At 66.1% G+C, this 57,201-nt stretch carries 46 protein-coding genes and 1 tRNA gene (2 of these 47 cut by a window edge); 21 read left to right on the top strand and 26 right to left on the bottom strand.

Translation table 11 applies throughout. The features are described 5' to 3' along the window. The 3 genes from yidC to ttcA form a co-directional block, all read right to left on the bottom strand. Positions 1-1,643, bottom strand: the 5' portion of a protein-coding gene (yidC, locus tag OEZ60_RS10285) for a membrane protein insertase YidC (RefSeq protein WP_263335643.1). The gene continues 178 nt to the left of window position 1, outside the view; 1,643 of the gene's 1,821 nt are visible here — the first part of the coding sequence; its start codon is at positions 1,641-1,643; its stop codon lies off the left edge, out of view. Between the two features lie 261 nt (positions 1,644-1,904). Beyond that, positions 1,905-3,425 carry a putative bifunctional diguanylate cyclase/phosphodiesterase gene (locus OEZ60_RS10280; RefSeq protein WP_263335640.1) on the bottom strand — a complete coding sequence of 507 codons (1,521 nt, stop codon included), beginning with the start codon at positions 3,423-3,425 and terminating at the stop codon, positions 1,905-1,907. 75 nt (positions 3,426-3,500) lie between these two features. Next, positions 3,501-4,379, bottom strand: coding sequence for a tRNA 2-thiocytidine(32) synthetase TtcA (gene ttcA, locus OEZ60_RS10275; RefSeq protein WP_263335637.1), 879 nt, complete (start codon positions 4,377-4,379; stop codon positions 3,501-3,503). A 118-nt stretch (positions 4,380-4,497) separates the two neighbouring features. On the opposite strand from ttcA, the gene OEZ60_RS10270 reads away from it, so the two are divergent. Further along, positions 4,498-5,448, top strand: a complete 951-nt coding sequence (locus OEZ60_RS10270) for an alpha/beta hydrolase (RefSeq protein WP_263335635.1) — start codon at positions 4,498-4,500, stop codon at positions 5,446-5,448. A gap of 7 nt (positions 5,449-5,455) precedes the next feature. Here the strand turns inward: OEZ60_RS10270 and OEZ60_RS10265 are convergent, their stop codons facing one another. The 4 genes from OEZ60_RS10265 to rpmH are packed head-to-tail and all read right to left on the bottom strand — an operon-like array spanning position 5,456 to position 7,352. Continuing rightward, positions 5,456-6,508 carry a PLP-dependent cysteine synthase family protein gene (locus OEZ60_RS10265; RefSeq protein WP_263335632.1) on the bottom strand — a complete coding sequence of 351 codons (1,053 nt, stop codon included), beginning with the start codon at positions 6,506-6,508 and terminating at the stop codon, positions 5,456-5,458. A gap of 40 nt (positions 6,509-6,548) precedes the next feature. Then, the gene (yidD, locus tag OEZ60_RS10260; RefSeq protein ID WP_263335630.1) at positions 6,549-6,779 is read right to left on the bottom strand and encodes a membrane protein insertion efficiency factor YidD; all 231 of its coding nucleotides are present in this window, start codon (positions 6,777-6,779) and stop codon (positions 6,549-6,551) included. Continuing rightward, entirely contained in the window at positions 6,776-7,195 is a 420-nt protein-coding gene (gene rnpA, locus OEZ60_RS10255; protein WP_263335627.1) for a ribonuclease P protein component, read from the bottom strand. Before rnpA ends, yidD begins: the two co-directional genes overlap by 4 nt. Before the next feature lie 22 nt (positions 7,196-7,217). After that, positions 7,218-7,352 carry a 50S ribosomal protein L34 gene (rpmH, locus tag OEZ60_RS10250; protein ID WP_128186791.1) on the bottom strand — a complete coding sequence of 45 codons (135 nt, stop codon included), beginning with the start codon at positions 7,350-7,352 and terminating at the stop codon, positions 7,218-7,220. 294 nt (positions 7,353-7,646) lie between these two features. On the opposite strand from rpmH, the gene OEZ60_RS10245 reads away from it, so the two are divergent. Together OEZ60_RS10245 and OEZ60_RS10240 are read left to right on the top strand one after the other, a co-directional pair. Then, positions 7,647-9,047: a sensor histidine kinase gene (locus tag OEZ60_RS10245; protein ID WP_263335623.1), complete on the top strand. Its 1,401-nt coding sequence runs from the start codon at positions 7,647-7,649 to the stop codon at positions 9,045-9,047. Positions 9,048-9,142: 95 nt separating this feature from the next. Further along, positions 9,143-9,219 (top strand) — tRNA-Arg (locus OEZ60_RS10240). A gap of 290 nt (positions 9,220-9,509) precedes the next feature. Here the strand turns inward: OEZ60_RS10240 and OEZ60_RS10235 are convergent. After that, complete coding sequence (locus tag OEZ60_RS10235) at positions 9,510-10,823, bottom strand: alpha/beta hydrolase (RefSeq protein ID WP_263335620.1); 1,314 nt, start codon at positions 10,821-10,823, stop codon at positions 9,510-9,512. Positions 10,824-11,121: 298 nt separating this feature from the next. Between OEZ60_RS10235 and OEZ60_RS10230 the strand changes: the two genes are divergently transcribed. Continuing rightward, positions 11,122-15,954 (top strand): NAD-glutamate dehydrogenase, encoded by a 4,833-nt coding sequence (locus OEZ60_RS10230; RefSeq protein WP_263335619.1) that lies wholly within the window; start codon positions 11,122-11,124, stop codon positions 15,952-15,954. Between the two features lie 26 nt (positions 15,955-15,980). Here OEZ60_RS10230 and OEZ60_RS10225 read toward each other — a convergent pair whose 3' ends face one another. Next, positions 15,981-18,002: a DEAD/DEAH box helicase gene (locus OEZ60_RS10225; RefSeq protein WP_263335762.1), complete on the bottom strand. Its 2,022-nt coding sequence runs from the start codon at positions 18,000-18,002 to the stop codon at positions 15,981-15,983. 419 nt (positions 18,003-18,421) lie between these two features. Here OEZ60_RS10225 and OEZ60_RS10220 point away from each other — a divergent pair, with 419 nt between their 5' ends. The 3 genes from OEZ60_RS10220 (at position 18,422) to OEZ60_RS10210 (ending at position 22,733) form a co-directional block, all read left to right on the top strand. Next, the gene (locus OEZ60_RS10220) at positions 18,422-20,146 is read left to right on the top strand and encodes a type I secretion system permease/ATPase (protein WP_263335618.1); all 1,725 of its coding nucleotides are present in this window, start codon (positions 18,422-18,424) and stop codon (positions 20,144-20,146) included. Continuing rightward, entirely contained in the window at positions 20,146-21,456 is a 1,311-nt protein-coding gene (locus tag OEZ60_RS10215) for an HlyD family type I secretion periplasmic adaptor subunit (protein WP_263335616.1), read from the top strand. The genes OEZ60_RS10220 and OEZ60_RS10215 overlap by 1 nt, the downstream gene beginning before the upstream one ends. Positions 21,457-22,076: 620 nt before the next feature. Beyond that, positions 22,077-22,733 (top strand): LuxR C-terminal-related transcriptional regulator, encoded by a 657-nt coding sequence (locus tag OEZ60_RS10210; protein ID WP_263335614.1) that lies wholly within the window; start codon positions 22,077-22,079, stop codon positions 22,731-22,733. Positions 22,734-22,757: 24 nt separating this feature from the next. On the opposite strand, the gene OEZ60_RS10205 is transcribed toward OEZ60_RS10210, so the two are convergent. The 8 genes from OEZ60_RS10205 to OEZ60_RS10170 all read right to left on the bottom strand — a co-directional run bounded on the left by OEZ60_RS10205 (position 22,758) and on the right by OEZ60_RS10170 (position 31,488). Then, positions 22,758-24,275: an AAA family ATPase gene (locus OEZ60_RS10205; RefSeq protein ID WP_263335612.1), complete on the bottom strand. Its 1,518-nt coding sequence runs from the start codon at positions 24,273-24,275 to the stop codon at positions 22,758-22,760. 14 nt (positions 24,276-24,289) lie between these two features. Further along, positions 24,290-25,675 carry an oligosaccharide flippase family protein gene (locus tag OEZ60_RS10200; protein WP_263335610.1) on the bottom strand — a complete coding sequence of 462 codons (1,386 nt, stop codon included), beginning with the start codon at positions 25,673-25,675 and terminating at the stop codon, positions 24,290-24,292. Continuing rightward, a complete protein-coding gene (locus tag OEZ60_RS10195) occupies positions 25,672-26,436 on the bottom strand; it encodes an AAA family ATPase (RefSeq protein WP_263335609.1) in 765 nt (254 codons plus the stop codon). Before OEZ60_RS10195 ends, OEZ60_RS10200 begins: the two co-directional genes overlap by 4 nt. 19 nt (positions 26,437-26,455) lie before the next feature. Beyond that, positions 26,456-27,757, bottom strand: a complete 1,302-nt coding sequence (locus OEZ60_RS10190) for a polysaccharide biosynthesis/export family protein (RefSeq protein WP_263335606.1) — start codon at positions 27,755-27,757, stop codon at positions 26,456-26,458. Continuing rightward, positions 27,754-28,773 carry an SDR family NAD(P)-dependent oxidoreductase gene (locus tag OEZ60_RS10185; protein ID WP_263335603.1) on the bottom strand — a complete coding sequence of 340 codons (1,020 nt, stop codon included), beginning with the start codon at positions 28,771-28,773 and terminating at the stop codon, positions 27,754-27,756. Before OEZ60_RS10185 ends, OEZ60_RS10190 begins: the two co-directional genes overlap by 4 nt. A gap of 5 nt (positions 28,774-28,778) precedes the next feature. Then, entirely contained in the window at positions 28,779-29,564 is a 786-nt protein-coding gene (locus OEZ60_RS10180; RefSeq protein ID WP_263335600.1) for a sugar transferase, read from the bottom strand. Continuing rightward, on the bottom strand, positions 29,561-30,697 hold the full coding sequence (locus tag OEZ60_RS10175) for a DegT/DnrJ/EryC1/StrS family aminotransferase (protein ID WP_263335598.1): 1,137 nt from the start codon (positions 30,695-30,697) through the stop codon (positions 29,561-29,563). The genes OEZ60_RS10180 and OEZ60_RS10175 overlap by 4 nt, the downstream gene beginning before the upstream one ends. Before the next feature lie 68 nt (positions 30,698-30,765). After that, positions 30,766-31,488 carry a nucleotidyltransferase family protein gene (locus OEZ60_RS10170; RefSeq protein ID WP_263335596.1) on the bottom strand — a complete coding sequence of 241 codons (723 nt, stop codon included), beginning with the start codon at positions 31,486-31,488 and terminating at the stop codon, positions 30,766-30,768. A 568-nt stretch (positions 31,489-32,056) separates the two neighbouring features. Between OEZ60_RS10170 and OEZ60_RS10165 the strand changes: the two genes are divergently transcribed. The 4 genes from OEZ60_RS10165 to OEZ60_RS10150 all read left to right on the top strand — a co-directional run bounded on the left by OEZ60_RS10165 (position 32,057) and on the right by OEZ60_RS10150 (position 39,080). Beyond that, positions 32,057-33,301: an O-antigen ligase family protein gene (locus OEZ60_RS10165; RefSeq protein ID WP_263335594.1), complete on the top strand. Its 1,245-nt coding sequence runs from the start codon at positions 32,057-32,059 to the stop codon at positions 33,299-33,301. Further along, positions 33,298-35,229, top strand: a complete 1,932-nt coding sequence (locus OEZ60_RS10160; protein WP_263335593.1) for a GumC family protein — start codon at positions 33,298-33,300, stop codon at positions 35,227-35,229. Before OEZ60_RS10165 ends, OEZ60_RS10160 begins: the two co-directional genes overlap by 4 nt. 505 nt (positions 35,230-35,734) lie before the next feature. Further along, entirely contained in the window at positions 35,735-36,931 is a 1,197-nt protein-coding gene (locus OEZ60_RS10155) for a glycosyltransferase family 4 protein (RefSeq protein ID WP_263335591.1), read from the top strand. A gap of 154 nt (positions 36,932-37,085) precedes the next feature. Further along, the gene (locus OEZ60_RS10150) at positions 37,086-39,080 is read left to right on the top strand and encodes a Calx-beta domain-containing protein (RefSeq protein WP_263335590.1); all 1,995 of its coding nucleotides are present in this window, start codon (positions 37,086-37,088) and stop codon (positions 39,078-39,080) included. Between the two features lie 405 nt (positions 39,081-39,485). Here OEZ60_RS10150 and OEZ60_RS10145 read toward each other — a convergent pair whose 3' ends face one another. After that, entirely contained in the window at positions 39,486-40,592 is a 1,107-nt protein-coding gene (locus OEZ60_RS10145) for a M14 family metallopeptidase (RefSeq protein ID WP_263335587.1), read from the bottom strand. Between the two features lie 89 nt (positions 40,593-40,681). Between OEZ60_RS10145 and OEZ60_RS10140 the strand changes: the two genes are divergently transcribed. From OEZ60_RS10140 to OEZ60_RS10100, 9 genes are all read left to right on the top strand, one after another. Continuing rightward, positions 40,682-41,596: a LysR family transcriptional regulator gene (locus tag OEZ60_RS10140; protein WP_263335585.1), complete on the top strand. Its 915-nt coding sequence runs from the start codon at positions 40,682-40,684 to the stop codon at positions 41,594-41,596. Positions 41,597-41,675: 79 nt separating this feature from the next. Beyond that, positions 41,676-42,467 (top strand): ABC transporter ATP-binding protein, encoded by a 792-nt coding sequence (locus OEZ60_RS10135; protein ID WP_317852830.1) that lies wholly within the window; start codon positions 41,676-41,678, stop codon positions 42,465-42,467. Positions 42,468-42,510: 43 nt separating this feature from the next. Then, positions 42,511-43,269 carry a transporter substrate-binding domain-containing protein gene (locus OEZ60_RS10130; protein WP_263335582.1) on the top strand — a complete coding sequence of 253 codons (759 nt, stop codon included), beginning with the start codon at positions 42,511-42,513 and terminating at the stop codon, positions 43,267-43,269. 12 nt (positions 43,270-43,281) lie between these two features. Further along, positions 43,282-43,959: an ABC transporter permease gene (locus OEZ60_RS10125; RefSeq protein ID WP_263335580.1), complete on the top strand. Its 678-nt coding sequence runs from the start codon at positions 43,282-43,284 to the stop codon at positions 43,957-43,959. A 3-nt stretch (positions 43,960-43,962) separates the two neighbouring features. Next, positions 43,963-44,658, top strand: coding sequence for an ABC transporter permease (locus OEZ60_RS10120; RefSeq protein ID WP_263335579.1), 696 nt, complete (start codon positions 43,963-43,965; stop codon positions 44,656-44,658). Positions 44,659-44,670: 12 nt separating this feature from the next. Continuing rightward, positions 44,671-45,726, top strand: coding sequence for an ornithine cyclodeaminase (locus OEZ60_RS10115; protein ID WP_263335578.1), 1,056 nt, complete (start codon positions 44,671-44,673; stop codon positions 45,724-45,726). A gap of 72 nt (positions 45,727-45,798) precedes the next feature. Continuing rightward, the gene (locus tag OEZ60_RS10110) at positions 45,799-46,692 is read left to right on the top strand and encodes an SPFH domain-containing protein (RefSeq protein WP_263335576.1); all 894 of its coding nucleotides are present in this window, start codon (positions 45,799-45,801) and stop codon (positions 46,690-46,692) included. Further along, positions 46,692-46,964, top strand: coding sequence for an NfeD family protein (locus OEZ60_RS10105; RefSeq protein WP_263335575.1), 273 nt, complete (start codon positions 46,692-46,694; stop codon positions 46,962-46,964). The genes OEZ60_RS10110 and OEZ60_RS10105 overlap by 1 nt, the downstream gene beginning before the upstream one ends. Before the next feature lie 70 nt (positions 46,965-47,034). Continuing rightward, positions 47,035-47,919 (top strand): LysR family transcriptional regulator, encoded by an 885-nt coding sequence (locus OEZ60_RS10100; RefSeq protein ID WP_263335574.1) that lies wholly within the window; start codon positions 47,035-47,037, stop codon positions 47,917-47,919. Here the strand turns inward: OEZ60_RS10100 and OEZ60_RS10095 are convergent. The 5 genes from OEZ60_RS10095 to OEZ60_RS10075 form a co-directional block, all read right to left on the bottom strand. Then, positions 47,914-48,693: a beta-keto acid cleavage family enzyme gene (locus OEZ60_RS10095; RefSeq protein WP_263335571.1), complete on the bottom strand. Its 780-nt coding sequence runs from the start codon at positions 48,691-48,693 to the stop codon at positions 47,914-47,916. The two genes, OEZ60_RS10100 and OEZ60_RS10095, sit on opposite strands and share 6 nt — an antisense overlap. Next, positions 48,690-50,018: an aspartate aminotransferase family protein gene (locus OEZ60_RS10090; protein WP_263335570.1), complete on the bottom strand. Its 1,329-nt coding sequence runs from the start codon at positions 50,016-50,018 to the stop codon at positions 48,690-48,692. The genes OEZ60_RS10095 and OEZ60_RS10090 overlap by 4 nt, the downstream gene beginning before the upstream one ends. Positions 50,019-50,021: 3 nt before the next feature. Next, positions 50,022-50,447, bottom strand: coding sequence for a universal stress protein (locus tag OEZ60_RS10085; protein WP_263335569.1), 426 nt, complete (start codon positions 50,445-50,447; stop codon positions 50,022-50,024). Positions 50,448-50,473: 26 nt separating this feature from the next. Then, positions 50,474-53,107: a TRAP transporter permease gene (locus tag OEZ60_RS10080; RefSeq protein WP_263335566.1), complete on the bottom strand. Its 2,634-nt coding sequence runs from the start codon at positions 53,105-53,107 to the stop codon at positions 50,474-50,476. A gap of 119 nt (positions 53,108-53,226) precedes the next feature. Beyond that, positions 53,227-54,189: a TAXI family TRAP transporter solute-binding subunit gene (locus OEZ60_RS10075; protein ID WP_263335565.1), complete on the bottom strand. Its 963-nt coding sequence runs from the start codon at positions 54,187-54,189 to the stop codon at positions 53,227-53,229. Positions 54,190-54,334: 145 nt separating this feature from the next. Between OEZ60_RS10075 and OEZ60_RS10070 the strand changes: the two genes are divergently transcribed. Next, positions 54,335-55,198, top strand: a complete 864-nt coding sequence (locus tag OEZ60_RS10070; protein WP_263335563.1) for a MurR/RpiR family transcriptional regulator — start codon at positions 54,335-54,337, stop codon at positions 55,196-55,198. A gap of 98 nt (positions 55,199-55,296) precedes the next feature. Here OEZ60_RS10070 and OEZ60_RS10065 read toward each other — a convergent pair whose 3' ends face one another. The 3 genes in view from OEZ60_RS10065 to OEZ60_RS10055 are tightly spaced (at most 3 nt apart) and all read right to left on the bottom strand, a layout consistent with a single transcriptional unit that may run on beyond the window. Then, on the bottom strand, positions 55,297-55,782 hold the full coding sequence (locus OEZ60_RS10065) for an RNA pyrophosphohydrolase (RefSeq protein ID WP_263335561.1): 486 nt from the start codon (positions 55,780-55,782) through the stop codon (positions 55,297-55,299). Further along, positions 55,779-57,119: a S41 family peptidase gene (locus OEZ60_RS10060; RefSeq protein ID WP_263335560.1), complete on the bottom strand. Its 1,341-nt coding sequence runs from the start codon at positions 57,117-57,119 to the stop codon at positions 55,779-55,781. The genes OEZ60_RS10065 and OEZ60_RS10060 overlap by 4 nt, the downstream gene beginning before the upstream one ends. Positions 57,120-57,122: 3 nt before the next feature. Beyond that, positions 57,123-57,201, bottom strand: partial view of a murein hydrolase activator EnvC family protein gene (locus tag OEZ60_RS10055; protein ID WP_263335557.1) — the final stretch only. It continues 1,061 nt past the right edge of the window; the window shows 79 of its 1,140 coding nt (coding positions 1,062-1,140); its start codon lies beyond the right edge, outside the window; it ends in the stop codon at positions 57,123-57,125.

The following is a 57,201-nucleotide window of genomic DNA, read 5'->3' as shown; positions in this document are numbered from 1 at the left end:
GGCATCCAGGCGAAGATCATCTGCTGCGTCGGATCGGTCGGGGCCGGGTTCAGCTTTTGTTGGAACCACATCGAGATGCCAAGGAGGATCGGCAGCACTCCGAGCGAGAAGATGAAGAAGATGCTTTCCTGTCCGGGCGTGGCGTACGGCAGGAGCCCGAAGAGGTTGAGGATCGAGGACGGATCGGGTGCCGACAGGTCCTTGATCCAGCCGACCCAGGGCGCGTGGTATAGCTCGATCGTGACGTAGATCACCTTGTAGAGCGAAAAGAAGATCGGGATCTGCAGCAGGATCGGCAGACAGCCGGAGGCCGGGTTCACCTTCTCCTTCTTGTAGAGCGCCATCATGCCCTGCTGGAGCTTCTGGCGGTCCTCTCCGGCCTGCTCCTTGAGCTTCTCCATCTCGGGCTGCAGTTCCTTCATCTTTGCCATCGAGACATAGGATTTGCGCGCCAGCGGGAAGACGATGAGCTTGATGATCACGGTCAGCGCGATGATCGCCCAGCCCATGTTGCCGATCGCGCCGTGGAGCCAGTGCAGCAGCCGGAACATTGGCTTGGTGAGGAAGAAGAACCAGCCCCAGTCGATCGAGTTGACGAAGCCCTTGATGCCCGTCTCGTCCTCGTAGTGCTTGATCGCTTCCCATTCCTTGGCGCCGGCGAAGACCATTGTCGTCGCCTGCGCGGTCGCGCCTGGCGCGACCTCCATGACAGGCAGCCGCGCCTCGGTCTGGTAGATGTCGGCGTTGGGGACGTATTTCACGACCGAGGTGAAGGCTTGTCCCGGGGCAGGGGCGAGCGTCGTCATCCAGTACTTGTCCGTGAAACCGATCCAGCCATCGGCGGCGACAGCAGCTGCCGACGTCGGGGCACCCTCGCGGGTATCGACGGTCAGATCGGGCAGCTCCTTGTATTTCAGCTCTTCGAGCTTGCCATCCGAGCTCCGCACCACGCCTTCATGAAGGACATAGACGCTCTGGGTCTTGGGGATACCGTGACGCGCGACGATGCCGTAGGGCGCGAGCCGCACCGCGGCGCCGGTGTTGTTCTCCACCGACTGGGTGACGGTGAAGAGGTAGTTGTCATCGATTTCGATCTTGCGGTGGAAAACCAGTCCCGCGCCGTTGTCCCAGCGAATCGTCACCGGCTTTCCGGGTGCTAGCGTCGCGCCGGACTCCGCCTCCCACAACGTCTTCGCGCCGGGCACGAGCGCAGGATCGAGCCCGCCGGCCGGTGACCAGCCGTGGACGGCGTAATAGGGTTTGACTGCCTCGACATCCGTTGTGCCGATCGGCGCCAGAAGACGGATGTTCGGTGAGTCTTCGTCGAGCGCGACCTTGTAGTCCTTGAGCGAGAGGTCGTCGATCCTGCCGCCGAGGAGCGAGATCGACCCCGCCAGCCGCGGCGTGTCGATCGAGATTCGCGGCGCGGCCGCGATCTCGGCCGCGGCGACGTCTGTCTGGGGCGCCGTGGCGGCAGGCGCGGTCGCGCTGCCGCCGGGCGCGGTATCGCCAGCGGTCTGAACCGCGGCCGGAGCGTCCGGGGCCGGCGCCTGCTCGGGAGGCGGGAAGAGCGTGAACCAGATCAGGATCACCAGGAATGACAGCACTGTCGCGAGGATGAGGTTCTTGTTCTGATCGTCCATGACGACACACCACCTGTCCGGCAAAGGGTTGGGCAGGTTCAACAGAACGGGCAGCGAAAGGTCAAGCGGTTTTCCCCTGATTGCACTGGCCCCGATCCGGTATTCGAACCCGTTGCGTCGGGCTCCGCGGCGGCGGCGGCCAGTTTTCCTCCGGTCCATTCGAACTGACGATCTCGCCGAACCCGGGCGCCCCGGGGCCACAGCTACTTTCGTCGCGGCGTGGCGGCGGCGGCCTAGGCCGGCCGTGGTAGCCGGGCGGCCTCAGCCCGAGCGACGCGACATGCCGGGCGTTGCAGTTAGCTTGGACCGGTGCTTTCGCAGCCACTCTGCGGTCGCCTGGTACGGCATGGGCCGCGCGATCGCGAAGCCCTGGACGTGGCTGCAGCCAAGCTGCGCCAGAAGCGCGTGCTCACCGATCGTTTCGACACCTTCGGCCAGCGTCTTGATGCCGAGCCGATCGGCCATCGACAGAACCGCCGTGACCATCCGCTGCTGCGAAGGGTCCAGGTCGACGCGGGTGACATAGGAGCGGTCGATCTTGATCCGCTGCACGGAAAAGCGGCGTATCGCGGCCAGCGAGGCATGCCCGGTGCCGAAGTCATCGAGATCGATCCCGCAGCCGAGTTCTGCCAGTGCGGCGATATTGCGCACGACGAGATCGTTGCCGGCTTCCGCCACGACCGACTCCAGAACCTCGACCGTAAGCCGCCGGGGAGCCAAGTCGAACCGGTCAAGCTCCCATTTCAGCTTCGCGACAAGGCTCGGATTGCAAAGCTCCGCCCTCGCGAAGTTGACGGACACGCTCGGCACCTTGATCCCGGCCCTGTCCCAGCCGCGCAAGGCCGCCAGCGAGTGGCCGAGGATGACGTCGCCGAGCCGCTCCCCAAGACCTGCGGCCCGCACGACCGGCAGGAATTCGGCGGGCGGCAACACGCCGCGTTCGGGATGTTGCCAGCGGGCGAGCGCCTCGAACCCGTCGACATCCCCGGTATCGGTCGAAAGTTGCGGCTGGAAATAAGCCACGATCTCGCCGGTCTCCAGCGCCGCCTCGATCCGGTCGGACAGCGCGTCGCGGTCGCGCGCGGCCCGGCCGATATCGGCCGAATAGGCGCGGATCGCTGCGGGGCCGTTGCGGATTGCCTCTTCCTGCGCCAGTTCCGCCGCCGTGAGCAGATCCGTTCCCGAGCGTGCCGGCGACCGCGCGCTCAGGCAAAAGCCCACCGAGGCGGTGACATAGGCCGTGGCGGCGTCGATGCTGACCGGCTCGGCCACGGCGGACTTCAGCCGGCCCGCGATCTGGATCACGGTCTCCAGGTCCAGCCGACGTGCGGGCGCCAGGGCGACCGCGAACCGGTTGCCGTCGATCCGCGCCATCTCATCCTGCTCGCGCAGAACGCCGCCGAGCCGCTCCGTGAGCCGCGACAACACCCGGTCGAGCGCCGTCAGCCCGTAGGTCTCGGTCAGCCTTTCCGGTTCGTCGAGCCCGACCACGAGGCAGGCGGACCTCTTTCCTGTCGCCTCCTCGGCCTCATAGGCGTGGTCGAGCGCCGCGATGATCGCGTCGCGATCCGTCCCGACCGGAGGCACGCATCCTGTCCCGCCGGCACGCGCGGGACGCCGCGCGAGCCAGACCGCGGGGAGGCCCGCGGCGGCGATCGCGGCGCCTTCGGGGCCGAACCACAGCCAGCCGAGCACGAGAGCCGGAGCCAGGGCGAGGTAACCCGGCTGGATCAGCCGCGCGGCGCGGTGTCGCCAGTATTCGCCGCGACCCTGTCGGAACATGGCAGGTTCCTTCCGTTTCGGCCCGCCATCCGGGCCTCGTCGCGCCGACGCTATGCCGTCGGCATGACCGGAAGATTAATCGCGCCCGGGCAACCTGAAGCCGTTTTCGTTAGAATTCGCCGCATCCGGGTCTCCGAGCGCGAGCCCGGCGAAATCGAAGAGTTTCGGGTCGAGCAGATGCGAGGGCCGGGCGTTCATCAGCGCCCGGAACATCACCTGACGGCGGCCGGGGCTGCGTGCCTCCCAACCGTCGAGGATCTGCTTGACCTGCTGGCGCTGCAATCCGTCCTGCGAGCCGCAGAGATCGCAAGGAATGATCGGATAGTTCATCGCGCGGGCGAACTTCTCGCAATCGGCCTCGGCGACGAAGGCCAGCGGCCGGTAGACGAAGAGATCGCCATCCTCGTTCACGAGCTTCGGCGGCATCGTGGCGAGCCGCCCGCCGTGGAAGAGGTTAATGAAGAAGGTTTCGAGAATGTCGTCGCGGTGATGGCCGAGGACCACCGCCGAGCAGCCTTCCTCGCGCGCGATGCGATAAAGGTTGCCGCGCCTCAGCCGTGAGCAGAGCGAGCACATCGTGCCGCCCGGCGCGATCTTGTCGGTGACAATGGAATAGGTGTCGGCGTACTCGATCCGATGGGTGACGCCCATCTTCGTCAAAAACTCCGGCAGCACGGTGGCCGGAAAGCCCGGCTGACCCTGGTCGAGGTTGCAGGCCAGAAGCTCGACCGGCAGGAGGCCGCGCCATTTCAGCTCGTGGAGCACTGCGAGAAGCGTGTAGCTGTCCTTGCCGCCCGAGAGGCAGACGAGCCAGCGAGCGCCGCGCTCGATCATGCCGTAGGCCTCGATCGCCTCGCGCACCTCGCGCACGATCCGCTTGCGCAGCTTCTTGAACTCCGTCGAGGCGGGCGCGCCGTGGAACAGCGGATGGATATCGTCGGCTTCGTCGAACATGGCGCTGCGATACTCCATCGGCGGGGTTCGGGCAAGCTGGCGTCGGGGCGCGGATTTTGAGAATGCGCCCGGCGGTGGCATCCTGTGAAGATCCGGAACGGCGACAAGGGAGGAGACGATGGACTATCTCTTCGTGGCCCGCACCAAGAAGGGCGATTCATTCGGCGACGAACCGGCAGCGAGCCACTTCGTGGCGGTTCCCGAGACCTCCGGCGACATCCTCTGGTCCCACAGAATCGCCAAGACCGCGTGGCGCCGCGCGGTGATGGAGGCGGCCAGGGGCGGAACGCCGAGCGGCCTGACCAAGGGCGACATCGTGTTCTACGTCCACGGCTTCAACATTTCCCAGGCGCTGGTTCTCGAACGCCATCGCAAGATCCGCGCGGCGCTGGCGGCGCAGGGGTTCGCGGGCATCGTGGTCAGCTTCGACTGGCCGAGCGCGGATTCCGCGCTGAACTACCTCGAGGACCGCGACGACGCGAAGAGCGCGGCGCACCAGCTGGTGACCGAGGGCATCGCTCCTTTCGCCAGGCTGCAGGAACCCGACTGCCGCATCGACATGCATGTACTCGCACATTCGACGGGGGCCTACGTCGTGCGAGAGGCCTTCGACGATGCCGACGACCGGATGGCGGTCGCAGCGCACAACTGGTCGGTCAGCCAGGTCCTGCTCTTCGCTGCCGACGTCTCGGTCCAGTCGCTGGACGATGGCAATCCGAAGTCCTCTTCGCTCTACCGCCACTGCGTGCGGCTTACGAACTACTACAATCCCCTCGACGAAGTGCTTTCGATCTCGGCGGTGAAGCGGATTGGCGTGGCGCGGCGGGCGGGGCGCGTGGGGTTGGACGAGCCGCCGGTCGCGAAGGCCGTGAACGTCTATTGCGGCGCGCATTTCCGGGCGAACCAGCACCTCTACGGCACCGGGATCACCGCCGGGCATACCTGGTATTTCGACGATCCGGTCTTCATGCAGGACGTCCACTTGGCAATTTCCGGCCAGCTCGACCGCCACGAGTTTCCGACCCGGGCGCCGACGACGCTCGGCAACCTCGCGCTGAAGGCGCCGTGACGGCCGCTCAGATCGGGCCGGCATCCTCGCCGGGCAACTGGCCACGATAGGATCCAAGGTCGCCCAGGCAGCGCGCGACCCAGTCCGGGTCGTAATAGGTGTCGAGATATCGTCGCCCGCTGTCGCACATCAGCGTGACGATGGAGCCCTTGCGCCCCGCTGCCATCATCTCGCGCGCGACCACGAGCGCCCCCCAGAGATTGGTGCCGGTGGAGGCCCCGGCCTTGCGGCCGATCCGCTCCTCGAGCCAGTGGATCGTCGCTACGCTCGCGGCGTCGGGCACCTGGATCATGCGGTCGATCACGTCATGCTGGAACGAGGGCTCGACCTTCGGACGGCCGATCCCCTCGATCCGGCTCGAACAGGCGCGCCTGAGCGTGCGGTCGCCGGTCATGTAGCTGTCGTAGAAGACCGAGTTCTCGGGATCGACGACGACCAGCTCGGTGTCGTAGCCGCGGTAGCGCACATAGCGCCCGAGCGTGGCCGAGGTGCCGCCGGTCCCGGCGCTCATCACGATGGCGGCGGGGACGGGATGCGGTTCGCGCGCCATCTGGGTGAAGATGCTCTCGGCGATGTTGTTGTTGCCGCGCCAGTCGGTGGCGCGTTCGGCATACATGAACTGGTCCATGAAATGGCCGCCGGTCTCGGCGGCCAGTGCCACGGCGGCGTCGTGCATCTCGGGCGCACTGTCGACGAAATGGCAGCGCCCGCCGTAGAACTCGATCAGCGCGATCTTGCTGCGCGCCGTGCTCTTCGGCATCACGGCGACGAACGGCAGGCCGAGCATCCTCGCAAAATAGGCCTCCGAGACCGCGGTCGAGCCCGAGGAGGCCTCGATCACCGGCCGGCCCTCGCGGAGCTTGCCGTTGCAGAGCGCGTAGAGGAAGAGCGACCGCGCAAGCCGATGCTTGAGGCTGCCGGTCGGATGTGTGCTCTCGTCCTTGAGATAGAGATCGACGCCCTCGATCCCCGGTAGGTCGAGCCGGAAGAGATGGGTGTCGGCCGAGCGCTGGAAATCCGCCTCGATCCGGTTGATCGCCTCATGCATCCACGACCGCATTGCTGTCCTCCCCGCGGGCGGTCACGCGACGCGGCGCCCGTCACTTCTTCTTGTCTGGTACCGGATCGTAGCCCGAACCGCCCCAGGGATGGCAACGGCCAATGCGCCGCGCGGCGAGCCATCCGCCCTTCAGCCCGCCATGTTTTTCGAGCGCCTCGAGCGCATAGGCCGAGCAGGTCGGCTGGTAGCGGCAGGAATGGCCGAGCCAGGGGCTGAGAAGGAGCCGGTAGGCGCGCACCGGCAGGGCGAGGAGATGGGCGAGCGGGGTCATTTTCCGGCCCCGTGGATCTGGCGGAGCGCGCGCTCAAGATCGGCGCGCATCAGCGCGAAATCGCGGGTCGCGGTAGCTTCAGGGCGGCCGACGAGCACATAGTCCCAGCCGGGCTGACCCTGCGCCGGAAGCACGGCGCGGGCGATTTCCCTGAGCCGCCGCTTGGCACGGTTGCGGGCCACGGCATTGCCGAGTTTCTTCGAGCAGGTGAAACCGACGCGGATCACCTGCGGATCGGCCTCCCCCTCGCGGCGCTGGCGGGCCTGGAGGAGGAAGGCCGGCGCGCCCTGGCGGCGGGCCTGCGCGGCGCGCAGGAAGTCGGCGCGTTTGGACAATATCAGGCAAACGGAAACCGCCGGCGGCGTTTCCGTGCCCCGGCCGATTGGGCCTTGCACGGGTGCCTCCGGCGGTGTCATGCCGATTGCGGTCGGGCTGGCCTCAGGCCGACAGGACCTTGCGGCCCTTGGCGCGGCGGGCGTTCAGCACCTTGCGGCCACCCTTGGTCGCCATGCGCGCACGGAAACCGTGACGGCGGGCGCGAACGAGGTTCGACGGCTGGAACGTGCGCTTCATCGCTTCAACTCCGGTTTGGGGCGGCCCAAACCCTTCGGGATTCGAAGGCCGCTGTCATTCGAAGCCCGGCTATTAGACGGGCCCGCGCATCAAGTCAACTCGGGCGGCGGAGTTTTTTCCTCGTCGTGGGCCCCGAATCGTCAGGGCGGATTTCGCGTGTCGCCAGAACGACTTCGGCAATCGGAGGTTTAACACGCCGCAGCGAAGGGCTATCTTCGGATCGGACGAAGGATTGCACAATCGGAAATTGCACCCCGGGGCATGGATAGCGGACGTCGGAAACGGAATCGTTTGATGTTGTTCAACACACTGTCCGGCCGCTTCCTGCTCCTGACGATGCTCTTCGTCATGCTGGCCGAAGTGCTGATCTTCGTGCCGTCGGTGGCGCGGTTTCGCGAGGACTACATCCTGTCGCGTCTCGAACGCGCCCAGATTGCCTCGCTCGCGCTTCTGGCCACCGACGAGATGATCGACGCGAACCTCGAACGCGAGCTTCTCGACAATGCCGAGGTGTTCAACGTCGTCCTGCGCCGCGACGAGGTGCGCCAGCTCGTCCTCTCCTCGCCGATCCCCGCGCCGATCGAGGCGAGCTACGACCTGCGCGACGCCCCGGCCTGGGAGCTGATCCGCGATGCTTTGGTGACCCTCGTCGATCCCAGGAACCGAATCATCCGGGTGATCGGCGCGCCGGTGCGCCAAGCCGGCCTCCTGATCGAGGCGACGATGGAGACCGCGCCGCTGCGGACCGCGATGATCGAGTACGGGTTCCGGATCTTCCTGCTGTCGCTGGTGATCTCCGGCGTGACGGCCGTCCTTCTCTTCCTCGCTGTACGGCGGCTTCTGGTCGCGCCGATTCACCGGGTCGTCAGCCACATGAGCGTCTATGCCGAGGCCCCCGAGGATGCCCGCCGCTTCATCGAGCCGCAGGCGCGCGTGGTCGAACTGCGCGAGGCCGAGGAGGCGCTGCAGTCGATGCAGCGCCAGCTGACCGGCGCGCTCCGGCAGAAGGATCGGCTGGCCCAGCTGGGCGGCGCGGTGGCGAAGATCAGCCATGACCTGCGCAATATCCTCACCACCGCGCAGCTCTTCGCCGACCGGATGGAGTCGAGCGCCGACCCGATGGTCAAGCGCGCCGCGCCGAAGCTCGTGAATTCGATCAGCCGGGCCGTCGGCCTCTGCGAATCGACGCTCGTCTTTGGCAAAGCCGAGGAGCCGCCGCCGGTGCTGACCCGCTTCATGTTGTCGACGCTCGTCAAGGACGTGGTCGAAAGCGAGACGCTGGCGTCGGAAGCATCCGGCGCCGAGTTCGTGACCGACGTTCCCGCCAATCTCTCGATCCGCGCCGATCACGAGCAGTTGCACCGGGTTCTCACCAACCTCGTGCGCAACGCGCGGCAGGCGATCGAGGCGACCGGAACCGCCGGCACGATCGAGATCGCCGCCGGCGAGGACGACCAGGGCTGGTGGATCCGGGTCGGCGACACCGGTCCCGGCCTGCCCGAGCGCGCGCGTGAGCACCTGTTCCAGCCGTTCCAGGGCGGCACCCGCAAGGGCGGCAGCGGCCTCGGTCTCGCGATTTCGGCGGAACTCGTCCGCGGCCACGGCGGGCGGCTGGAGCTGGTGCGCTCCGATTCCGAGGGCTCCGAGTTCATGATCCACCTGCCGCGCGAGCTTGTCCCTTCGGCCGTGCACTGACCGCAGCGCGCTTTGAAAGCTCCTGCAATCTTCGTGTCGATTTCGCGAGGTTTGCCCTTGCATTGCCGCGAACGGGCAGCTAAATGCCACGCCACGCACCCGTAGCTCAGCTGGATAGAGCACCAGACTACGAATCTGGGGGTCAGGAGTTCGAATCTCTTCGGGTGCGCCATTTTTCCTGAATTACAATCGTTTGCAGGGACGATCCTCCCTTTGTGCGACAGCGCTATTGCGCCAGCATGGCAGCGTGCCCGTCGCCGTCGTATTGTAAGTGCGCCCTGTCTCAAGACAGCGGTACGCCCCGAGGCGTTCTGGCAGATGTTGCGGCAAGTCGTGGCCTATCTTCCCGAGGCCGGCTGACCGCGCCGGCACCAACAATTGGTTACGGCTGCAGAGTGATCTCTGCAAGGAAACCTCTCGGATATCCGCAGTGAGTCGCCGGTCCAGGTTCGACGGACGCGACTAGAACGGTTGTGCGTTCCGCAGCGTCGACGCGGTCGCAACTGATTTCCGAGACTTCAAGATTTCCGGGTAGTTGGGCGGGAATCTCCAGACCACCTCACCTGGCGCGCGTACCAGACCGCGCTGGCCTGGATTTCGGTCTGTCAGCAGCGAAATGAACAGGTCGCTGCTGGCCCAGGGCGAGGACCGGAAGTACCAGTGGCCGTTGCCCGTATCTGCCGCCTCGGCGGCGGTTACATCGATGATGTGCAGGCCGTCGGTCTTCGCCAGGCCCTCCGCGATCGACCGAGCAACCGTACCTTTCGTTGCCGTCTGGCCGATCCGTTGGCGCCCGAAAACGAAGCGCGACATGGCGAGCGCCGAGTCGGTCTGCGACTGATAGAACGTCACGTCCTCGACTGCATCCATAAGACCGTCCTCGAGCGCCTGCAGCACGAAGGAGGCGTCGAGATCGCTCCCGATCAGGATCAGCCGTCCCAGCCGGGGTTTCGGTTCGGGCTGGAGCGCGATCTGATAGGCGGCTTCGAACGCGAGCCGTGTGCCGGCACTGTAGCCCACGAGGTGGATGCGGCGCGCACGGGTATTCGCCGACAGGTATTCAATCAGTGACCGCAGATTGCGGCGTGTCGAAAGAACAGATTCCTGGTCCCGGAAATAGGCGAACCGGCTTGGTGTCGCCGTCCAGTTGTAGCTGACGAAGGCGCCCTGATACCCCAGGAAGTGCTGCAACTCCTTGGAGACAAGGGTCGAGTAGTCGAAGTCCACGTTGTAGCCGTGGGTGTAGATGAAGATGTCCTTGTTTCGGGACCTCGCCAGTTGCGCGTCGATCTGGGCGGCGAACTCGCGACCGGCGGACTGCATCTCCTGTTGCGAGGGTGCATCCGCGAAGTAACGCGTGAGGCTAAAGGGAAAGACGCCGAACTCCTGCACCTCGGACAGCCGCAGCCTGTAGGTCGCGTCGCGGTCGCTCACCAGGGTCACCCGCCGGATATCAGCCCAGGTGTCGAGCGGCGGGTCGATCCTAACCCTGGCGACGCCGCCCCGCAGGACGTGTCCTCGCTCGTTCGAGTAATACGCTTGCGGATCATCCCGTCCCGAAGGTGCCCTGTCCGTCGCGTAGAAGAGCTTGGCGCGGTCGTACACGTTTCCGGCGTTGACGCCTTCGAAGGGGTCGGCATTGGCCTCTGCGTAGATCGTCGGCGACGGCATGAGCTCGACCACGTCGTAGATATTGGGGCCGCATGCCGCGAGGAGAAATGTGGAAACCACGAGCGCCACATGCGATATCGTCGCGACAATTTGTTCTGCTTTCACGGTCTTCCCCGTTTGTGGTCCGGACTGCGTGCGTTCTGTCGGGCCTGTTGAGGTTGGGCCGTAAAACTGACCGGCGTCAAGTTTCCGGGCACTGAGTACAGCCGGTTTTCGGCTTGACTGCGCGTCGGGAAAGGGAGCGCCGATGGCGGCGAGCGGCCTTGTCGGAACGCGGAACTTGACGCCAAGCGCAATTGCGGCACAACCTGAACCTGCCCAGAAAGGTCGCAGCGATCCCGGACCCCAGACAGGGTGAGATTCCCTGCGGCGTAACAGACATGCAAGCAGCGGGGGACAAGCCTTGGGCCAGAAAGATCAAAGCCTTCTGACCGAAAAACTCCAGGCGGTTCGCGAGATCGGCGCCGAGCGGCTCGGCAAGGCGGAACGCGAGAGCTTCCTTAAGGCACTGGATCAGCTTTATGCCAATGTCTCGCTCGACGAGGTGCTCGGCGCCGGGTCCGAGCAGCTCTACGCGGCATCTCTGGCGCTCTGGAAATTCTGCGCCGTCCGCAAACCCGGCGCACCGCATGTCCGGTTCTACAATCCGGGCATGACCGAACACGGCTGGGCTTCGCCGCATAGCGTGCTCGAGGTCGTGAATGACGACATGCCGTTCCTTGTCGACTCGCTGACGGCCTTCCTGACCGAGCGGAGCATCGGCATCCACGCGCTGCTGCACCCGGTTTTGACGGTTACCCGCGACGCCAAGGGCGCGCTGACCGGGCTGACCGGCCCGGACGCCAAGGGCGCGATGCGCGAGTCGGTGATCCAGGTGCAGGTCGATCAGATCGCGGATGACAAGATCCTGAAGACGCTGGAAGCGGAGTTGCTCCAGGTCCTGGCCGACGTGCGCGTCGCGGTCACCGACTGGAAGCCGATCCTGGGCAAACTGTCCGACGTGGTGGGCGCTCTGCGCAAGGATGCTCCGAAGGGCATCGCCAGCGTGACCGCCGAGGTGATCGAGTTCCTGGAATGGCTCGCTCAGGACCATTTCACCTTCCTTGGATACCGGGAATACAGGATAGGCGAGGGGCGCGAGCTCGGGTCCGATACAGTCGATGGCTCCGGCCTCGGGTTGATGCGCGATCCGGACTATTCGGTCCTGCGCGATGCCAGTGGCAATTACGCGCACTGGTCGCCCGACATGGACGCCTTCGTTACCGACGACTCGCCGCTTCTCATCCTGAAGGCGAATCGGCGCTCGACGGTGCATCGGACGGCGCATTTCGACCTGATCGGGGTCAAGCATTACGACGCCAAGGGGCGCGTGATCGGCGAGCATCTTTTCGTCGGCCATTTCACCTCGGCGGCCTACAACCGAAGCCCCCGCGCGATTCCCCTGCTGCGTCAGAAGGTGGAAAGGATCGTCGCCCGCGCCGGCTTTGCCCCGAACAGCCATGACGCGAAGGCGCTGACCAACGTGCTGGAAACCTATCCGCGCGACGAGTTGTTCCAGAGCGCCGATGACCAGAGGTTCCAGGACAACGTCGTCGGCGTGCTGCACCTGGCGACCCGGCCGCGGACCCGGCTGTTCGTGCGGCCCGACCGTTTCGGCCGGTTCGTGTCGTGCCTCGTCTATGTGCCGCGCGAACGCTACAACACCGAGCTCAGGATCAAGATCGGCGATATCCTGGCCGAGACGCTCAATGGCCGCGTGGCCACATGGACGCCGTCTTTCAGCAACGAGGCCCTGGCACGCGTGCATTTTGTCGTCGCGCTGAAGCCCGGCGGCGCGCCTGACTACGACATCGCGGCGATCGAACAACAGATCGTCGGCGCGGTGCGAAGCTGGGGCGATGTCCTGCGCGACGGCCTGATCGAGAAGCTGGGCGAGCATGAGGGCAACCGGCTCCATGCGCTCTACCACCAGGGCTTTGCCCACGGCTATCGCGATGCCAACAGCACCGTGACCGCGATCGCCGACATCGCGAAGATGGAAGAGCTGACCGGGGACAGGCCGCTGGCGCTGAAGTTCTACCGCCGCCTCGAGGACCCGGACACGTCGGTGCGGTTCAAGCTCTATCACCTCGGGCCGGCGGTGCCCCTTTCGGATTGCCTTCCCGTGCTTGAGAACATGGGGTTCCGGGTTCTCGAGGAGCACCCGTTCAAGGTCACCCGCGCCGAGCAGGATATCTGGGTGCACGATTTCTTCATGCAGTCGGCCGATGGCAGCACGTTCGTCCTGTCCGACCTGCGCGATAAGCTGGAGCGGACCTTCACGGCGGTGTGGTCGCGCGAGGCCGACGACGATCCGCTGAACCGGCTCGTGCTTCTGGCCGGGACAAGCGTTCGCGAAACGATGGCGCTGCGCGCCTACAGCCGCTTTCTGCGCCAGGCGCGCATTCCCTATTCCATCGACTACATGGAAGACGCACTTGCCGACAATCCGGCTATCGCGAGATCGCTGGTTGCCTTGTTCCATGCGATGTTCGACCCGGCCGAGGGCGGCGACCCCGCTTCGCGCGAGGCCAAGGCGGCCGGCATCGCGGACGAGATCGAGACGGCCCTCGAGGCCGTCGCGAGCCTCGACGTGGACAGCATCCTGCGCCGGTTCCGCAATGCCATCCAGGCGACGCTGCGCACAAACTACTACCAGCTTGGCGCGGACGGGCAGCCGAAGGGCTATGTTTCGTTCAAGTTCGACAGCGCGGCGCTGGACGAGCTTCCGCAGCCGCGTCCGTGGCGCGAGATCTTCGTCTATTCCACATGGATCGAAGGCGTGCATCTGCGCGGCGGCCCGGTGGCGCGCGGCGGGCTGCGCTGGTCGGACCGCAAGGAAGACTACCGCACCGAGGTGCTCGGTCTCGTGAAGGCGCAGCAGGTCAAGAACGCGGTCATCGTGCCCTTCGGCTCCAAGGGCGGCTTCCTGCCGAAGGCCCTGCCGGCGGGCGGCAGTCGCGACGAGGTGCTCGCCGAGGCGATCCGCAGCTACAAGACCTTCCTGTCGGGGCTTCTGGACATCACCGACAATCTCGACGGCCAGGATGTCGTGCCCCCGGAGGCGGTCGTGCGCCGGGACGGCGACGATCCCTATCTGGTGGTCGCGGCCGACAAGGGCACGGCGACGTTCTCGGACATCGCCAACGGGATGGCGGCGGAATACGGGTTCTGGCTGGGCGACGCCTTCGCCTCGGGCGGCTCGAACGGCTACGACCACAAGGGCATGGGCATCACCGCGAAGGGGGCTTGGGAAGCCGTGAAGCGCCATTTCCGCGAGCTCGGCCACGACGTCCAGAAGCAACCCTTCACCGTGATCGGCTGCGGCGACATGTCCGGTGACGTGTTCGGCAACGGCATGCTGCTCAGCGACCAGATCAAGCTGGTCGCGGCCTTCGACCACCGCGATATCTTCATCGACCCGAGCCCCGACCCGGCCAAGAGCTTTGCCGAGCGGACCCGCATGTTCGCACTGCCGCGGTCAAGCTGGCAGGACTACGATGCCAAGCTGATCTCGAAGGGCGGCGGGGTCTTCTCGCGGTCTTCGAAGTCGATCGCGCTCACGCCAGAGATCCGGGAACTGACCGGCCTCAAGTCCGACCGCGTCACGCCTTTCCAATTGATCCATGCGCTTCTGAAGGCGCCGGCAGACCTCTTGTGGTTCGGCGGGATCGGCACCTACATCAAGGCGTCCGAGGAAACCCATTCCGATGCCGGCGACCGTGCGAATGATGCGACCCGGGTGGACGCAGACGAAGTGCGTGCCCGCGTCGTCGGCGAGGGCGCCAATCTCGGTGTCACGCAGCGCGGGCGGATCGAGCTTTCGGGCCGCGGCGTCAAGATCAACACCGATGCCGTCGACAACTCCGCCGGCGTCGATTGTTCGGACCACGAGGTCAACATCAAGATCGCGCTGGGCGCGGTCGTCGGCGCCGGCGACATGACCGACAAGCAGCGCAACGCGCTCCTCGCCAAGATGACCGACGAGGTGGCCGAACTGGTCCTGCAGACGAACTACAACCAGACGCTGGCAATCTCGCTCGTCGAGGCGCGGGCGCCGGCGCTTCTGGAAGATCACGCGCGGTTCATGCGGGCGCTGGAGGGGCGCGGCCTGCTCGACCGGGTGGTGGAGCTTCTGCCGACCGACGAGGAGCTTGCCGAACGCCGCAAGGACGGCCGGGGGCTGACACGCCCGGAAATCGCGGTTCTGGTCGCCTACGCCAAGATCAACGTCTTTTCGGAACTGCTCGGCTCGGATCTGCCGGACGATCCTTTCATGGAACGGCTGCTGACCAACTACATGCCGGGCCCGATCCGGGCCAAGTACAAGGCGGCGCTCGAAACCCACCGGCTCCGGCGCGAGATCATCGCGACGGTTGCCGCGAACGCCTTCGTCAATGAAGCGGGGCCGTCGCTCTATCATCGTTTGAACGAGGAAACCGGGGCGTCGGTCGGGCAGATCGTGCGCGCCTTCATCATCGCGCGCGAGGTGTTCGGCCTTCCGGCCATCGCCGCCGAGGTCAATGCGCTGGACAACAAGGCGCCGGCTTTGACCCAGGTCCAGATGCATCTGGCGCTGTCGGATATGGTTGCCGCCCAGAGCCTGCGGTTGCTGCAAGGCGGCGACGGGCCGGTTCAGGATGCGATCAAGCTCTACGGCCCCGGCGTCGCCGAAGTCGCCGCGACGGCGCATGAGATGATCGCCGAGTTCTCCAAGACACGCCTTACGCAGCGCACCAAGGAACTGACAAAGGCGGAGGCACCGAAGGCGCTGGCCGAAAAGATCGCGCGACTGGAGCTTCTCGGCGGTGCCCTGGACATCGTGGAGGTGGCCGCGACGCTCGGACGCGACGTTGCGGACGTGGCCGCGAACTACTTTGCCGCCGGCGCGCGTTTCGGCCTCGACTGGCTGCGGTCCGTCTCTCGCCAGATCGAGCCCACCGACCATTGGGAGCGCATCGCGCTCGGCCGGCTGATGGCCGAACTGCGCACCCAGCAGTCGGCGATCGGCGCGGCCGCTCTGGCCGTTGAGGGGACGAAGCCCGGCGCGTCGAGCGTCACCAAATGGATCGAGGCAAACGCGGAGGCCGCCGCGCGCGCCGACCGGATGATGGCCGAACTGCGCGCGAGCGGTGCTCTCAGCGTCGCCAAGCTGGCGGCGGCATCGTCGCAGCTGAGGGCGGTCAGCAAGGGCTAGGCGCGCGGGACGCCCGCCTCGCGATCCTAACGCTTGCCCCGGTGGGGCGGCTTGTGGCCGCCGTCGCGGTTCGGTTCCTTCTTGCCCGGCTTTCGCGGGCCTGCCTTGGCAAGCCGCACAGGCGCCGGCCGTTCGGATGCGTCGCGTTCCGCCGGAGGCGTCTTGGCCGTTTTGCCCTTCGCCTTGCTGGCGGGCTTGGCCCAGTCCTTGCCCCCTTGCGTCTTGTACATCTTGCCCTTCGCCGGCGCGGCCTTGCCTTCCCGCACCGGCTTGCCGTCGCTTTCGCTGGGCTTGCGTACCGTCGTCGAGGCGTGCTCCCGCTCCGCGCCGCCGACGGCGGTCGGCTCCTCCCTGCGCGGCGCGACATTCTTGCCCGGCCAGGGTTTGCTCTCACCGAACTTGGGTTTGCGCTCCTTGCGTTCCTCGCGGAACGGCGCGCGCTCCCTTTTCGGAGCATGGCCCGCCGGGGGCTGATCGGGCGCCTCATCGAACTGCCGGACGGTGATTCCCCGTTCCAGTACCCGATCCGGGCCGAGGGCCGCCAAGAACACACCGACGCTGCGCTCGGCAATCTCGACCAATGTCTCCGACGCCTGCACCCTGATGGCGCCGATGGCCGACCGGTCGAGGTTGCCCGCCCGGCACAGGAGCGGCAGGATCCAGCGCGCCTCCGCCTGGTCGTCCCGGCCGACCGAAAGCGCGAACCAGCGGCGCGGGCCGAAATCGGCGTGGTCTCGCGGCGCGGATTTCGTGTCGGGCGGCAGCAGTTCTTCCGGCGCCGACTGGCGGGAATGGTAAAGCCGCAGGTAGGCCGCGGCGATCGCCTCGGCGCTGTGACGCGCGAGAAGCCGCGCGGCGAAGGCGGCCTGGGCCTCGGTCGCGGGCTGGTCCCATGCGGGATCGGCCACAAGCCGTTCCTCATCGCGGCGGAAGATGTCCTCGGCGGAGGGGGCGACGCACCACTCCGCCTTGATCTTGGCCCATTGCAGGAGGCGCTCGGTCTTCTTCACCGCCTTGGGCGGCACGATGAGCGCCGAGATGCCCTTGCGCCCGGCGCGGCCGGTCCGGCCGGAGCGGTGCAGCAGGCTCTCGGTATTGGTCGGCAGGTCGGCATGGATCACGAGGTTGAGGTTGGGCAGGTCGATGCCGCGCGCCGCGACGTCGGTGGCGACGCAGATCCGCGCCCGGCCGTCGCGCATCGCCTGAAGCGCATGGGTGCGCTCGCTCTGGCTCAGCTCGCCCGAAAGGCTCACGACGGCGAAGCCGCGATTGGCGAGCCGCGCGGTGAGGTGGCTTACGGCGGCCCGCGTGTTGGCGAAGACGATGGCGCTTTCGTCGTCGCGGAACCTCAGCAGGTTGAAGATCGCGTGCTCGCTGTCCGAGGCGGCGACCCGCACCGCCTGGTAGGTGATGTCGGCGTGCTGCTCGGCGCTGCCGATGGTGCTGATCCGGCGCGCGTCGCGCTGGTATTGACCGGCGAGCTTCGCGATCCCCGGGGATACGGTGGCCGAGAACAGCAGCGTGCGCCGGTCCTCCGGTGCCTGGCAGAGCATGAATTCGAGATCCTCGCGGAAGCCGAGGTCGAGCATCTCGTCGGCCTCGTCGAGCACGACCGCGCGAAGCCCGCTCATGTCGAGAGAGCCGCGCTCGATGTGGTCGCGCAGCCGTCCCGGCGTCCCGACCACGATATGCGCGCCCCGGTCCAGCGCCCGCCGTTCTTCGCGCGTGTCCATCCCGCCGACGCAGGAGGTGACCCGCGCCCCGGTCTTCGCGTAGAGCCAGCCGAGCTCGCGCATCACCTGGAAGGCAAGTTCGCGCGTCGGTGCGATGACAAGGGCCAGCGGAGCGGCCGCCGGGCCGAAATGCGTGGCCTCGCCGAGGATCGTCGGGGCAATCGCAAGGCCGAAGCCCACGGTCTTGCCCGAACCCGTCTGCGCGGAGACCAGCAGATCCGATGTGGCAAGGTCGGGATCGGCGACCGCCTGCTGCACCGGGGTGAGTGTGTCATAGCCTCGTTCGGCGAGCGCGTCGGAAAGGGGGGCAATCATGCAGGAAGGGTCCGTGGAGTTGTGGCGGATGCCGCCATTGGGCGCGGTCATGGCCGCGCGAGACCAGTCCCCCTAACAGCATTTGCGGCGGATGCCTATGGTTGTTGCGCCACGTCCCGCGATTTGACCGGCGATGGCGGTTAGGATCGCGGGTCGCCACGCCCGCGGGAATGGCCGGATCGGATCGGAGCGCGAATCGGTGAGCATTTGACTCACGAGCGCCTTTGGGACAGCCTACGTAATTGTCCGGTTAGTGATGTTCTGATGGCCCATTTATTAATTTGATTGCTGCATATGCGGGAGGGGGCGGGTTCTATTCGGAACGAACGTCGCTGGACGCGAAAACACGAACGATACGCGTGACCAAGTACCAATGTCGTGGCCGGCAACCGGCACGACGCGATTAACGGGTGTTCTGTATGGCCGGAAGGATTTCACATCGCGAACCCTCGCTGGCGCGGGCCGGCAGCCGGGGGCTCTTTCTTGCGACCCTCATCTTCAGCGTTTTCACCAACCTCCTGATGCTGACGGGTCCGCTCTTCATGCTTCAGATCTATGACCGGGTGCTGGGATCGCGATCGGAAGAGACGCTGGTCGCGCTGTCCATCCTCGTTGCCGGCCTCTTCGCCCTCTACGGGCTTCTGGAATTCGCGCGCGGCCGGGTGATGTCTCGCGTCGGGGCCCGCTTCCAGGCCTCGCTCGACGACCGCGTCTTCCGCGCGGTTCTCGAGGATGTAGCACTCCATCACCGTGGCAAGGGAGGGATCAGGGCGACGCAGGATCTCGATTCCATCCGGACCTTCTTCACCGCGCCGGTCCTGCTCGCGCTGTTCGATCTGCCGTGGACGCCTGTCTTCCTGACGGCAATTTTCATCTTCCATCCCTATCTCGGCTGGCTCGCGGTCGCGGGCGGCACCTGTCTCATTCTGGCGACGCTTCTGAACCAGCTCATTACCGCGAAGAAGGTCGCCGAGGCCCAGAAGCAGTCCATCGTGGCGCTGAACTTCTCCAAGCAATCCGAAGGGGCGGGCGAGCTCATCTGGGCGCAGGGAATGGTCGGCAACATGGTCCGGCGGTGGACCAGCCTTCAGGATGCGGCGCTCGACGGGACGATCCGGGCGAATGACTGGACCGGCAGTTTCAGCGCCTTCACCAAGGCGTTCCGCCTGTTCCTGCAATCGGCGATCCTGGCGCTCGGCGCCTGGCTGGTGCTGCAGGGCGAACTGACGGCCGGCGCGATGATCGCGGGGTCGATCCTGCTCGGCCGGGCGCTGGCGCCGATCGAACTGGCGGTTTCGCAATGGCCGGTTGTGCAGCGGGCGCGCGCCGGATGGACCGCCCTCGGCGGATTTCTGTCCGCGGTTCCCGCGCGCGACGAACCGACCCAGCTTCCTGCGCCGGCCGCGCGGCTTGAGGTCCGGGGCATCAACGTCGCGGTCCGCGGGTCGGACCGGCCGGTCCTGCAGGGGGTCAGCCTCGACGTCGCGCCCGGCGAAGCGATCGGCGTCATCGGCAAGAGCGGGTCGGGGAAAACCTCGCTGGCGCGGGTGATCCTCGGCCTCGTGGCGCCGCAATCGGGGGTCGTCAGGCTCGACGGCGCGACGCTCGATCAGTACGGGCCCGAGCGGCTCGGCCAGTTCATCGGCTATCTGCCACAGGAAATCCGGCTCTTCGACGGGACGGTGGCGGAGAACATCGCGCATATGGCGCCCGATCCGGACACCGACCGGGTGCTGGCCGCCGCCATGAAGGCCCGCGCACACGAGATCATTCTCGGGCTTCCCAACGGCTACGATACCCGGACCGGCGAATCCGATGCACAGCTTTCGGGCGGTCAGAAGCAGCGTGTCGCGCTTGCCCGCGCCCTTTACGCCGACCCGGTTCTCCTGGTTCTCGACGAGCCGAATTCAGCGCTCGACGCCGAAGGCTCCGAGGCGCTGAACGCCGTGATCGAGGCCATGAAAGCCGACCAGCGCGCGGTTGTCATCATGACGCACCGGCCGACGGCCATTTCGGCCTGCGACCGGCTCCTGATCCTCGATGGAGGCAGGGTGGCCGCCTACGGCCCACGCGACGAGATCATCAAGTCGATGATCCGCAATGCGAGTGACGTGCAACGTGTGGTCACCCGGAGGGCGCCGTGATGACGCAAGATCCGAACCGCGCCCGGTGGAGCGCGCGTCTGCCGCTCGTCATCGGATTCGCCGCATTGGCGATGCTGACCGGGGGGATCGGCGCCTGGAGTGTCGGGACGAGTATCGCGGGCGCGGTGGTCGCGCCCGGAGTCCTCGTGGTGCAGTCGAACCAGCAGGTGATCCAGCATCCCGATGGCGGCGTGGTCGGCAACATCCTCGCGCGCGATGGAGACATGGTCCGGCAGGGCGACATAGTCGTTCGCTTCGATGGCACGTTCCTGCGCTCCGAACTGTCGACGGTCGAGCGCCAACTGCTGGAGATATTCGTGCGACGGGCGCGACTGGAAGCGGAACGCGACAACCTGGAAGCGCCGGTCTTCACCATCGACGACAGTTTCGCTGCACTCGATCCGGTTTGGGTCGAAGGCCAGATCAGGGGTCAGAAATCGCTCTTCCTGGCGCGCCGCGACTCGATCGCCAAGGAAACCGACGGGCTACGGGAGCAGGTACGGCAGATCGAGAACCAGATCGAAGGCGTCGCGGCGCAGCTTGTGGCGCTGAAGCGGCAGCTCGTCCTGATCGCGGAGGAACTGCGCAACCAGAGCGCGCTTTTCGACAAGGGGCTCGTTTCGGCGTCACGCGTGCTTGAACTGCGCCGTGAGGAAGCGCGGCTTCAGGGCGAGATCGGCCGCCTCACCTCGTCGACAGCCGAGGCGCGCGCGAGGATTTCGGCCACCGAGATCGAGATCCTGAAGCTCTCCGACCGCCAGCGCGAAGACGCGATCACCCAGATACGCGATCTCCAATACGCCGAGATCGAGCTCCAGGAGCGGCGCCTGAGTCTGCAGGTACGTCTCACCCGTCTCGATGTCCGGGCGCCTGTCGACGGCGTGGTCTTCGACTCGCGGGTCTTCGCGCTCCAGTCCGTGATCCGCGCGGCCGAGCCGATGATGTACATCGTACAGGGCGACCAACCGCTGCAGGTGAAAGCGCGCATCAACCCGGTCCATATCGATCAGGTTCAACCCGGCCAGGACGTGATCCTCCGCTTCACGACCTTCGACAGCCGCACGACCCCGGAAGTGCACGGGACCGTGAGCCGCGTTTCGGCCGACGCTGTGACCGACGAGAAGACCGGCGCACAATACTACGAGGCGATCCTGACGCCCGATCCGAACGCGTTCGAGGACCGGCCCGACCTGACGCTTCTCCCCGGGATGCCGGTCGAGAGTTTCTTGCGGACTGGCGATCGAACGCCGCTATCCTACCTGACCCGCCCCATGGTCAATTACTTCAACCGGGCATTTCGCGAAAGCTGAAGGCGGCGGGCACTAGCCCTGCGGGCACCCGACGCGACGGGAAGCCCGCAACGGATCTCGGGATCGCTCCACGTCCGGCGCGGCCTTGCTCGACGTCGCTCGGGGTGTGAGCCGACAACGAGACTTGTCGCCGCCCGGCCCCGGTCGACGCGGGTGATGGCGGACCAGTTCCGCTCGCATCCGCCCGCCGGTTTCCGCGACCGGTGATGCCCCGGCAACTCGTGGGGGCCGACTTCGTGAAGCCATGAGCGCGCCGGAAAGGGCTGCGACGGCAGTCGCCCGATTCGCCCCCTTGCGGTGGGGCGGCCCGTGCAAGGGGTGGATATGTGGCACAATCGCCGCTATTTCAAAGGATTGCCCTCTTGGCGTGGACGGTGAGGAGGATGCCGGCCAGCCTCCGGTGCCCGGAACTATGAGTTTCTTGAACAAACCTTATGATTGACCGGCGAGGCCTGTCGGCTTGCCACTTTGGGATTAGGCATATCCTCTTGTGGTGAATCGAAAAGTAGTGTCAAATAAGTGTTATATTTGTCACATAATTTGTAGGGGTACCAAGTGCATATGTTGATGATGCCCGCTTTCCGACGAAACATTTTCGGCGATTTCGGGAGGGCTCCACAATGACTGCGGCCTTCTCAATTGCAATCATAGAAACCGATTGCATCATGCGCGAAGGGTTGATGCGCGTGCTCAGCCGGCGCCCTCTCAAGATGGTCGATGCGTGGTCCAGCGTGGAAGAAGCTTCGGCCGCCGCGCATCCGTCGGACGCACTCGACGTGATCCTCGTGAGCCTTGTCCGGCAGGGCAGGCTGGAGCCGGACGAAGCCGAGCTGCTGCGCCAGAGGTACCCGTCCGCGCACATCGCCCTGATGGTTGAACAGAATTGCGAGACCGTGGCCCCCATGGCGGCCGCGGCGCGCGTCGATGGGGTGCTCCTGAGCACGAGCACCCCGGCAAATCTCGTGAAATCCCTGGAGCTGATCGCGCTCGGCGAGCATTTCTTCCCGATGCCGGTCGGCTGGGATGACGTCAGCGCGCAAGCGGCCGACGAGGCGGAGACCTCCGGCCCCGAACTTCTCGAAAAACTGTCGGTGCGCGAGAGGCAGGTGCTGGACGGGCTCGCCAGGGGCGCGCCCAACAAGGTGATCGCGCGCCATCTCGACATATCCGACGCCACCGTGAAGGTGCATGTGAAGTCGATCCTGAGAAAGACCGGCGCTACCAATCGAACTGAAGTTGCGCTCTGGGCGCGAGAGGTTGGCGTCGGCGAGCATTGATGCCGCCGATGCTCTCCAACTGGTTCAGATGGCCCGCCACACGGCGCGGGTCACGTCGGCCGCAGACTCCTCGATGGTGCGGTCGGTGTCGACGGTGATCACCGGCACCGGTCCGAAACCGGTCGACGTCTCCATCCGCCAGCGCCGCAGCACGGCGTCCGCATCGGGACCGCCCTCCTTCATCCGGGTCGCGTCGCGGCGAACCGCGGTCTCGCGCGAAGCCGTCAGGCGGATCACCAGATCGGGGCGTGGTAGACCCAGGTAGAGTGCGCGCTCCCGCCGCATCAGCCAACGCTTAAGGCCCGAGTCGCAGGCGGCGATCGCGGCATCGTTGAAGCAGCTGCTGTCGATGGCGCCGGGCGTCTCGGAAGGGTAGCGGTCGGTGACGATAATCGTCCCGCTCGCGGCGGCCTTCGAGCACTTCCGGATCAGCGCCCGCCGGTCGTAGGCGGCAAGCGTCATGCGCAACACATAGAGCAGCGAATAACGCCCCTCGCGACGGCGTTCGGGCTTTTGATACTCGCCGGAGCGCTCGCCCTTGAACAGCCGGCGGGCGAGCGGCAGAATAAGCCGCGGCGCGAAGCTCAGGAGCGTCGGAGGCGGTTTACCCACGTGGACGCGCCGCACGTCCAGCTCCCGCCCGAGACGGCGCGCGAGTTCGCCGCTCAGCGTTGACTTGCCCACCGCCTTCGGCCCGACCATTGAAACGATGAGCCCGCCGGTCCGGGGAACCAGATCGCGACGGCGGCGGAAACGACCGATGGCCATCCGCCCGACCCGGCGCAGCCGCTCGACCTCGGCGGCGATCGTGCCGATCCGCCGGCGGTTCCGCAGGCCCGATGCCAGGCGTAGGCCGAGGCCGACGCGGCACAGCCAGGCGCGGGGCTCGGCTATGGCGGCAAGCGCGGTTTCCAGTGCCGGAGGCTCGCTCGCCGGCATCCAGGCGCGCCACAGTTCGGCCGCGCCCTGCAATTCGGCGCGGTTCCGCAACCAGTCGAGCTCGCGCACCACTTCCTCATAGCCGCGCCGGACCATCCAGATCTCCACCGGATGGAGGTGCTTGAGCAGGATGCGCAGCGTGAAGAGCGCGAGCTCTGCTTCGGGCGTTGGCAAAGGAACCGTGTCCGAAACCGCTCCGACACCGAGCAGATCCCGCTCGATCGGCAGCCGGTAACACTTGACGAGGCTGTCGCCGGTCACGACACGGAAATAGGCATGCACATGCAACAGGCGGGAGGCGGAGGCGTCCAGCGCATAGGCGTGGAACACACCGGGATGGGTCAGGCCACCGCGCGACACGGCCGGCTTGAAGCCGCATTGCGCGAGGATGACATCGAAGGCGTCGGCGTCCTCGCGGTGGACGAGAAGATCCAGATCATCTTCACCTCGCAGGCTCTCGGGCAGGCGGATGTTGCTCTTCCAGTGGCAGTACCGAAGGCCCGCCGTATTCAGTTCCTCGATCAGGGCGTGAATGGGATCCGCACGGTTATCGGGCGCGATGTTCTCTCGAGACGACGGCGTGAAGCTCAGATCCTGGTGCATGCGTCAGCTTTCCCTCAAATCTGCGACGGTGCGGCTCTTGCCACAAAAAGACCCGGCCGCAGGCCAAGCCGTGTGAAGGCGAACCACGCCATTGCTACGTTCCAGGCGACGACACCCGTCGAGATCGCAACGGCCGCGCCGAGAATGCCGAACGGCCCTGCGAGCAGGAAGCACAGCACGAGGCCGATCAGCGCCCCGCCCGAGTGCATGGCGGCGCCGGCGGTCTCGCGGCCGGTCATGGTCATCAGGTGCTGCTGCGGGCCTGCCGCGGCGGCGACCAGCTGTCCGGCCACCAGGACTGCCGCGGCGGGCGCTCCCTCGGCGAAGCCGGGGCCGAAAAAGCCAAGGAGCATCGGCATCGCGATGAGCATCGGCACGGCAATGCAGGCCGCACCCGCAAGCGTGAGCCGCGCGGCGCGCCTGGTCAACGCCTGCAGGCCATCGTGGTCGCCCTGGGCATGTAGCGAAGCCACGGTCGGCGCGAAGGCGGCCGCCACCGCCATGCGGGGCAGGGCGATCAGGATGGACAGGCTGAACGCGACGGCGAAAATCCCGGCGCCGCGCGCATCGCCCAGAAGTCCGAGGACGATGATGCCGGACCGGGCCATGACCACGTCCGCGCCCATGATGACGGTCAGCGGCAGCGCCGGGCGCATCCAGTCGCGCAAGGCGGAGTGCGGGCTCACTCCATCCAGTTCCGCCGGGCGCTTGCGCCGGACTTGGACGATGGCGATCGCGAGGATCAGGCCGCCGCTTGCCGACATGGCCGCCATTGCCGTCGGTGCCGTGGCGGGTGCGAAACCAAAACCCACGAGGCCCGCCAGCAGGACAATGGCGAAGGAATCGCGGCCCAGCCGCAGTGGCGCGAGCGCGGCGACGACACTGCCGAAGGCCCGCACGATTGATGCACCGACAAGTTGAAGAGCGAACAGCGGCGTCGCGACCAGCGCAATCAGCAGGGTAACTCGCAGTTCTGGTTCCGCCCCCGTCGACAGTGTCAGCGCCATCCCGAGCAACGCGACCAGCACACTCGCGACGGCCACGATCAACGCCGTGAACCGGATCACACCCCGCATTGCGGCCCAGTTTCCCTCTGCGCGGTAGGCAGAGAGGAGCCGAAGGAGCGAGACATGGAAGCCAAGCGTGGAGAGCGTGGAGGCGACAAGCAACCAGGAAACGGCGTACATGTAGATGCCGAAGCTGTCGACGCCAACCAGGCGGGCCGTGGCAACCTGCGCCAGATAGCTGACCCCCGCACCACCGACGAGCACGGCGAATGCTCCGGCGCTGCTCGTGGAGAATCCTTTTGAGGCGAGGCCTCGGGCGCGTAACCGCTCGATGAAGGCCAACGACCACCGACGCTGCGCTGCGGGCGGTTCCCGGTCGATGACGCGTGTCACGCTTCTTTCTCCCGCATGAGTTCAGCGATACGACCCCGCATGGCTCCCGCGGCCGGACCGAGAGCTTCGCGGTCCGGGCAGGCGACCCGTATAACGGGGATTCCGCTGGCTTCGACCAGGGGCGCCAGCGTTTCAAAGATCCCGATCTGGCGGAGCGTCTCGGGAATGCCGAGCTCGAACAGACGTTCCGCCGCCGACTGAGCAGCACGGCGGTCGTGCAGCCGTCCTGCGATTACCTCGCGTGGCGTCTCGATCCAGACGACAAGATCCGGCTGCGGCACGATGCTCAGTGCCCGCGCCAGGATGTTCAGTTCGGAGGTTCCTGAGATCGCCGCAAGCGAACCCACCGCGGTGACGAAACCCTGATCGAGAAGAGCAACTCCTCCGGCGGCGCGCTCGCGGCGCAGGCGCTGAGAGAGCTCCGACAGATACCGCCGATACCTTAGCCGTTTGAGCGGGCTCGCGGGTGGAATTAGCGCAATAAGCCGTTCGGTCGTGTCACAGGAGCGCGTGCGGTTACCTAGATGCGGGATCGCCTGCACGATTTTTGCGCCGCGCGCCGCGACCGGGAGAAGGCGGGACCGTGCCGCGGTCTCCATTTCGGCAGGGCGGGCGCTTGCCACCAGACGTACTTCGGGGAATTCTTGGACGACAGCTTTCGCGAGCGTCGTTTTGCCTGAGGCGGAAGGGCCCACGAGTTCGACGACCAAGCCCGGCAGGTCGGCGTCCTTTTGAAAAGTGGCAGGCGATGCGGTGTACATTATGCTTCGCTCCCGGCCTTCAAGGCAGATCCGCAGCCGTGCGGAGGAGCGCTGTCCCCGGCGCCGAAACCGCGCCGAATTGTTGCGCCTCGACAATGGACTGCCGGGCAACCTGGACGACGTCGCCCGGTTCCAGCTCGAGGTCGAGCGCGGCCTCGATCGACTCCTCGGCGCTGGCGCGCACGACGGTCACGACGATCTTGCCATGCGTGCCGGCGGCTGGCGGGGCCAAGCCCGCCGCTTCCAGCCGGGCGACGAGCTCATTCAGCTTGGCGGCTTCGGCCGCGCGCTTGACCCGCGCCTGCTGGATCTCGTCCAGTAGTGACAGGTGTCGGTGGTCGTCCAGCCGCTCCAACTCGCGTGCGACCTCTATCTTGCGCCGCTCCAGTTGCATCAGGTTGGTTTCCGTCTGCAACCGGCGGGTCGCGGAGATGAGTGCCGCGCTGCGGAGGTCGGACAGGCGGGACTGGGTGTAGAGGCCCTTGCCGCTTAATTCGCGCGCCTGTTCGAGATCCGCGGCGTCGGCGACCTCGGTCTCCTTCTCCACTTCGAGCTGGCGCACCAGCACGGCCGTCTGCTGGTCAATCTGGGTAAGGGAGCGTTCCAGGAAGCTGCGTTCGCGCTCGTGATCGAGGGCGCGCGCTTCGCGTAGATCCTTCTCTACGCGCAGGATATCCTCAAGTGCAGTGTTGCGCTGCGGTCGCGGTGGCAGCTCGGCGGGCTCGAAGCCGATGTCTTCCCCGAGTTCCGTGCGCAACCGCCAGACACGAGCTTCCATCGCGGCAAGCGCGTGCCATGCACCGACGTAGTCGGCTTCGAGCCCCGCCGTGTTGACGACCGGCCCCACCGCCGGCGTCAACGCAACGCCGCCGGCGGCGGCGATGATCTGTCGAACCGTCATGCCGGGGCGGAATCTGAATTCGCCCGCCCGTGCAACGTCACCGCTGACGAACACCGGCCGATACTCGGATATCCAGGCGCTGACCTGGTCGCGTGCGAAAGAGCGCAGATGCTCCTGCCCGTTCGGCGTGTAGACAGTGACGAGGCGGCTTGTGACCACGGCGCGGATGCTCTCGCGCAGATCGGGCATCGTGCGTCCGGCGGCACGAACCTCGCCAATCAGCGGCAAACTGAGGTATCCGTCGAGTTGCACCTGCGCCTCCTGCGAGAGGTCGGGCACACCGGCAATGCTCATGGCGACGACGTCGCCGGCAAGGAGGCGGTATGCCTCGTCCGCCCGGACCCCGGTGCTCCAGAGTATCGAAGCGAGGGTGAGCCCGGCAGCCGATGCAAGCGTGAAGTGCCGATGACCGATCGTCATGTCGCGTACCCCTTTTCCTCACGGACCTTCCCGTTCTTCAGGCGGGTGCGCCACCACTCGACAGTGCGAGCAAGCCCTTCCGGAAGGTCGATACGCGGCCGCCACCCCGTTGCCTGGCGCAGACGGCTGTTGTCGGCGAGTAGCTCGCGAACCTCGGAGCGTGGTGGTCGCATTCGGGCGGCCTCGGTCTCCACGGGTTTGGCGCAGCCGACGATGGCGCGGATCATCTCGATGAGGTCGCCGACCGAAACGGCATGCCCAGTGCCCGCATTGTACGGAACACCGTACAGGATCTCGGGCGTGCCGCCGAGCGCCAGGAAGGCCGAGGCGGTGTCCTGGACGTAGGTGAAGTCGCGCAACGGCGTCACATCGCCGACGCGGATGGAGCGAATCTCGGGATCGAGCGCCTGGCGCAGCACGGTCGGGATCACCGCGCGCTCGCTCTGGCGCGGGCCGAAGGTGTTGAAGGGCCGCAGGATCGCGACCGGCATGTCGTGCGAGCGGGCGAAGGATTCCGCCAGCATGTCGGCGCCGATCTTCGTGGCTGAATAGGGCGACTGACCCTGCAGCGGATGGTCCTCGCTGATCGGCACCGTGAGGGCGGTTCCGTAGACTTCGCTCGTGGAGGTGTGGACCACGCGCGGCACGTCATGCGCTCGCGCGGCCTCGAGCACGTTGAGGGTTCCGCTCACGTTGGTGTCCACGTAGGATTGCGCCGCCACGTAGGAATGCGGGATCGCGATCAGCGCGGCGAGATGGAAGACCACGTCCTGCCGTGCCGTCAGCCTGTGGATCAGCGCTGCGTCCCGCACGTCGCCGCGCACGGCGTTGACGGAGGACCGCACCGCGGCGGGCAGGTCGTCGATCCAGCCGAGCGAGTCGAAGGAGTTGTAGAGGCATAGCGCCGTGACATTGGCGCCGGCCGCGATCAGCGCCTCGGTCAGGTGCGAGCCGATGAAGCCGTCCGCGCCGGTGACCAGGACATTGCGGCCTTCGTAGGCAGACTTGGTATGCATATTCCTCATTCTCCGGGAATTCTTTTGGCGGCCGGGTCATACTCTGGATTCAGGCTTCCGAGCGAGCGGCGCCCCGTGCCACGGCCGGGAGCGCGGCGCCGCGCCGCTTTCGTGACGGACTTCCCGGCGAGCGGAACGTTGGATGCTGGCGCGGGCGTCGCGCCCAGAACCGCCAGCACGCCGCGCAACAGCCAGCCGATGTCCCGGATCGTGGTCCGATTGGGGTAGTACTGGAGGTCGAGCGTCGCCTTGGTAGGAAAGAGCACGCGCCGGTAGAAGACCGTCGGATCCTTTTCTGCCGGATAGAGATCGGCTTCGCTGCGGAATGCGACCTGGCTCGGACCGAAGATGCCGGGCCGGTGCTCCAGCACCCCGAGGAAGGCGCCTTCGAAGCAGTCCGCGAAATCCAGGCTTTCGGGGCGCGGGCCGACGAAGGCCATCTCGCCGCGCAGGATGTTGAACAGTTGCGGCAGTTCGTCGAGCTTGGTCGCCTCGAGGACCCGCCCGACCCGCGTCATCCGCGGATCGCCCTTGACCGTGAGCGGGCACCCCTGCGTCGCGGGGTTGGGGCCGAACTTGCGGAACTTGTACATCCAGAAGCGCTTCCCGCCCTTGCCGAGACGCACCTGCGCGAACAGGATCGGCCGGCCGGTCTCCAAAAGGATCGCGATCGTGATCAGGAGCATCAGCGGCGCGAGGACGATCACGCCCACGGTCGCCAGCACGAGGTCGAGCGCCCGGCTCAGGGCTTCGGATGGCGTCGGCTGTCGTGAGGCGCGGAGTGTCGTCATGCGGCGGCTCCCTTGATCGGCTGCATTGCGGCCTCGAGCACGCGCGCGGCACGCTCGACGTCCGCTTCGGTCATCTTCGGATGAAGCGGCAGGGTCAGCTCCCTGCGTGCGAACTCCTCCGTCACCGGAAGGTGCAGTTCGGGCCAGCGGTCGCGGTAATAGGAGAGTTCATGCACCGGCGGGTAATGGACCGTCGTCTGCACGCCCGCGTCGGCCATCGCCGCCGCGACGGCGTTGCGGTCGGCGCCGGCCGGCAGGACGACGGGGAAGATGTGGTCGGCCGATGCGCCGCTGCGGGGCCGTGGCACGCCGAGCGCGCCGCGCGCCTGCAGGGGCGCCAGACGCCCCCGGTAGAGAGCCGCCAGTTCCGAGCGCCGCGCATTGAACGCGTCGAGCCGCGCGAGTTGCACGAGGCCCAGCGCCGCCCGGATCTCGTCCATCCGGTAGTTCCAGCCGGGCGAGACCACGTCATATTGCACGGACCGCGCCTGAAGCCGCTGGTGAGCGTTGGACGTCATGCCGTGAGCCCGCATCCGGCGCGCGCGGTCCAGCAGCGCGGGGTCGCGCATGAGGATCATGCCGCCCTCGGCGGTGGTCATGTTCTTGTTGCCGTAAAAGCTGAAGGCCGCCGCGTCGCCGTAGCTGCCGACCTCCGGCACGCCGACCGCATGGGCGGCGTCCTCGATCAGCAGGAGGCCGTGACGGTCGGCGAAGGCCCGCCAGGCCGCGCGCTCGGCGAGATGGCCGGCAAAGTGCATCAGCATCACGGCGCGGGTGCGCGGTGTCACGCGCGCCTCCGCTTTTTCAAGCGACATCAGCGGCTCGTCGAGGCTCTCGATATCCACCAGCACCGGCTCCGCGCCGGTGTAGTGGATGGCGTTCACCGTGGCCACGAAGGTCAGCGACGGCGCCAGCACCTCGTCGCCGGGCCCGATGCCGAGCGCCTCGAGCGCGAGGTGCAGAGCCGCGGTGCAGGAATTGACCGCGACGGCGTCACCGGCGCCGTGACGTTCCGCGAAGGCCCGCTCGAAAGCGGCCACACGCGGGCCGAGCGTGATCCAGCCGTCCTCGATCACCTGAGCGACGGCCGCTTTCTCCTCGGGTCCCAGGACGGGTTCTGACACGAGCAGCATCGAAATCTCCTTACTCGCACACCGTTCAGCCCACCGCTGCCAATCCTTTCGGCTTGGCTGGCAGAACGTCAGGAAACGGCACCCAGGCGCTCATGCGCGGGCGACTGTTCGTCCCAGTCCAGGATCTGGGCGCTCTGGAAATCGTCGACGCGGCCGATATCGAGCCACAGCCCGTCGTGCCGGTACGTGTAGACGGGCTTGTCGCGTGCGAGCAGGCAATACATCAGGTCATCGAAGCCGAAGGGCACGCCGTCCGGAACGTATTCCAGCGCCTCGGGCTCCATGCAATAGACGCCCATGCTCATCAGGTTGGTAAGGCTGGGCTTCTCCTTGAAGCTCTTGACCCGGCCTTCGGGCGCATCGATCACGCCGAATTCGAGCGGCGTCTCGCGCAGCGCGGTTGCAACGGTGACAAGGCCGCCGCAGCGGTGGTGGCAGGCGGCGAAGGCGCCGATGCTGAGATCGGTCAGAACGTCGCCATTGATGACCATGAAGGTCGTGTCGAGTTCGTCGCGCAGCATCCCGAGGGGGCCGATCGTGCCCAGGGGTTGCCTCTCGATCGTGTAGCGGATGTTCATCGACCACTGGCGGCCGTCGCCGCAGAAGCTGCGGATCAGATGGCCGAGATAGCCGGTCGTGATATAGACATCGCGGACGTCGTTGCGACGAAGCCATTTGAGCAGCAGTTCGAGAACAGGTTGGGATTGGACTGGCATCAGAGGTTTGGGAAGAACCATGGTGTATGGACGCAGGCGCGTTCCCTTACCCCCGCACTGGATAACAACCTTCATTTCACTCGCTCCTTACAAAGACACATGCTCAAAGACGCTTCAAATAATCTCGCACCCAAGGACAATCGCACCATGCGATCCGTGACTGGACGAGAATGCGTTCAGCTCTCTACGTTCTCGCGGCTTAGTTAATGGTAACGCAGCCCCCCCGGCGGATTCAGTCGCCCATTCAAGGTATATGCATTGGGGGGGGATGAGCACTCTGTGGGGAACGGGGGGTACTCAATTGGCATGAGGCCGGGATTACTCCCTAGTTGAACTTCGACCGCTAACGGGCTTGTGCGAGCATTAATCTGTTTAGGGCCGCGGCGGAGCTCCTCCGATTTCGGGGCCGGAGTTAGCGTGCGTCCACGAGATCGGCCTATATGTGCCGACCGGATTGTATAGAGGCCGGCCGGATCTTGGTTTTAAGACGCGACGGTTCCCGGGCAGCAAGCCTGCCCGGCGTGTCGAGTAAAGTGAGTGCGAGGGGATTTCGATTTATGCGCAAAGGTCTTTTCATTTGTCTTGATACTTCAAGCCCGCATTCGACGTCATGGCGCTTCATTGACACCACGTATCGCGCGCCATGACGACGATCCTTCTTGCTTTCGGTCTGGTGCTTTATCCGTCGACCCAGTTGCGGTTCGGCGGGTTGCCGCTCGGGCCCGGGGAACTCATGCTGGTCGCCTGGCTGGGCATCGCCGCACTTCGGCAATTCCTGCAGCCGGCGATTACGGGCAACCTCGCCCTGCGACGCCTGAGCGCGTTCTGGTTCGCGCTTCTATTGGCGCAAAGCGCCGGGATGATCGTCGGACTTGTCCGCGAGCCGTTCCATTTCTACAGCGGCATCATTCATGACATCTTCGCCTATTCGCTGTCCTGCGCGCTGGCCTGCATGTTCGCGCTCGAACTCGGTGACGCGGAGCGGCGCCGGCGTGCCGTCTGGCTGGTGGTGGGGATCGGGACTGTGTCGATGTCGATGCAGCTCGCTGGCGGCTATGGCCTTTTCCCGTCTCTGGGCACCAATACCTGGTATTTCGAGCGGCTGATCGGCTGGTCGGTCAATGCCAACCAGTTCGCCTTCTTTGCGCTTTTCTTGTTTCTTCTTGCGTCCTACCTCGCCGAAACCGCCCGTGCGCCGCGTGAGGCCGTGACGGCTCTTGCTTGTGGAGCGCTGGCGGCTTTGGGGGGCATCCTGAGCCGGAGCGACGCACTGGTCGTCGCGCTGATGGCCGCCGGCTCGGTGTTCCTGATCCTAAAATCCATCACGTGGCTAAAGAACCTCGAGATGGCGCCCACCCTGCGGGGATCGACCGTGGTGCTTGGCCTGCTCTCGCTCCCCCTCGCCGCCGCGTCAGCGGTGCCGTTCACGTCGGCGGCGCTGGAACGGGTCGAGGATTACTCCGCCGAAGTATACGCCGACAACGGGCAAGGTGAGCTGCGGTTGAACCTTTGGATGGAGGCTTGGGAAAAAGGTCTGGAATCCGGAATGATCGGCTACGGGCCTGGCCCGCACCTCACGACGGTCAAGTCCTGGAAGCGACCGCCTCCGAACAAGTTCGAGGCCCACAACACCTCGCTTGACCTCTTCACGCAGGGCGGGCTCGTGGCGTTTGCGGCATTCATCTGGATCTGCGTGTCCACGTTGCACTCGGGCTGGCGAGCCCGGCTGCCGGTATTGACCGCCCTTGTCATGGCGTGGGCGGTATTCAGCATGTTCCATTTCATGGTGCGGCACCCGATCTTCTGGTTTGGGATCGTGCTGTGCCTTCTTGAGGCGGAGCGGACACGCTCGGCGCTCCGCCTGCGTCGTTCGGAGGCTGTGCAATGATTTATGATAATGCGGACGCCCTGCACTTCCGCCAGGTTTCGACCCTTTTGCGGAGACGTTGGCTTCTGATCGCCTTGGTCACGCTTTTTGGCGGCGTCGTGGTCGGCGCTGCTGCCTTTCTGCTGCCACCGACCTACACGGCCAAGGCGCAGATGCTGCTGGTCTCCGAAATCCGCGACGGCGTAGAGACCATGGACGACGCTGCGGTGGCCACTTTCCTTGAGCTTCTGAGGTCGCCTGACCAACTCCGGCGTCTGGCCACGAACCTTGAGGAGGCCGATGCGGTGGCAGAGGACGCGATGGGCTTGCCCGGTTACGAGGCGTTGGAAGAGCGTTTGCGAGTCTTTAAGGAGCACGGATCGCGCCTGATCTCGGTTACGTTCTCCTCCAGCAATCCCGAAGTGGCGGCCACGGTCGCAAACAAGACCATCGAGGTCTATCTGGACGGAGTAACGGATCGTCTGGAGGTCGAGCACGACAAGGCGCTGCATGCCGTTGCCGCCCGTCTGGAAACAGCTCGCGACGATCTTGATCGGACCATCGACGAGCTGAGGGTTTATCGCGTCGCCAACGGTGTGATCGACGCCGGCCGGGCCGACGAGATTGACATCCAGATCGGTCAGATGAGCCGACAACTCTCCATAGCGAGTGCCGAACTGGCGACTCGCGAGGCACAACTGCGCAGCGTGGGAGAAAACGCAACCCGCGTGGCGAATGTGGATGCCAGAGGTGCGGTGGTCGTCGGAGATCCAGCGCGTGGCGATGCGGCCGGAGGCAACGTCAAAGCGCAATCGCTGCGGGTGGACCGTGACGAGCTGGAGCGGGCGCGCGCCGAGGCGGTGGCGCGAGTCGGCGATATCGATGAGCGCCTCAATGCGTTGCGGGCGGCGGGCGCCGCCGCGGGCGAGCAGCAGATCCAGTTGCGGGAGCTCGAGCGGGAAGTGACGGCAGCTGAAGAGGCCTATGAAAGCCTGATCCGTCGCCGCGCCGATCTCGTCAGCCGCGGCCCCGGACGGCCTCCGGCGCGCATCGTCTCGCTGGCGGAGGTTCCGGAAGTGCCAAGTTCCCCCAATCCGCTCTTGTTCCTGTTCCCTGCAATCGTCGGCACGGCGGCGATCGGCGCCATGGTCGCGCTGTTGCTGGAGCGCGCCGACCAGCGTCTGCGGAGCGAGCAGGACGTGGAAGACACGTTGCAGGTTCCGTGCATTGGGTTGGTGCCGAAACGCCCGAGAACGCTGGCGAAAGATCCGTCCGACATTCTGCCACAGGACCCGTTCACGCCCTACGTCGAAGCCGTCCGCGCCATATCGGTTGCAGCGCGAAAGCGCGTCGGATCGGCCCTGGAGCCGCGAACCTTCCTCGTAACATCGGTCGCAGAAGGCGACGGTGCCACAACCACCGCTGTCGCCTTCGCACTTTATGCCGCGCGTTTGAACCGCCGGGTCCTGCTGATGGATCTGAATGTCCGGCGGCTGGGGGTCGCCGCCGCGCTGGGCGAGCCCGAACCCGAAGAACTGCTCGACGAGCCCCCGGAAAATGCGATCCGCAGGGTTGAGGCGCTGGGCGTCGACTATCTTTCCCCGTTGCGGCGTGACGCCGATCCACTCACGGTCCTGTGCACCGACGAGTTTCCGGAACTCCTGACCCGACTCGCCAAGACCTACGATTACATCGTGATCGACAGCGCGCCCGCCGCCAGCGCCACGGAGACGCGTCTCCTTGCTTCGATGGTCGATCGCGTTCTGTTCGTGGTGAAGTGGGGCGCCACCGAAGCCCGCGCAGCCCAGGCCGCGTTGCACGGCCTGCGCGCGATGGGGGGCTTCATGCCGGTGGTTTCGGTCGTGATCGCCCAGGCCGACATGCGCCGTCATGCGCGTCATCGGTACGGCGAGGAGCGCAACATGACCACGGCGGTTCAGCGTGCCTGAGGACTCTATCCTATGGGGCGATGCTTCGAAGTCCTTCGGCGCTGTGAAGGCGTTCCAAGGGGGCAATGGCCTTGGGTCAAAGACCTTTGTTCCATGAGATGCGCGTCCGCAATCGATATTGAAGAGCCTGCAGAAGGTGCGGCCGGCTCGCTTCGCGAAGCGGGACCGTGCGGTCGAATCATTCGGAAAGCTTCATTGGGAGGGTAAGATTAGGAACCTGCCGTTCATATCCGGAGCGATCGGGCGCCGAGAGTTCACAAAGGCCGAGGGCGCTTGCGGCTTCCCTGATCGCCGGCGCCCGCTGATATGAAAAGAGCGGGCCACACATGCGCTTGTGCCCGCGATCTTGCGCGCTCGTCCCTGTTGGCGTGGCTTCGTGGCGCGGTCTGCGACGACCGTGAATGGAACAAAGTCAACGGATCTCTTGCGGGCCGCTTTCTCGATGCTCGTCCGAGTTGCCACTGGCGACCGTACGCGGCTCAGAAGCGCGAAAGGAGTAGCTGAGATGCCTGCCCACGTTCTCTATGTCGGTGGCGAGGACAATAATCTTCGCATTCCCTTCATCCTTGCCATGCGCCGTCGCGGATACCGTGTGACGGCCGCGGGGAGTGGCGATCCCGCGCCTTTCCTGAGCCACGGGATCGACTTTGTGTCCTTCCCGTTCGACCGCTTCATTAGTCCGGGGTCGGACTTGCGCGCTTTGCGCCGTTTGGTTGCGATATTGCGTGAGCTTCAGCCGGATATTGCGCAGGGATTTGACACAAAGCCCTGCCTACTCGTGCCTCTCGCTTCCGGCCTTTCAGGTACAGGCACAAAGGCGGTCCGGACGATCTGTGGGCGATCCTGGGTTTACTCCTCGCGCGCGCCCCTGGCGGTGGCAACCCGACCCGTCCTCCAGACGCTGCATCGTCTCGCTGCGCGCCGCACCGCAGCCACTGTGTTCCAGATCGAGGACGACCGTGACTTCTTCCGAAGAAACCGCATTGACGGTCGCCGCGGCGTGTTGATCCCGGCCGGCGGCAGCGGCGTGGACGTGAAGGCATTCGAGCGCGCGCTGGCCGAACTGCCCTCGCGCGAGGCGATGCGCGACGAACTGGGCCTCGGCGATGCCGAGGTGGTCGTTACAGTGTCCCGCATGACCCGCCAGAAAGGCATTCCCACGCTCTTGAAGGCCGCCGCCATCGTCCACCGCGTGCGCCCCGGCGTCCGCTTCGTCCTCGTCGGTCCGCGCGAGAGCGAGGGTCCACTCGCGGTTTCGGCTGCGGAAATCGAGGCGCATTCGCCCTACGTCATTGCCACCGGCGCGCGGCGGGACGTGCCGGCGCTGATGCGCATGGCGGACGTGTTCGCCTTCCCTACCGAGTACCGGGAAGGAGTCGCGCGCGCGCTGCTGGAGGCGTCGCTCGCAGGCTTGCCCATCGTTTCCTCGGCGATGCCGGGTTGCCGGGAAGTGATCCGGGATGGTTGGAACGGCCTCCTAGCGCCGCCGGGCGATCCCGAACGGCTGGCCGACGGCATCATCCAGGTGCTCGAGGATCCCGAGGCCGCGCGCGCCATGGCGGGGCGTGCAGATGCCGTCGCACGGGAGCAATTCAGCCTGGAGGTCATGGCCGATCGGATGGCGCAACTTTACGATACCATCCTGCGAGATCGGGAAGACACCATGGCCGAATTGCCGGCGGCCGACGAGCCGACGGCATGACACCCAAATGCGAAAAGTCAATATACGCCGTTGGTCGTACCAACGATTAGATCCTAAAGGTCGAGGCGTTCTGGCTGGCAAAGGCGTATTCTAAGGAGGGGAAGGGGCTTTGACCGCACCCTGACAGTACTCTGTGCAGCGGAAGGTTAAGAATATGGGAATTCCAAACAAAGTAATTCGCGATATTTTTGGTACCGTCGGAGACGACGATCTGATTGGATCCGGATTCAACGAGCGTCTGTTCGGCTATGCTGGCAAGGACCGGCTTTATGCCGAAGGGGGCGATGACCTTCTGTACGGTGGGGACGGCAACGACCTTCTGGACGGCGGCACGGGTGCGGACACCATGTACGGCGGCGCCGGCAACGACACGTACCGCGTGGACGATCCGAACGATGTGGTCAGCGAAGAGACCGTTCCGGGCGTGGACGACGGCGGCACGGATTACGTCGTCAGCACCATCAGCTACGCCTTGGGCGCCTACGTGGAAAAGCTGGACCTGACCGGGACCAGCAATCTGAACGGTGCCGGGAACGATCTGTCGAATACGATCAAGGGCAATGAAGCGAACAATATCCTCTTCGGTGGCGGTGGCACCGACACCCTGTACGGTTATGACGGCAACGATGTCCTGATCGGCGGCCTCGGCAAGGATTACCTGTATGGCGGCGTCGGCGCTGATACGTTCGTTTTCGGCACTGGGGACAATCTGACAGACCGGATTTACGATTACGAGGCGGTGGACCGGATCGGCATCTATGCCGCCGCGTTCGGGCTCTCGGAAGGTTCCGGTCTGATTGGGGGGCAGCTCGACCCGAGCTACTTCGCTATCGACGCCCCTACCACCGCGAGTCACGGGCAGTTCATCTTCAAGCCTGCCGGGTCCAAGCCTGCGCTGCTCTGGGATCCTGACGGAAGCGGCTCCCAGTCCGCGACAACGCTTGTGCAGTTCACCACGGGCGTGACCTTGACCGCGGCTGACATCATCTCCTACGGCGCGCCCGCCAATGTGACGGCGTCGATCGCTCTTGCGACACCCGGCCGGACTGAGGAGGACGCCGGCAAGGTGATGTTTGTTCTTCAGCTGTCGCAAGCACTTGATCACGACGTCGTGTTCAGGCTGAGCACGCGGGAGGGTACGGCTACCGACGGAGTCGACTATGGGACGCTCAGCGGACACACGGTGACGGTCAAGGCCGGGTCCACCTTTGCCTATGTCGCTGTCGCGATTACGGATGACGACTTCGCCGAGGGTGTGGAGCGGTTCTCGTTGAAAATCGACCGTGTCGAAGACGCGGTGACGGGCGAGGCGCTGGGGATCGGAATCAGGTCCGCCACCGCCACAATCGAGGACGAGCGGCCGGAGGTCGTGGCCGATCACTTCACCGTCTCCTTGGGTTCGACGGACCCGTCGGGTATCATATACAATCCCTTGACGGGCAGGCTGATAATCGTCGATTCCGAGGTCGACGAGATGCCCTTCTCCCGCGCCAACAACTTCTTCGAAGCGTCGCTGGATGGTTCGTTGGTGTCGAGTCTGTCGCTTCCCTTCACTGACGAGCCCACCGGCCTGGCCATTGATGCCCAGAATGGGCGGCTGTTCATCACCGATGACGATTTGTACAAGGTCTTCGTCGTCGACGCGAGTAATCCGACATCGGTGCTGTGGGAGTTCGATACCGTTCCCCTTGGCGGTATCGACCCGGAGGACGTGGCCTTCGACCCGGTCAGCGGACACCTCTTCATTCTCAACGGCCTCTCGAGAACGGTCATAGAGGTGGACCAAACCGGAACGCAGCTGTTCAGATCGTTCACGGTCCCGACAACAATCATGGACCCCGAGGCGCTGGCCTACGATCCCGATGAGGGGGTCTTCTATGTGGGCGGCGGTTTCAGCGACCTGATCTGGAAAGTCGATTTCAACGGGACCATTCTCGAGGTGATCGATGCCTTGACGGATGCCCGCGCCGAAGGAACCAACCATCGGGTCAGCGTAAAGGACCTCGCTTTCGCGCCGGCGAGCGATGGATCCGGCGAGATGCACCTCTATGTCGCGGATTACGGTTGGAGCCACGTCGATGACGGGCGGCTGATCGAGATCGATCTAGGCGACACGCAGGATCCGGCTTCGGCCTGGATGGTTGCCTGACCCGAGTTCACGGCTGCCCTAGGCGGCGGGCGCAGGCCCGCCGCCACGCTTGGGCGGGTGCCGTTTCGGGTGCTTCGAGGGCATTCTAACCTGCGCCCTTTTATGCCGGAGAATGGGGAGAACGGATCGCCCCATCAAACCACCGATTCAAACATCAGAATGGCAGAGCAAATGTGGATCTGGCACGAGCGATGCACCTTGCCATTCTGACTGATACTGGGCTGCGGCCCTGACGCGTATTGCGAAAAGCCGGAACTGGCGTTTTCCCTCTCGAAGATCGCGAGGGTAATCGGTGTCCCGCGCCATCCCCTGACCAACATCACGACGACGCACGCCACGGAAGGCGGCGGTACGGCAGGGATCAGCGACAGCGCCGCCGCCCGCAGGGCCGGCGGCTTCTTGTGGTCAGGCGGACAGCAGCAGTCCCTCACGGATCGGCCGGGTGCCGGCGACGAAGAACAACTCGGCGCCGGCCCGCACGATCCGCGCCTGTTCCCGAGCATAGACGAGCCCGCCGATGCCCGCGCGAAGCGGGATTATGTCGCCGTCGGGAAGGCGACGCAGATGGCCGAGCGTGGCGCCCGCGGCAACGGGCTCGCCCGGTACGACAGCGGCATGAAAGAGACCCGAGGCCGGGGCGGTCACAACCTCGACCCCCGCGAGCGGGGTGGACGCGACTCCCCCCTCGCGCGGCCTGCCCGCGGCCCCGTGAATCACCCCCTCATCCGCCAGCCAGGCAATGACCGCGGCGGCATCGTGCTCGGCGATCGCGGGATCGGTGTCGAGCACGCCGCGCCATTCCAGCGTTACCGCGAAACAGCCGATTGGCAGGGAGGCGTTGGACCAGCGGTCGCGGAACCGCATCCAGGGCAGGGTGCACGCCTCGTCGAAGGAGTAGCCCCCCTGCAGCGGCGCATGGAGCACCGCCCCGGCGCCGATCGCGCGCCCGAGCCGGGTCGCGCGATCCGCCTGTTCGGAATGGCAGTAGAGATGCGTCACGGCCTCGGAGTCGCAGTGCATGTCCAGCACGATGTCGGCCTCGATCGCGAGCCGCAGCAGGCAGCGTTGCAGCGCCAGGAGCGGCGTGAGCGGCACCAGCCGGTCAAGCGCCGCCGCCATCCGGGCCCGCAGCGCGGCGACAGGGTCGCCTTCGGGCGCGGCGTTGTCGATGGCGAGCGCCAGCGCCGCCGCATCGGGGAAGGCGCGGTTGAAATTCTGCCCGGAGGTGACCTCGAACCGGCCGAAGCTGCCGCCGATCATGCCCTGGTCGAGCCCGATCGGATTCGCCACCGGCACGAGCAGGACCTCGCCGCGCAAGCGGCCTTCGGCCTCCAGTTGCCGCAGCTGGTCGCGGAGCGCGAAGCCGACCGCGATCCCCGGCGCCTCGTCGGCATGAAGGCCGCCCTGGATATAGACCTGCGGCCGCGCGCCCGGCGTTCCGAACCGGTAGAGCGTGAGCCGGCGCTCGCCATTGATCGGGCCGGGGGTGAGCGGGAGATGTTCGGTCTGCATGGGCGCCTCCGTTCTGCCGGGGAAACCTAGGATCTTGACGCGCGGGCGGGTAATGAGTTCCCCTCGCGAAGGATGAACAGGGATCATGTATGGCCAAGCGTCGTCTCCAACTGAACCTGCGCGGCTTCCAGGTGTTCGAGGCCGTGGCGCGGCATCTGTCGGTCACCCAAGCGGCCGAGGAACTCGGCATCACCCAGAGCGCAGTGAGCCACCAGCTGCGCAATCTCACCGATTATCTCGGCGAGGAACTGTTCGAGCGCCAGGGCCGCAGCATCGCGCTGACGCGGGCCGGCGCGCGGCTCGCCGAGGCGCTCGACGGGGCGTTCGACCTGATCGAGCAATCGACGGCCTCGACGATCGGGCTGAACCGGCGGATGATCCGGGTCGCGCTCTATTCGTCCTTCGCGGCGGGCTGGATGATCCCGGTCCTGCCGGAGTTCACCGCCCGGCATCCCGATATCGACCTCCGGCTGGTGATGATCTCGGATCCGCCGGAAATCAGCGACCGGGTGGCGGATGTCTTCATCACCTCGGAACCGACGCGCCGGGGGTACTGGTCGCTGCGCTTGTTCCCGGAGTACCTAGTGCCGGTCGCGGCGTCCACGACCTGCCGGGACGGGTTCGACAGGCCGGTGCCGCTCATCACCTCCGAAACCGATCCCGTGATGGTGGGGGCGGATTGGGAAGCCTTCGCGGCGCTGAACGACCTCGATCTGCCAACGATTCGCGACGGTGCCTGGCATTGCTGCACGCATTACCTGCTCGCGCTGGAGATGGCGCGGGCCGGGATGGGGGCGGCGCTGGTGCCGGATTTCATGGCCTTCCCTGCGCTTGCGCGAAGTGAATTGCGGCGGCTGCCGGGCGCGGCGCTGCCCACGGGCCAGACCTATGACCTTCAGATCAAATACGAACGCCGCAAGGAACCAGACATCCAGCGCCTCGTCGCGTGGATCAAGGATGTGGTGCGCCGGAATACCATGAGCGCCACTCATGTGACGGCCTAAATTCTCATGCTGCATCCGGGCGCTGCGGTGTTAGCCATTCTTCGGGAAGGCCCTCGGGCCCGAATGGAGGAGCGCCGGCATGACCAGCATGGAACCGATCGTCGATCTGCGCCTTTCGGTGCGCGATCTGCATAAGAAGTTCGGCTCGGTCGAGGTGCTGCGCGGCGTCTCGATCGAGGCGCGGCAGGGCGACGTGATCTCGCTGATCGGCGCCTCGGGGTCGGGCAAGTCCACCTTCCTGCGCTGCATCAACCAGCTCGAAAGCAGCGACGCGGGCGAGATTTCCGTCGCGGGTGAGCATCTTGATCTGGTGATGCGCCGGGGGCGCCGGGTGGCGCGCGATGCGCGGCAGCTGCGCCGGATCCGGGCGAAGCTCGGCTTCGTGTTCCAGTCCTTCAACCTCTGGTCCCACATGACCGTGCTCGAGAACCTGATCGAGGGGCCGATGCAGGTGCGCGGCCTGCGCCGGGACGAGGCGGTGGCGCTGGCGCAAGGGTTGCTCGACCGGGTCGGCCTGAAGGGGCGCGAGTCGAGCTATCCCGGCCATCTCTCGGGCGGCCAGCAACAGCGCGTTGCGATCGCCCGCACGCTGGCGATGGAACCCGAGGTGATGCTCTTCGACGAACCTACGAGCGCGCTCGATCCCGAGCTCGTGGCCGAGGTGCTGGCGGTGATCCGCGACCTCGCGACCGAGGGGCGGACGATGCTCCTCGTCACCCACGAGATGGCCTTCGCGCGCGACGTATCGACCGAGGTCGTGTTCCTGCACAAGGGCCTCGTCGAGGAGCGCGGCGCGCCCGCGCAGATCTTTTCCGCTCCGCAATCGGAGCGGCTGAAGCAATTCCTGACCCATGTGCGTCTCGGCCAATAGGGCGCCGACCGCGCGACGAACCACCTCAGACAAGGAGAAAGCGATGAGGAAATTCCTTCCGGCAGCGATGCTGCTCTGCTCGACCGCGATTGCGGGCGCCGAGGAACTGAAGGTCTGCGTCGAAGGCGCCTACCCGCCGATGTCGATGATGAACGAGAAGGGCGAGATCGTCGGCATGGACATCGACCTCACGAACGCGCTCTGCGCCGAGATCGGTGCCAGCTGCGCGCTGGTCAAGACCGACTGGGACGCGATGATCCCCTCGCTGATGGAAGGCAAGTGCGACGCGATCATCGCCTCGATGTCGATCACGCCGGAGCGCGCCCAGATCGTCGCCTTCACCGAGAAATACCTGCAATCGCCCAACATGTTCATCGGCCGCGCCGATGCCGGGATGACCGACACCGCCGAGGGCCTTGCCGGCAAGCGCGTCGGCGTGCAGCGCGGTACTGTCGCCAACGACTTCATGGCCGGCGAGTTCCCGGATGTTGAGCTTGGCCTCTACGGCTCCGAGGAGGAGATCTACCTCGACCTCGCGGCCGGGCGGATCGACGCGGCTTTCGTCGATGCCGGAACCGGCGAGATCGCCTTCCTCAAGACTCCAGCGGGCGAGGGTTTCGCCTATTTCGGCGCGCCGCATATCGAGGAGAAGTATTTCGGCAAGGGTGCCGGAATCGCCCTGCGTCCCGGTGAGGACGATCTGCGCGTGCGGCTGAACGGCGCGATCCAGGCCATCCGCGCCAACGGCAAGTACGCTGAAATCAACAACAAGTACTTCACGACCGACCAGTACGGCGGCTAAGGGGCGGGCGTCATGGACTCGATTGTCGGTTATGGGCCGATCCTGATCGGCGGCATGGGTGTCACCCTCGCGGTCGCGTTCCTGTCCATGGCGCTTGCCACGCTGCTCGGGGGCGTGTTCGCGACGCTCTCGCTCAGGGGCGGCGCGGTCCTGCGCAGCGTGACGACGGGCTACACCACGATCGCGCGCGGCGTGCCGGACCTCGTGCTGATGCTCCTGTTCTTCTTCGGCGGCGAACGGGCGATCAACACGGTGCGCGCCGCCTTCGGGCTGGAGCGCATCTCGGTCAGCCCCTTCGTCATCGGCGTGCTCACGCTCGGCTTCATCTTCGGCGCTTTCCTCGCCGAGACCTTCCGCGGCGCTTATCTCTCGGTGCCGAGGGGCCAGGTCGAGGTGGCGCAGGCGATCGGCCTGCCGTCCCACCGCATCCTGTCGAGGATCATCCTTCCGCAGATGCTCGGGCTCGCCCTGCCGGGCTTCACCAACACCTGGCTGGTGCTCTTGAAATCCACGGCCATCGTCTCGATCGTCGGACTGCAGGACATGGTCGGGCTCGCCGACAAGGCGGGCAAGGCCACCCGCGAGCCCTTCGTCTTCATGCTGGCCGTGATCCTTTTCTTTCTCGCGCTGACGGCGGTGTCGGGCCATGCCCTGCACCGGCTCGAACGGCGCCACCGCGTGGGAGTGTGACCGATGCGGATCGACCTGATCGCGGAAAACGCCGACCTCTTCGTGACCGGCATCTCTATGACGCTGAAGCTCACGGTGATGTCGCTCGCCATCGGCATGGCGATCGCGTTGCCGGTTGCGGTCCTGCGCGGGATGCGGCTGCCGGTGGTCGACAAGGTGCTACGCGGCTACATCTTCGCCTTCCGCGGCACGCCGATGCTGGTGCAGACCTATCTGATCTACTACGGGCTCGCGCAGTTCGAGTTCGTCCGCGACAGCGTCTTCTGGGCGGTGCTGAAAAGCCCCTTCAACTGCGCGCTGATCGCGTTCTCGCTGAACACCGCGGCCTACACGGCCGAGATCCTGCGCGGCGCGCTCGAAGCGACGCCGAAGGGCGAGATCGAGGCGGCCGAGGCGATCGGGCTCTCGCCCTTGCAGGTGCTGCGCCGGATCACCATTCCCGGCGCCTTCCGCCGCGCTCTGCCGCAATATGGCAACGAGGTGATCCTGATGCTGCACGGCTCCACCGTGGCGAGCGTCATCACCATCCAGGACATTCTCGGCGCCGGGCGGACGCTGAACGGCAAGTACTACCTCGCCTACGAGGGACTGGTGACCGCGGCTCTCCTCTATCTCGCTCTGACCCTCCTGATAGCCGCGGCCTTCGGACTCGGCGGCCGCAAATGGCTGGCGCATCTGCGCCCGGCCGCAACCCGTTGACGGATTACCCAAATGAGCCTGAACATCGTTCCCTTCGTCAGTGTCGACCACATGATGCAGATCGTCCTGCAGACCGGGGTGGAGACCTTCCTGCGTGAGCTTGCGGCCTTCATCGAGGTGGATTTCCGCCGCTGGGAGCGGTTCGACAAGACCCCGCGCGTCGCCGCCCATTCGGCCGAAGGGGTGATCGAGCTCATGCCGACCTCGGACGGAGAGACCTACAGCTTCAAATACGTCAACGGCCATCCCGGCAATGCCCGTGACGGGCGCCAGACCGTAACCGCCTTCGGTGTTCTCGCCGATGTGGCGACCGGCTACCCGCTCCTGATGTCGGAGATGACGATCCTGACGGCCTTGCGCACGGCCGCGACCTCAGCGCTCACGGCAAAGGTGCTGGCGCCGCGCGGGGCCGATACGGTGGCGATCATCGGCAACGGCGCGCAGTCGGAGTTCCAGGCGCTCGCGTTCCACGCGTTGATGGGGATCCGCAAGTTCCGGCTCTACGACGTTGATCCCTCCGCGACGCGGCGCTGCATCGCCAATCTCGCGGGCCACGGGCTCGACTGCCGCGCCTGCCCCTCGGCGGAGGACGCCGTCCTCGGGGCGCAGATCATCACCACGGTCACCGCCGACAAGCGCTACGCCACGATCCTCTCGGACAACATGATCGCCGAGGGCGTCCACATCAACGCGGTGGGCGGCGACTGTCCGGGCAAGACCGAACTCGCGCGCGAGATCCTGCTGCGCTCGGAGATCTTCGTCGAATACCCGCCGCAGACCCGCATCGAGGGCGAGATCCAGCAGCTTGCCGAGGACCATGCCGTGACCGAATTCTGGCAGGTGCTGACCGGCCGCGCGGCGGGGCGGGTCTCGGACCGGCAGATCACCATCTTCGACTCTGTCGGGTTCGCGATCGAGGATTTCAGCGCGCTTCGCTACCTGCGCGAGCGCGTCGCCGCGACCGGCCTCTTCCAGCCGCTCGACATGCTCGCCGATCCGGACGAGCCGCGCGATCTTTACGGCATGCTCCTGCGCGCGGGGGCTGCGCGGCTCGACCGCGCCGGCTGACGCAACCGAAGGGGGTTTCCTCCGCCACCGCCCGCGGGCATAGTTCGGCTCCAAAACCGGCAGGAGGCACGCATGGATCTGGGACAGGTGATCGGCGAGGTGATCGGCGGCAACGGCGTGTTGCTGGCCTTTGCGATCTTCATCATTCTTTGCGTATTCCTAGGCGTCAGGATCGTGCCGCAGTCGGAAAAGCACGTTGTTGAACGGTTCGGGCGCCTGCGCGCGGTGCTCGGGCCGGGGATCAACTTCATCGTGCCGTTCCTCGACCGGGTCGCGCACAAGATCTCGATCCTCGAGCGGCAGCTTCCGAACGCGCTGCAGGATGCGATCACCGCCGACAACGTGCTGGTGAAGGTGGAAACCTCGGTCTTCTACCGCATCACCGAGCCGGAGAAGACCGTCTACCGGATCCGCGATGTCGATGCGGCGATCGCCACGACCGTCGCGGGCATCGTGCGCTCCGAGATCGGCAAGATGGAACTCGACCAGGTGCAGTCGAACCGCTCGGACCTGATCGCGAAGGTGCGCGAGCAGGTCGCGGCGATGGTAGATGACTGGGGAATCGAGGTGACGCGGGCCGAGGTGCTGGACGTGAACCTCGACGAGGCGACGCGGGCGGCGATGCTGCAGCAGCTCAACGCCGAACGCGCGCGGCGGGCCCAAGTGACCGAGGCCGAGGGCAAGAAGCGCGCGGTGGAACTTGCCGCCGATGCCGAGCTATACGCCGCCGAGCAGGAGGCCAAGGCGCGGCGCATCTCGGCCGAGGCCGAAGCCTATGCGACCGAGGTTGTGGCGCGCGCGATCAAGGACAACGGAATCGAGGCGGCGCAGTACCAGGTGGCGCTGAAACAGGTCGAGGCGCTGACCTCGGTCGGCCAGGGGCAGGGCAAGCAGGTGGTGATCGTCCCCGCGCAGGCGCTCGAAGCGTTCGGAGATGCGTTCCGGATGCTGAAGGGGCGCGCGTGATGCTCTGGCAGGCGTGGTGGGTCTGGATGATCGCGGGCGCGGTGCTCGCGATCCTCGAGGTGGTGATCCCGGGCTTCATCCTCCTCGGCTTCGCCTGCGGCGCGGTGGTGACCGGGGTGGGCCTCTGGCTCGGTCTGCTCGGCGGCTCGCTCGCGGTGCTGGTGCTGGTCTTCGCGGTTGCCTCGCTCGCGGCCTGGCTGGTACTCAGACGCGTCGTGGGCGTGCGCAAGGGGCAGGTGAAGCTCTGGGACCGGGACATCAACGAGGATTGACGGACATTGCCGGCGCGGTCGGATGCCTCCGGCGGGGATGTTTGCGGCAAGATGAGGGGCTCGGTCGCACATGATCGACAAGCTGGAGATGTTCATCGCGCTTTCCCGCGAGGGGCATTTCGGTCGCGCGGCGGAGAGTCTGGGGGTGACACAGCCGACGCTCTCGGCGGGGATCAAGGCGCTTGAGGCGCAGCTTGGCGTGCAGCTTGTCTGGCGCGGCTCGCGCTATGGCGGGCTGACGCCCGAGGGCAGCCGGGTGCTGGTCTGGGCGCGCCAGATCGTCGCCGACACCCGCACCATGCGCGAGGAGATGCGGGCGGTCAGGCAGGGGCTCGCGGGCAATCTGCGGCTCGCGGTGATCCCGACCGCGCTCACGACCGTCGCCGATCTCACCGGGCGGTTCGGGCGCGCCCATCCCAACGTGCGCTTCACGATCCTGTCCCGGACCTCGATCGAGATCCTGTCGATGATCGAGAACCTCGAGGTCGATGCGGGCATCTCCTATCTCGACAACGAGCCCCTCGGTCGGGTCGTCACCGTGCCGCTCTACCGCGAGAGCTACACCTTCGTCTGCGCCGAGGATTCCCCGCTCGCCGACCGGGTCGAGGTCGGCTGGGACGAGATCGCGGATGAGCCGCTTTGCCTTCTCACCCCCGACATGCAGAACCGGCGGATCATCAACCAGAATTTCCAGGAGGCCGGGCGAACGGTCACCGGTGCGGTGGAGTCGAACTCCACGGTGGTGCTGATATCGCATGTCGCGGCGGGGCGCTGGGCGACGATCCTGCCGGTGGAGATGGCCGAGTTCCTCGGCGCCGGAAAGCCGGTGCGGATCATTCCCCTGAAGGATGTCGCGGCGCGCCATGCGATCGGACTGATCGCGCCGCATCGCGAGCCGCACACCCCGGTTCTCGCCGCACTCCTGCGCGAGGCGCAGGGGATCTCGCGGCTATAGCGAAAGCCCCTCGGCGCGGGCGGCCGCCACGAGGTCGCGGACACGCTCGGCGTTGTCGGCGGCGATGCTGCCGTCGTGGTTCAGCCGGTTGTTCTCGAAGCCGATCCGGGCCTTGCCGCCCTGCCTGAGCGCGGCGAGGAGGCAGTCGGTCTCGGCCGCGCCGAAGGCGCAGACCGCCCAGTCGGGGGCGAGGCCCGCCGCGTCTTGCGCGGCAAGGGGCGGATCGAGATCGGCGGGGCTCGAAACCTGGCCCGCCGTATAGCGGCCGAGGACATGCAGGACAGCGAGGTTCCTGGCCGGGATCGTGCCACTCGCGACCAGCCGGGCGAGATGCCCGGTGTCGGCCGCATCGTAGAGGATGTGCTGGACCTCGGTCCCCGCCTCGGCGCAGGCGGCGAAGAAGCGGGCGGTGATCCGGTCGTCCTCTTCGGCCGTGATCTCGCGGAGCGCCACCGAGACGGCAGCAGGGCGGAGTGTTTCCACGAGGGCCCGCTGTTCGGCGGGGCTGTAGCGGCCGACCGCCTCGGTGGTGATCTGGACATAGAGGCCGGGGGCTTCGTGTGCGAGTTCGGCGAGAAGTTCGGAATAGAGGCCCGCGTCGAGCACATGCGCGCCCTCCGCGTCGCGGACATGGGCATGGAGGCCGCCCGCGCCGGCCGCCTGACAGGCGCGGGCGGTGGCGGTGATCTCGGGGATGGTCATCGGCAGCGCGGGGTGGTCCGTCTTGGTCAGGCGGGCGCCGTTCGGGGCGACCATGATCCGCGGCAGGGTCATGCAGCCAGCGCCCGGTCGATTGCGGTCGCGAGCTTGGTCGTCAGTTCGCCGATCTGCGCATCCTCGATGATGAAGGGCGGCGCGAGCAGGACATGGTCACCACGCTGGCCGTCGATCGTGCCCCCCATCGGGTAGCAGATCAGCCCCTCGGCGAAGGCTTCGGCCTTGATCTTCGCGTTGAGCTTCCGCGCGGGATCGAACGGCGTCTTGGTTTCGCGATCCGCCACCAGTTCCACCCCGCGAAAGAGGCCGCGGCCGCGGATGTCGCCGACATGGGGGTGCTGGCCAAACCGGTCGCGGAGCGCGGCGTCGAGCTTCGCGCCCTGTTCGCGGACGCGCGGCAGGAGCCCGTCGTCGAGAATGCGGCTGAGGACGGCGTTCGCCGCCGCCGCGGCCATCGCGTGGCCCATGTAGGTATGGCCGTGCTGGAAGAAGCCGGAGCCGGCCTTGATCGCCTCGTAGATCGCCCCGGTGCAAAGGAGGGCGCCGATCGGCTGGTAGCCGGCACCGAGCCCCTTGGCGATGGTGATCATGTCGGGCGCGACTCCGTCCTCGAGGCAGGCGAAGAGGTGGCCGGTCCGGCCCATCCCGCACATCACCTCGTCGAGGATCAGGAGGATACCGTGGCGGTCGCAGATCTCGCGGATGCGCCTGAGATAGCCCGGCACGGCCGGAACCGCGCCGGCGGTGGCGCCGACCACGGGCTCGGCGACGAAGGCCATCACCGTCTCGGGGCCGAGGCGCCGGATTTCCGCCTCCAGCTCCTCGGCGGCGCGCTGGCCGTAAGCCTCCTGGGTCTCGCCCTCGGCGCGGTCGCGGTATTCGTAGCAGGGCGCGATATGGGTGGTCTCGACCAGCAGCGGCCGGAACTGGGCGCGGCGCCATTCGTTGCCGCCCGTCGCCAGCGCGCCGAGCGTGTTGCCGTGATAGCTTTGCCGCCTTGCGATGACGCGGTGGCGGGAGGGCTGGCCGGTCTCGAGGAAATACTGGCGGGCGAGCTTCAACGCCGCCTCCACCGCCTCGGAGCCGCCGGAGACGAGGTAAACGCGGTCGATGCCCTCGGGCGCCTCGGCGATCAGCCGGTCGGCCAGGGCCTCGGCCGGGTCGGAGGTGAAGAAGCCTGTATGGGCGAAGGCCACGCGGTCGAGTTGGTCATGCAATGCGGTGCGCACCTTTGCGTCGGAATGGCCGAGGCAGGACACCGCGGCGCCGCCGGAGCCATCGAGATAGCGTTTCCCCGAGGAGTCGATCAGGTAGCAGCCGTCGCCCTTGACGGCTGTTGGCAGGGTCCCCTTCGTGGACCGGCCGAAGATGTGGTTGGGCAAGAGTCAGCTCCTAGCGACATAGACGGATTGGCGGGCGTGACGAACGACGCGCGCGGCGTTGGGGCCAAGGAGGTAGTCCTTCAGCACCGGCCGGTGCGAGCCGATGACGATGACGTCGACATTCAGCTTGTCGGCGGCCTTGACCACCTCGTCGTAGATCGTGCCGTGGGCGACATGGGGATGGGTCTCGATCCCCTTTGGCACATGGGTCTGGATCCAGGCGGCGAGTGCCTCGCCGAACTTGTGCAGCATCTTCTGCTCGTAGCCCTCGGGAAAGAAGCCCGAGACCTGCGGCAGGCCGAAATCGGGCACGACGCAGACGACATGGATCACGCCGCCGTCATGGGCGAGGTCGAGCGCGGCGGCGAGAGGCGCCTTGCTCGTCTCCTCGTTGTTGATGTCGACGGCGAGAAGGATCGTCTTGGCCATGGCTGTCACTCCTCGGTTTGTGGGCCTCAGAAGGCTGGTTTGGTCTGCCGGCGGCGCTGGAGCAGGATCACCAGCCCCAGAAGCGCGAGCGCCGGGATGTAGAACACCTGCTTCGGCATCCGGTTGGCCGGTGAAAGGACGCTCACCACCTCCACTCGCTCCTCGGTGTAGAAGTCGAAGCCGGAGAGCTTTTCCTGGTAGGGCGTGCCGAACATCGGCTCGTCCATGTAGAGCTTGTCGCCCTCGGGCAGGAGGAAGAGGCCCGCCGCCTCGGCGCGGCCGGTCGCCGGCTCGTCCTCGGCCACGGTATGGACCAGCGTCGTCTGGGTCGAGCCGCCGGTGGTGAAGGAGGGGCCCGAGACGATGAAGCGGATGCGCTCGCCGGGACCGGCCGCGTCGAGGGCGGCGGCAAGTTCGGTCGGCGGGCTTTCGTGGAACGGGTCGGAGACCCGGTTGAGCCAGAACCCCGGCACGAAGAGCGTGAACGCCACCAGGAGGAGTGCGGCACTTTCCCAGATCCGCGAGCGGGCGAGGAAATAGCCCTGCGTCGCGGCGGCGAAGAGAAGCATCGCGAAGGTCGCGACGATGAAGACGAAGGTCGCCTGCAGGATCCCGGTCCAGGTCCCGAGGTCGATGCCGTAGAGGATCAGCGTCGGGTTGTAGATGAACAGGAACGGCAGCGCGACGGTCCGCATCGAGTAGAAGAAGGCGGTGAAGCCGGTGCGGATCGGATCGCCCCCCGAGACCGCGGCGGCGGCGAAGGATGCAAGCCCCACCGGCGGCGTCACGTCGGCCATGATGCCGAAGTAGAAGACGAAGAGATGCGCTGCGATCAGGGGCACGATCAGCCCTTCCTGCGCGCCGAGCGTCACCACGACCGAGGCCATGAGCGAGGAGACGACGATGTAGTTCGCGGTCGTCGGCAGGCCCATGCCGAGGATCAGCGAGAAGACCCCGATCAAGAGGAGCATCAGCATCAGGTTGCCGCCCGACAGGACCTCGACGAGCCCGGCGAGCTCGGTGCCGATCGGCGTCTTGGTGACGGTGGCGACGATGATGCCTGCCGCCGCGGTGGCGACGCCGATGCCGATCATGTTGCGGGCGCCGGCGATCATGCCCTCGATCAGGTCGTCGAAGCCGGCGCGCGTGGCCTCTCCGACGTTCTCGCCACGGAACATCGCCTTGAGTGGTCGCTGGGTGACGATGATCACGAGCATCGCCGCCACCGCGTAGAAGGCGGATTTCGCGGGTGACTGCATCTCGACCATGAGGAACCAGACGAGGACGAGGATCGGCAGGATGAAGTGAAGCCCGGTCGGGAAGACCTGCGCCACGGTCGGCAGGTGGAATTCCTTCGCGTTCGGGTCGTCCAGCGCCAGATCCTCGCGCCCGGCGGCAGTGCGGATCGCCATAACGTAGACGACGGCGATCGCGGCGAGCACGACCCAGTCGGCGATGCCGGGTGCGGCGGCACGCAGGCCCTGGATGCCGTAGATGAGACCGGTGAAGGCCGCGCCGGCGACGACGAAGCCGATGAAGATCTTGAGGAACATCTGGGCCAGCGACTTCGCCTCGCCGAGCGCCGGCATGTCCTTCTTCAAGGCCTCCAGATGCACGATGTAGACCAGCGCGATGTAGGAGATCACCGCCGGGATGAAGGCGTGCTTGATCACCTCGACGTAAGAGATGCCGACGAACTCGACCATCAGGAAGGCGGCAGCGCCCATCACGGGCGGCATGATCTGGCCGTTGACCGAACTGGCCACCTCGACCGCGCCGGCCTTTTCCGACGAAAAGCCGACGCGTTTCATCAGCGGAATGGTGAAGGTGCCGGTGGTGACGACGTTGGCGATCGAGGAACCCGAGATGAGCCCGGTCATGGCGGAACCCACGACGGCGGCCTTGGCTGGTCCGCCGCGCAGATGCCCGAGGCCGGCAAAGGCGAGCTGGATGAAGTAGTTGCCCGCCCCGGCTTTGTCGAGGATCGCGCCGAAGAGCACGAAGAGGAAGACGAAGGCGGTCGAGACGCCGAGCGGAATGCCGAAGACGCCGCCGGTGTCGAGCCACTGGGCGTTCACGATCGAGGTGAACGAGAGCCCGTTGTGCTCGATGATGTCGGGGATGAGCCAGCCCTGGCCCATGTAGGCGTAAAGAAGGAAGAGCGAGCCGACGATGGTGAGCGCAGGGCCGAGCGCGCGGCGCGAGGCTTCGAGGAGGACGACGATGCCCACGGCGCCGATGATGATCTGGGCCTGCGTCGGCAGGCCGGAGCGCGCGGTCATGGCGAGGTGGTTCGAGAAGGCGAAGATGTAGAAGGCGCAGAAGAAGCCCACGGCCGCGAGGATCCAGTCGAAAACGGGCACCCGGTTGCGCGGCGAGGTCTTCAGCGCGGGATAGGCGAGAAACGCTAGCGTGATCGCGAAGGCGAGGTGCATCGGCCGGGTCTGGGTCGAGTTCATCACCGGCAGGTACTGGCCGAACCAGAGCTGCGGTTGGGCGATCCAGAGCTGGAACAGCGACCAGCCGAGCGCGAGGCCCGAGATCAGAAGCGCCACCGCGCGGCTTTCAGGGACCCGTCCCCCGGTGTCGGTCGAGGCGACCAGATCCTGAAGCTCGTCATCGCTGAGTTGGGTGGCCTTGGCTTCGGTATTCTCGCTCATCGTCGTTCCCCTTCGCGCATGCAGGACGGTGGTGGCGGGAAGTCAGACGGGGCGCCGGGTCAGGTGCGGCGCCCCGCGAGAGGCAGCCTCGGTATTCGGCTGCTTTCAGATCGCGTGGGTCACTCGATGAGCCCGGCCTCGCGGAAGTACTTCTCCGCACCGGGATGAAGCGGCGCCGAGAGACCTTCTTTCGTCATTTCCTTCGGGTCGAGATTTGCGAAGGCCGGATGCAGGCCGCGGAACTGGTCGATGTCGGAGAACACCGCCTTGACGAGCGCATAGACCGTCTCCTCGGGAACCGAGGCCGAGGTCACGAGAGTCGCGCCGACGCCGAAGGTTTGGACGTCGGCGTCGGTGCCGCGGTACATGCCGCCGGGAATCGTGGCCTTGCGGTAATAGGGGTGCTTCTCGACCAGCGCGTCGACGGCCGGGCCGGCGACGTTCACGAGTACCGAGTCGCAGGCGGTGGTCGCCTCCTGGATCGAGCCTGACGGATGGCCGACCGTATAGACCATCGCATCGATGTTGTTGTCGCAGAGCGCCTGGCTCTGCTCGGCGCCCTGGAGCTCGGACACGAGCGAGAAGTCGGACATGGTCCAGCCCATCTCGGCCATCACCACTTCCATCGTATCGCGCTGACCGGAGCCGGGATTGCCGACGTTCACCCGCTTGCCCTTGAGATCCTCGAAATTCGCCACGCCTGCATCGGCGCGCGCGACGACCGTGAAGGGCTCCGGATGGATCGAGAAGACCGAGCGCAGGTCGGGGTTGGCACCGTTCTCGGCGAAGGTGCCTTCGCCGTTCATCGCCTTGAACTGAACGTCGGACTGCGCGACGCCGAACTGCAACTCGCCCGCGCGGACCGCGTTGACGTTGTAGACCGAGCCGCCGGTCGATTCGACGCCGCAGCGGATGCCGTGCTCGGCGCGGGTCTTGGACATCATCCGGCAGATCGCGCCGCCGGTCGGGTAGTACACGCCGGTCACGCCGCCGGTGCCGATCGAAATGAAGCTTTCCTGGGCGACGCCCGGAGCGGCGGCAAGGCCCAACGCGACCAGGGCCGCGAATGTTGCATGTTTCATACGAAATCTCCTCTCCCATTGTAATTTGCTTTACCTAGAAATGATGCATTTGTGTTATGTCTGTCAATAAAGTAACGCAAATGAGTTATCGCGACGGATGCCACGCCGGGGGTGTTGCCGCCGCGCGGAATGCGTAAGGTCGGCCATGGCAGTGAAATCGCTCGAAAAACTGAATGCCGACCTGACCCGGATCGCCAGCGAGGGGACGCCCGCGCTGGCGAGCTTCGCCTCCTGGGTGCTCGACCACTATGCGGAGGTCGCCTTCAACTCGATTCGGGGGCTTGCGGAACAAGCCGGGGTCAATTCCAATACCGTGATCCGGCTCGCCAAGGAGCTCGGCTTCGACGGCTACGACGCGTTCCGCTCGGAGATTCAGACCGCCCTGAGGAGCCGTACGATCGACTATTCGGCGCGGGCCGCGGCGCTCCATAACCGCACCGGGACCGACGTTTTCAGCGATCTCATCGCTGCCAACCGCGCCAATGCCGAGGTCGTGTTCTCGGCCGAGATGCAGAGCCTTCTCGAGGGGGTGATCGAGCCGATGCTGGCGGCGCGGCGGGTGCATTCGATCGGGGTCCGGAGCTGCTATTCGATCGCGCACTACTTTTCCTACGTCGGCGGCATGGCTTTCGGCAACTTCGCCACCGTGCCCGCTCAGCCGGGCGCGATCATGGACCAGCTCTCGCAGGTCGGCCCCGACGACATCGTCGTCGCGATCAGCTTCGAGCACTATTCAACCGAGGTGGTGCGCGCCTGCCAGATCGCCCGCGACTGCGGCGGGCGGATCCTCGCGCTGACCGACAGCCATCGGTCCCCGATCGCTCGCGGAGCCTGGCAGGTGATCCCGCTGCCGATGGCGGGGCCGCAGTTCATGCCCTCTCTCAACTCCGCCTTCATCGTGGTCGAGATGCTGCTCGCGGCCATGGCGGCACGATCGGGTCAGGCGGCGCAGAACGTGCGCGACTTCGAGGCGCGCATCCAGCGGTTCGGCGGGTATGTAAGAGTGTGATGCCAGGTCCCGTCGGTCCCGCCGGTCCAAGAAAATTCAATTTTCTTGGAAAAAATCTTCAAAGATTTTCTCTCCCCAACGCAATCGTGACGCTACACTCAGGCGAGATGCGGCCGGAACGCAGTGACAACTTCCTCGTAGACCGCGCGTTTGAAGGGCACGATCGCAGCGAGCATCTCGTTCGCCGTCACCCAGCGCCATTCGGAGAATTCCGGATGCTCGGTCGCAATGTCGATCTGGTCGTCGGTACCCTTGAAGCGGAACAGGAACCAGCGCTGTTTCTGGCCACGGAACCTGCCACCCCAGACCTTCCCGACCAGGTGACCGGGAAGGTCGTAGGTCACCCAGTCCGGCGACTTGGCGACGAACTCGACGAGATCCTCGGGGATCCCGGTTTCCTCCCGCAGCTCCCGCAAAGCCGCCTTGCGCGGCTTTTCGCCATCGTCGATCCCGCCCTGCGGCATCTGCCAGGCCGGGATCTCGCTGTCCTTGCGCTGGCCGGCGAAGATCCGGCCCCGCGCGTCGATCAGGACGACGCCGACGCAGGGCCGGTAGGGCAGGCGCGCAATCGCCTCCGGCGTCATTCAGCCGCCGCGATGGCCGAGAGCCCCTTGAGGATGTCGATCGCATAGGCGAGCTGATAATCCTCCCCGCGCAGCTTGGCGGCGGCCTCGGCCTTCTTCTGCTCCTCCTCCAGCATCCGGCGCTCGTCCTCGGTCATCGAATCGTTGGAGATCGCGCCGCGCAGGTCGGCCTCGGAGCGGCTGCGGCTCGCGGCCGAGCTCTCGGCTTCCGCGCTTTCTTCCGGCTTCGCCTGCGGCTGTTCGACGACGATGTCGGGCGAGATGCCGAGCGCCTGGATCGAGCGGCCCGACGGCGTGTAGTAGCGCGCGGTGGTCAGCCGCATCGCGCCCTCGCCGCGGAGCGGGATCACCGTCTGGACCGAGCCCTTGCCGAACGACTTGGTGCCGACGACGATGGCGCGGCGGTGGTCCTGCAGTGCGCCGGTGACGATCTCGGAGGCTGAGGCCGAGCCGCCGTTGATCAGCACGACCATCGGCTTGCCATCTGCCAGGTCACCGGGCTCGGCGTTGAAGCGTTCGCTGTCCTGCGGGTTGCGGCCGCGGGTGGAGACGATCTCACCCTTGTCGAGAAAGGCGTCGGAGACCTCGATCGCCTGGGTCAGCAGGCCGCCCGGGTTGTTGCGCAGGTCGAGGACGATGCCGTTGACCTTGTCGATGCCGCCGGCTTCCTCGACCGCGGTCTTCAACCCCTCGGCCATGTTGTCGTAGGTCTGGTCGTTGAACGTCGTCACGCGCAGCACGACGGTCGTGCCCTCGAGCCGGCCGCGTGCCGCGGTGAGCTTGATCGTGTCGCGGATGATCGAGACGTCGAACGGCTCGTCGGTGCCTTCGCGGGCGACGGTGATGACGATTTCCGAGCCGACCGGCCCGCGCATCTTGTCGACCGCCTGGTCGAGCGTGAGGCCAAGCACACTCTCGCCGTCGACATGGGTGATGAAGTCGCCGGCCTGGATTCCGGCGTCGAAGGCCGGGGTGCCGTCGATCGGCGAGACGACCTTGACGAAGCCCTCCTCCTGCGTGACCTCGATGCCGAGGCCGCCGAACTCGCCGCGGGTCTGGACCCGCATGTCGTCGAAGGCGTCCGGCGCGAGGTAGCTCGAATGCGGGTCGAGCGAGGTCAGCATGCCGTTGATCGCGGCCTCGATCAGCTTGCCCTCGTCAACCTGCTCGACATATTGGGCGCGGATCCGCTCGAAGATGTCGCCGAAGAGGTCGAGCTGTTCATAGACCGAGCCGCCGCTGCCGGATTCCTGCGCGACCAGGGGGCCCGCCACCTGCGTCGTCAGCACTACGCCGGCAAGCGTGCCGCCGAGCGCGGCCATCACGAATTTCCTCATCGCTCAGTCTTTCCTTGTCTCAATGAACCAAGGGCCGGGGTCCACGGGCTCCTTGCCCTGTCTCAACTCTATATAAAGCGTT

The sequence above is a fragment of the Albidovulum salinarum genome (assembly GCF_025673475.1).
GTDB classification, from domain to species: Bacteria; Pseudomonadota; Alphaproteobacteria; order Rhodobacterales; family Rhodobacteraceae; genus Albidovulum; species Albidovulum salinarum.
The sequence above is the reverse complement of the archived record's forward strand: the minus strand, read 5'-3'. Positions and strand labels throughout refer to the sequence as shown.

Bases quoted from the DNA above. Each gene is read 5' to 3' on its own strand.
- OEZ60_RS10095 (WP_263335571.1), bottom strand. From the start codon at position 48,693: ATGACCCTGCCGCGGATCATGGTCGCCCCGAACGGCGCCCGCCTGACC.
- OEZ60_RS10205 (WP_263335612.1), bottom strand. From the start codon at position 24,275: ATGCACCAGGATCTGAGCTTCACGCCGTCGTCTCGAGAGAACATCGCG.
- OEZ60_RS10110 (WP_263335576.1), top strand. From the start codon at position 45,799: ATGGATCTGGGACAGGTGATCGGCGAGGTGATCGGCGGCAACGGCGTG.
- OEZ60_RS10190 (WP_263335606.1), bottom strand. From the start codon at position 27,757: ATGACGATCGGTCATCGGCACTTCACGCTTGCATCGGCTGCCGGGCTC.
- OEZ60_RS10150 (WP_263335590.1), top strand. From the start codon at position 37,086: ATGGGAATTCCAAACAAAGTAATTCGCGATATTTTTGGTACCGTCGGA.
- OEZ60_RS10085 (WP_263335569.1), bottom strand. From the start codon at position 50,447: ATGGCCAAGACGATCCTTCTCGCCGTCGACATCAACAACGAGGAGACG.
- OEZ60_RS10225 (WP_263335762.1), bottom strand. From the start codon at position 18,002: ATGATTGCCCCCCTTTCCGACGCGCTCGCCGAACGAGGCTATGACACA.
- OEZ60_RS10065 (WP_263335561.1), bottom strand. From the start codon at position 55,782: ATGACGCCGGAGGCGATTGCGCGCCTGCCCTACCGGCCCTGCGTCGGC.
- OEZ60_RS10270 (WP_263335635.1), top strand. From the start codon at position 4,498: ATGGACTATCTCTTCGTGGCCCGCACCAAGAAGGGCGATTCATTCGGC.
- OEZ60_RS10160 (WP_263335593.1), top strand. From the start codon at position 33,298: ATGATTTATGATAATGCGGACGCCCTGCACTTCCGCCAGGTTTCGACC.
- OEZ60_RS10070 (WP_263335563.1), top strand. From the start codon at position 54,335: ATGGCAGTGAAATCGCTCGAAAAACTGAATGCCGACCTGACCCGGATC.
- OEZ60_RS10080 (WP_263335566.1), bottom strand. From the start codon at position 53,107: ATGAGCGAGAATACCGAAGCCAAGGCCACCCAACTCAGCGATGACGAG.
- OEZ60_RS10175 (WP_263335598.1), bottom strand. From the start codon at position 30,697: ATGCTGCTCGTGTCAGAACCCGTCCTGGGACCCGAGGAGAAAGCGGCC.
- OEZ60_RS10140 (WP_263335585.1), top strand. From the start codon at position 40,682: ATGGCCAAGCGTCGTCTCCAACTGAACCTGCGCGGCTTCCAGGTGTTC.
- OEZ60_RS10120 (WP_263335579.1), top strand. From the start codon at position 43,963: ATGCGGATCGACCTGATCGCGGAAAACGCCGACCTCTTCGTGACCGGC.
- OEZ60_RS10195 (WP_263335609.1), bottom strand. From the start codon at position 26,436: ATGTACACCGCATCGCCTGCCACTTTTCAAAAGGACGCCGACCTGCCG.
- OEZ60_RS10185 (WP_263335603.1), bottom strand. From the start codon at position 28,773: ATGCATACCAAGTCTGCCTACGAAGGCCGCAATGTCCTGGTCACCGGC.
- OEZ60_RS10245 (WP_263335623.1), top strand. From the start codon at position 7,647: ATGTTGTTCAACACACTGTCCGGCCGCTTCCTGCTCCTGACGATGCTC.
- OEZ60_RS10265 (WP_263335632.1), bottom strand. From the start codon at position 6,508: ATGCGGTCGTGGATGCATGAGGCGATCAACCGGATCGAGGCGGATTTC.
- OEZ60_RS10100 (WP_263335574.1), top strand. From the start codon at position 47,035: ATGATCGACAAGCTGGAGATGTTCATCGCGCTTTCCCGCGAGGGGCAT.
- OEZ60_RS10155 (WP_263335591.1), top strand. From the start codon at position 35,735: ATGCCTGCCCACGTTCTCTATGTCGGTGGCGAGGACAATAATCTTCGC.
- OEZ60_RS10215 (WP_263335616.1), top strand. From the start codon at position 20,146: ATGACGCAAGATCCGAACCGCGCCCGGTGGAGCGCGCGTCTGCCGCTC.
- OEZ60_RS10060 (WP_263335560.1), bottom strand. From the start codon at position 57,119: ATGAGGAAATTCGTGATGGCCGCGCTCGGCGGCACGCTTGCCGGCGTA.
- OEZ60_RS10135 (WP_317852830.1), top strand. From the start codon at position 41,676: ATGACCAGCATGGAACCGATCGTCGATCTGCGCCTTTCGGTGCGCGAT.
- yidD (WP_263335630.1), bottom strand. From the start codon at position 6,779: ATGACCCCGCTCGCCCATCTCCTCGCCCTGCCGGTGCGCGCCTACCGG.
- OEZ60_RS10130 (WP_263335582.1), top strand. From the start codon at position 42,511: ATGAGGAAATTCCTTCCGGCAGCGATGCTGCTCTGCTCGACCGCGATT.
- OEZ60_RS10180 (WP_263335600.1), bottom strand. From the start codon at position 29,564: ATGACGACACTCCGCGCCTCACGACAGCCGACGCCATCCGAAGCCCTG.
- rpmH (WP_128186791.1), bottom strand. From the start codon at position 7,352: ATGAAGCGCACGTTCCAGCCGTCGAACCTCGTTCGCGCCCGCCGTCAC.
- OEZ60_RS10075 (WP_263335565.1), bottom strand. From the start codon at position 54,189: ATGAAACATGCAACATTCGCGGCCCTGGTCGCGTTGGGCCTTGCCGCC.
- OEZ60_RS10125 (WP_263335580.1), top strand. From the start codon at position 43,282: ATGGACTCGATTGTCGGTTATGGGCCGATCCTGATCGGCGGCATGGGT.
- OEZ60_RS10115 (WP_263335578.1), top strand. From the start codon at position 44,671: ATGAGCCTGAACATCGTTCCCTTCGTCAGTGTCGACCACATGATGCAG.
- OEZ60_RS10210 (WP_263335614.1), top strand. From the start codon at position 22,077: ATGACTGCGGCCTTCTCAATTGCAATCATAGAAACCGATTGCATCATG.
- OEZ60_RS10220 (WP_263335618.1), top strand. From the start codon at position 18,422: ATGGCCGGAAGGATTTCACATCGCGAACCCTCGCTGGCGCGGGCCGGC.
- ttcA (WP_263335637.1), bottom strand. From the start codon at position 4,379: ATGTTCGACGAAGCCGACGATATCCATCCGCTGTTCCACGGCGCGCCC.
- OEZ60_RS10170 (WP_263335596.1), bottom strand. From the start codon at position 31,488: ATGAAGGTTGTTATCCAGTGCGGGGGTAAGGGAACGCGCCTGCGTCCA.
- OEZ60_RS10280 (WP_263335640.1), bottom strand. From the start codon at position 3,425: ATGTTCCGACAGGGTCGCGGCGAATACTGGCGACACCGCGCCGCGCGG.
- OEZ60_RS10105 (WP_263335575.1), top strand. From the start codon at position 46,692: ATGCTCTGGCAGGCGTGGTGGGTCTGGATGATCGCGGGCGCGGTGCTC.
- OEZ60_RS10165 (WP_263335594.1), top strand. From the start codon at position 32,057: ATGACGACGATCCTTCTTGCTTTCGGTCTGGTGCTTTATCCGTCGACC.
- rnpA (WP_263335627.1), bottom strand. From the start codon at position 7,195: ATGACACCGCCGGAGGCACCCGTGCAAGGCCCAATCGGCCGGGGCACG.
- OEZ60_RS10145 (WP_263335587.1), bottom strand. From the start codon at position 40,592: ATGCAGACCGAACATCTCCCGCTCACCCCCGGCCCGATCAATGGCGAG.